General features: G+C 56.3%; 42 protein-coding genes, 1 tRNA gene and 1 pseudogene (2 of these 44 running past the window's edge). 26 read left to right on the top strand and 18 right to left on the bottom strand.

Features of this window, described 5'->3' with window-relative positions:
* Positions 1-112, bottom strand: the 5' portion of a protein-coding gene (locus G7Y54_RS01065; RefSeq protein ID WP_165075893.1) for a hypothetical protein. The gene continues 293 nt to the left of window position 1, outside the view; only the first 112 of its 405 coding nucleotides appear in the window; the start codon lies at positions 110-112; its stop codon lies off the left edge, out of view.
* 136 nt (positions 113-248) lie between these two features.
* On the opposite strand from G7Y54_RS01065, the gene G7Y54_RS01070 reads away from it, so the two are divergent.
* From G7Y54_RS01070 to G7Y54_RS01100, 7 genes are all read left to right on the top strand, one after another.
* Positions 249-740 (top strand): tRNA (cytidine(34)-2'-O)-methyltransferase, encoded by a 492-nt coding sequence (locus G7Y54_RS01070; protein WP_165075896.1) that lies wholly within the window; start codon positions 249-251, stop codon positions 738-740.
* Positions 737-1,777 (top strand): CobD/CbiB family cobalamin biosynthesis protein, encoded by a 1,041-nt coding sequence (locus tag G7Y54_RS01075; RefSeq protein ID WP_241159315.1) that lies wholly within the window; start codon positions 737-739, stop codon positions 1,775-1,777. Before G7Y54_RS01070 ends, G7Y54_RS01075 begins: the two co-directional genes overlap by 4 nt.
* A 96-nt stretch (positions 1,778-1,873) precedes the next feature.
* Positions 1,874-5,050, top strand: coding sequence for an efflux RND transporter permease subunit (locus tag G7Y54_RS01080; RefSeq protein WP_165075899.1), 3,177 nt, complete (start codon positions 1,874-1,876; stop codon positions 5,048-5,050).
* A gap of 73 nt (positions 5,051-5,123) precedes the next feature.
* Positions 5,124-6,338: a bifunctional 3,4-dihydroxy-2-butanone-4-phosphate synthase/GTP cyclohydrolase II gene (locus tag G7Y54_RS01085; protein ID WP_165075905.1), complete on the top strand. Its 1,215-nt coding sequence runs from the start codon at positions 5,124-5,126 to the stop codon at positions 6,336-6,338.
* 58 nt (positions 6,339-6,396) lie between these two features.
* Positions 6,397-6,486 (top strand) — tRNA-Ser (locus tag G7Y54_RS01090).
* 206 nt (positions 6,487-6,692) lie between these two features.
* Positions 6,693-7,961: an integrase arm-type DNA-binding domain-containing protein gene (locus G7Y54_RS01095; RefSeq protein WP_165075926.1), complete on the top strand. Its 1,269-nt coding sequence runs from the start codon at positions 6,693-6,695 to the stop codon at positions 7,959-7,961.
* A 15-nt stretch (positions 7,962-7,976) separates the two neighbouring features.
* Positions 7,977-9,266 carry a hypothetical protein gene (locus G7Y54_RS01100; protein ID WP_165075931.1) on the top strand — a complete coding sequence of 430 codons (1,290 nt, stop codon included), beginning with the start codon at positions 7,977-7,979 and terminating at the stop codon, positions 9,264-9,266.
* A 261-nt stretch (positions 9,267-9,527) separates the two neighbouring features.
* Here the strand turns inward: G7Y54_RS01100 and G7Y54_RS01105 are convergent, their stop codons facing one another.
* The 4 genes and pseudogenes from G7Y54_RS01105 to G7Y54_RS01120 form a co-directional block, all read right to left on the bottom strand.
* Positions 9,528-11,324: a VWA domain-containing protein gene (locus tag G7Y54_RS01105; protein WP_165075935.1), complete on the bottom strand. Its 1,797-nt coding sequence runs from the start codon at positions 11,322-11,324 to the stop codon at positions 9,528-9,530.
* Between the two features lie 4 nt (positions 11,325-11,328).
* Positions 11,329-12,411 (bottom strand): DUF3150 domain-containing protein, encoded by a 1,083-nt coding sequence (locus tag G7Y54_RS01110; protein WP_206214869.1) that lies wholly within the window; start codon positions 12,409-12,411, stop codon positions 11,329-11,331.
* A gap of 14 nt (positions 12,412-12,425) precedes the next feature.
* A complete protein-coding gene (locus G7Y54_RS01115; protein WP_165075940.1) occupies positions 12,426-13,091 on the bottom strand; it encodes a hypothetical protein in 666 nt (221 codons plus the stop codon).
* Between the two features lie 387 nt (positions 13,092-13,478).
* Positions 13,479-14,444 (bottom strand): annotated as a pseudogene (locus G7Y54_RS01120) (AAA family ATPase); the annotation flags it as partial.
* Between the two features lie 76 nt (positions 14,445-14,520).
* Here G7Y54_RS01120 and G7Y54_RS01125 point away from each other — a divergent pair.
* Positions 14,521-14,781: a ribbon-helix-helix protein, CopG family gene (locus G7Y54_RS01125; RefSeq protein ID WP_165075985.1), complete on the top strand. Its 261-nt coding sequence runs from the start codon at positions 14,521-14,523 to the stop codon at positions 14,779-14,781.
* Entirely contained in the window at positions 14,778-15,068 is a 291-nt protein-coding gene (locus G7Y54_RS01130; protein ID WP_165075989.1) for a type II toxin-antitoxin system RelE/ParE family toxin, read from the top strand. Before G7Y54_RS01125 ends, G7Y54_RS01130 begins: the two co-directional genes overlap by 4 nt.
* Here G7Y54_RS01130 and G7Y54_RS01135 read toward each other — a convergent pair.
* From G7Y54_RS01135 to G7Y54_RS01145, 3 genes are read right to left on the bottom strand one after another with little or no spacing between them, the layout of a single operon-like run.
* The gene (locus G7Y54_RS01135) at positions 15,065-15,448 is read right to left on the bottom strand and encodes a hypothetical protein (protein WP_165075992.1); all 384 of its coding nucleotides are present in this window, start codon (positions 15,446-15,448) and stop codon (positions 15,065-15,067) included. The genes G7Y54_RS01130 and G7Y54_RS01135 overlap by 4 nt on opposite strands.
* A gap of 18 nt (positions 15,449-15,466) precedes the next feature.
* Positions 15,467-16,630, bottom strand: a complete 1,164-nt coding sequence (locus tag G7Y54_RS01140) for a GxxExxY protein (RefSeq protein WP_165075995.1) — start codon at positions 16,628-16,630, stop codon at positions 15,467-15,469.
* A 9-nt stretch (positions 16,631-16,639) separates the two neighbouring features.
* Entirely contained in the window at positions 16,640-17,290 is a 651-nt protein-coding gene (locus G7Y54_RS01145) for an ERF family protein (RefSeq protein ID WP_165075998.1), read from the bottom strand.
* A 495-nt stretch (positions 17,291-17,785) separates the two neighbouring features.
* Here G7Y54_RS01145 and G7Y54_RS01150 point away from each other — a divergent pair, with 495 nt between their 5' ends.
* From G7Y54_RS01150 to G7Y54_RS01160, 3 genes are all read left to right on the top strand, one after another.
* Positions 17,786-18,400 carry an inovirus-type Gp2 protein gene (locus G7Y54_RS01150; protein WP_165076001.1) on the top strand — a complete coding sequence of 205 codons (615 nt, stop codon included), beginning with the start codon at positions 17,786-17,788 and terminating at the stop codon, positions 18,398-18,400.
* A 36-nt stretch (positions 18,401-18,436) separates the two neighbouring features.
* The gene (locus G7Y54_RS01155; protein ID WP_165076008.1) at positions 18,437-18,667 is read left to right on the top strand and encodes a DNA-binding protein; all 231 of its coding nucleotides are present in this window, start codon (positions 18,437-18,439) and stop codon (positions 18,665-18,667) included.
* 82 nt (positions 18,668-18,749) lie between these two features.
* A complete protein-coding gene (locus G7Y54_RS01160; protein WP_165076014.1) occupies positions 18,750-21,587 on the top strand; it encodes a DUF927 domain-containing protein in 2,838 nt (945 codons plus the stop codon).
* A gap of 369 nt (positions 21,588-21,956) precedes the next feature.
* On the opposite strand, the gene G7Y54_RS01165 is transcribed toward G7Y54_RS01160, so the two are convergent.
* Positions 21,957-23,192: a hypothetical protein gene (locus G7Y54_RS01165; protein ID WP_165076022.1), complete on the bottom strand. Its 1,236-nt coding sequence runs from the start codon at positions 23,190-23,192 to the stop codon at positions 21,957-21,959.
* Positions 23,192-24,118 carry a hypothetical protein gene (locus tag G7Y54_RS01170; protein WP_165076027.1) on the bottom strand — a complete coding sequence of 309 codons (927 nt, stop codon included), beginning with the start codon at positions 24,116-24,118 and terminating at the stop codon, positions 23,192-23,194. The genes G7Y54_RS01165 and G7Y54_RS01170 overlap by 1 nt, the downstream gene beginning before the upstream one ends.
* Positions 24,119-24,345: 227 nt before the next feature.
* Between G7Y54_RS01170 and G7Y54_RS01175 the strand changes: the two genes are divergently transcribed.
* The 7 genes from G7Y54_RS01175 (at position 24,346) to umuD (ending at position 36,470) form a co-directional block, all read left to right on the top strand.
* On the top strand, positions 24,346-27,240 hold the full coding sequence (locus tag G7Y54_RS01175; RefSeq protein ID WP_165076032.1) for an ATP-dependent DNA helicase: 2,895 nt from the start codon (positions 24,346-24,348) through the stop codon (positions 27,238-27,240).
* Positions 27,241-27,780: 540 nt separating this feature from the next.
* Positions 27,781-28,185: a hypothetical protein gene (locus tag G7Y54_RS01180; protein WP_165076037.1), complete on the top strand. Its 405-nt coding sequence runs from the start codon at positions 27,781-27,783 to the stop codon at positions 28,183-28,185.
* Between the two features lie 14 nt (positions 28,186-28,199).
* Positions 28,200-29,570, top strand: a complete 1,371-nt coding sequence (locus G7Y54_RS01185) for an AAA family ATPase (RefSeq protein WP_165076042.1) — start codon at positions 28,200-28,202, stop codon at positions 29,568-29,570.
* Positions 29,563-31,047: a hypothetical protein gene (locus tag G7Y54_RS01190; protein WP_165076046.1), complete on the top strand. Its 1,485-nt coding sequence runs from the start codon at positions 29,563-29,565 to the stop codon at positions 31,045-31,047. The genes G7Y54_RS01185 and G7Y54_RS01190 overlap by 8 nt, the downstream gene beginning before the upstream one ends.
* 520 nt (positions 31,048-31,567) lie before the next feature.
* On the top strand, positions 31,568-33,268 hold the full coding sequence (locus tag G7Y54_RS01195) for a site-specific DNA-methyltransferase (protein WP_241159361.1): 1,701 nt from the start codon (positions 31,568-31,570) through the stop codon (positions 33,266-33,268).
* A complete protein-coding gene (locus tag G7Y54_RS01200) occupies positions 33,268-35,961 on the top strand; it encodes a DEAD/DEAH box helicase family protein (protein WP_165076073.1) in 2,694 nt (897 codons plus the stop codon). Before G7Y54_RS01195 ends, G7Y54_RS01200 begins: the two co-directional genes overlap by 1 nt.
* A 65-nt stretch (positions 35,962-36,026) precedes the next feature.
* Entirely contained in the window at positions 36,027-36,470 is a 444-nt protein-coding gene (gene umuD / locus G7Y54_RS01205; RefSeq protein WP_165076077.1) for a translesion error-prone DNA polymerase V autoproteolytic subunit, read from the top strand.
* A gap of 602 nt (positions 36,471-37,072) precedes the next feature.
* Here umuD and G7Y54_RS01210 read toward each other — a convergent pair.
* On the bottom strand, positions 37,073-39,466 hold the full coding sequence (locus G7Y54_RS01210; protein ID WP_165076081.1) for an AAA family ATPase: 2,394 nt from the start codon (positions 39,464-39,466) through the stop codon (positions 37,073-37,075).
* A gap of 1,041 nt (positions 39,467-40,507) precedes the next feature.
* On the opposite strand from G7Y54_RS01210, the gene G7Y54_RS01220 reads away from it, so the two are divergent.
* Entirely contained in the window at positions 40,508-41,737 is a 1,230-nt protein-coding gene (locus G7Y54_RS01220; RefSeq protein WP_165076088.1) for an integrase arm-type DNA-binding domain-containing protein, read from the top strand.
* Positions 41,738-42,636: 899 nt separating this feature from the next.
* The gene (gene maoP / locus G7Y54_RS01225; protein WP_165076091.1) at positions 42,637-43,044 is read left to right on the top strand and encodes a DUF413 domain-containing protein; all 408 of its coding nucleotides are present in this window, start codon (positions 42,637-42,639) and stop codon (positions 43,042-43,044) included.
* A 474-nt stretch (positions 43,045-43,518) separates the two neighbouring features.
* Here the strand turns inward: maoP and G7Y54_RS01230 are convergent, their stop codons facing one another.
* Positions 43,519-44,106 carry a hypothetical protein gene (locus G7Y54_RS01230; protein ID WP_165076096.1) on the bottom strand — a complete coding sequence of 196 codons (588 nt, stop codon included), beginning with the start codon at positions 44,104-44,106 and terminating at the stop codon, positions 43,519-43,521.
* 1,051 nt (positions 44,107-45,157) lie between these two features.
* Here G7Y54_RS01230 and G7Y54_RS01235 point away from each other — a divergent pair.
* A complete protein-coding gene (locus G7Y54_RS01235) occupies positions 45,158-45,670 on the top strand; it encodes a hypothetical protein (protein ID WP_165076099.1) in 513 nt (170 codons plus the stop codon).
* A 511-nt stretch (positions 45,671-46,181) separates the two neighbouring features.
* On the opposite strand, the gene G7Y54_RS01240 is transcribed toward G7Y54_RS01235, so the two are convergent.
* From G7Y54_RS01240 to G7Y54_RS01255, 4 genes are all read right to left on the bottom strand, one after another.
* Positions 46,182-46,499: a TusE/DsrC/DsvC family sulfur relay protein gene (locus G7Y54_RS01240; protein WP_165076103.1), complete on the bottom strand. Its 318-nt coding sequence runs from the start codon at positions 46,497-46,499 to the stop codon at positions 46,182-46,184.
* A 33-nt stretch (positions 46,500-46,532) separates the two neighbouring features.
* A complete protein-coding gene (locus tag G7Y54_RS01245) occupies positions 46,533-46,850 on the bottom strand; it encodes a TusE/DsrC/DsvC family sulfur relay protein (protein ID WP_165076107.1) in 318 nt (105 codons plus the stop codon).
* Positions 46,851-47,045: 195 nt separating this feature from the next.
* Positions 47,046-51,437: an acyl-CoA dehydratase activase-related protein gene (locus G7Y54_RS01250; RefSeq protein WP_165076111.1), complete on the bottom strand. Its 4,392-nt coding sequence runs from the start codon at positions 51,435-51,437 to the stop codon at positions 47,046-47,048.
* Positions 51,438-51,481: 44 nt separating this feature from the next.
* Entirely contained in the window at positions 51,482-52,267 is a 786-nt protein-coding gene (locus tag G7Y54_RS01255) for a methyltransferase domain-containing protein (protein WP_165076119.1), read from the bottom strand.
* Between the two features lie 178 nt (positions 52,268-52,445).
* Between G7Y54_RS01255 and G7Y54_RS01260 the strand changes: the two genes are divergently transcribed.
* Positions 52,446-53,087: an HD domain-containing protein gene (locus tag G7Y54_RS01260; RefSeq protein WP_241159316.1), complete on the top strand. Its 642-nt coding sequence runs from the start codon at positions 52,446-52,448 to the stop codon at positions 53,085-53,087.
* Between the two features lie 18 nt (positions 53,088-53,105).
* Here G7Y54_RS01260 and argB read toward each other — a convergent pair whose 3' ends face one another.
* Entirely contained in the window at positions 53,106-53,888 is a 783-nt protein-coding gene (gene argB / locus G7Y54_RS01265) for an acetylglutamate kinase (RefSeq protein ID WP_165076127.1), read from the bottom strand.
* 22 nt (positions 53,889-53,910) lie between these two features.
* Positions 53,911-55,101: a tRNA preQ1(34) S-adenosylmethionine ribosyltransferase-isomerase QueA gene (gene queA, locus G7Y54_RS01270; RefSeq protein WP_165076131.1), complete on the bottom strand. Its 1,191-nt coding sequence runs from the start codon at positions 55,099-55,101 to the stop codon at positions 53,911-53,913.
* Positions 55,102-55,191: 90 nt separating this feature from the next.
* On the opposite strand from queA, the gene G7Y54_RS01275 reads away from it, so the two are divergent.
* The 3 genes in view from G7Y54_RS01275 to G7Y54_RS01285 are tightly spaced (each overlapping or abutting the next) and all read left to right on the top strand, a layout consistent with a single transcriptional unit that may run on beyond the window.
* The gene (locus tag G7Y54_RS01275; protein WP_165076135.1) at positions 55,192-55,812 is read left to right on the top strand and encodes a hypothetical protein; all 621 of its coding nucleotides are present in this window, start codon (positions 55,192-55,194) and stop codon (positions 55,810-55,812) included.
* Positions 55,809-57,065, top strand: coding sequence for a bifunctional phosphopantothenoylcysteine decarboxylase/phosphopantothenate--cysteine ligase CoaBC (coaBC, locus tag G7Y54_RS01280; protein ID WP_241159317.1), 1,257 nt, complete (start codon positions 55,809-55,811; stop codon positions 57,063-57,065). Before G7Y54_RS01275 ends, coaBC begins: the two co-directional genes overlap by 4 nt.
* A protein-coding gene (locus G7Y54_RS01285; RefSeq protein ID WP_165076142.1) for a hypothetical protein crosses the window boundary here: on the top strand, positions 57,047-57,671 show its 5' portion. 197 nt of this gene lie beyond the right edge of the window; 625 of the gene's 822 nt are visible here — the first part of the coding sequence; it begins with the start codon at positions 57,047-57,049; the stop codon falls past the right edge of the window. Before coaBC ends, G7Y54_RS01285 begins: the two co-directional genes overlap by 19 nt.

A 57,671-nucleotide genomic window follows, 5' to 3' on the forward strand; every position in this document is an offset into this window, starting at 1 on the left:
GCGTAGAGCGGCCGCCGGACACGAGCAGCAGCACGGCCAAAACCGTGCTGACGCCGCAGGTCAGCAAAAAGCGCGGGCGCATGGAGGGGCTGGACAGTGGTGCCGACGGCATGGGCGAAGCCTTTTTCTGTTGCAGGGCGGCGCCATTGCAAGGGCAGGCCGCCTCTTTCCATGTATCCAACGCTACAGGGGCGGCTCTTTCTTGTCAATATTGCTGCGGAAAAAGCGCTAAGCCATGGGGAGGACAGTTGCGCGTAGTCCTGTTTGAGCCGGAGATCCCGCCCAATACGGGCAATGTGGCGCGCCTCTGCGCGGGCTTCGGCGTGGAATTGCACCTCGTGGGCAGGCTCGGCTTCTCGCTGGAAGATCGCTACCTCAAGCGCGCGGGCCTCGATTACTGGCCGCATGTGCGCCTTTTCGTCTGGCCCGGCTGGGGCGCCTTCGCGCACCGCCCGGGCCGCAGCCGGCTTGAGCGCTGGATCCTGACCACGGCCAAGCGCAAGGCCACTCCGTTGCAGGATTTCGCCTTCCAGCCGGAAGACGCCCTCATCTTCGGTCGCGAAACGCGGGGCCTGCCCGACAGCCTCTTCGCCGCTTCGCCGTGGCGGGTGCGCATCCCCGTGCGCAGCATGGAGGAGGGCGGGGTGCGCAGCCTCAACCTCTCCACCGCCGCGGGCATCGTGCTCTTCACGGCCCTCACGGCAAGCGGCCTCATCGGCCCGGGACAGGCACGGCCGTGAGCGGCTTCTTCCCCGCGTGGGCCGTCCTGCCGTGGTCGGCCTGGGAGTGCTGGTGGCTCGCGCCCTGCGCTCTTGCGCTCGACCTCATGTTCGGGGACCCGGCCTTGCCGTGGCCGCATCCCGTGTGCCTTGTGGGCAAGTGCCTCTCCCGGCTGGAAGGCCCGGCGCGCCGTTTCGGCGGTGCGGGGCCGCGCGCGCCCTTGCGGCTCCTGCTGGCGGGCGCGATGGCGCTCCTCCTGCTCTGCGCGGGCACGGGCGCGGCCGTGTGGCTGCTGGTCTCGCTGCCGGCGGCGGGGGGGCTCCTGGCGCTCTATCTGGCCTGGGCCGGCCTCGCCATGGGCTCGCTCGTGAGCATCGGGCGCGAAGTGGCGGAAGCGGTGGAGGAGGCGCCCCTCCCGGAGGCGCGCGCGGCGCTCTCCCGACTGGTGAGCCGCGACGTGAGCGCCCTTGAGCGGCTCATGCTCCGCAAGACGCTGGCCGACACGCTTTCGGAAAATTTCACGGACGCCTTTCTCGCGCCGTGGTTCTGGCTGCTCGTGGGCGGGCCTGTGGGCCTGTGGGTCTACAAGGCCGTGAGCACGGGCGATTCCATGTGGGGCTATCTCAACACGCGCTGGCGCTGGCTCGGCTGGGCGCCGGCGCGCGCCGACGACGCGCTGGCTTTCGTGCCCGCCCGGCTTTCCGTGCTTGCCCTGCGCCTGGCGGACGCCGCGGCGCGCCCTATCCCTTCCCGGCGCGCGTGGCGCGGCTCCTGGCCCGGGCTCTCCGTGGTCGCTCGGCAGGCGAAGGGCATGCCGAGCCCCAATTCCGGCTGGTCCATGACGGCCTGCGCGTGGCTGTGCGCTGGCCGCATGGCCGGGCCTTCCGTCTATTTCGGCGAGCTCGTGGTCAAGCCCTGGCTCGGGCCCCCGGAGCGGGACGCCGCCCCCTGGGATGCCGCCCGCATCCGGGCCTTGATCGCCCTCGAGCAGTGGGGGGCGGTGTGCGGCGCCCTCGCGCTCTGGCTCGCGTGCCTCGGCATGCGACTTCTTTTCTGAGGCGCCGCGCTTGCGGGCGGGCGCGGTCCCGTGCTAGGGATAAGGTTCCCTTGCAAAGCGGGACTGCGAGAGCCGGACCAAAGGCCAGAGTACAGGATGGAACAGAACCACCACAGCGCGAACATCGCGGCCATCTTCATCCGCCGCCCGGTGGCGACGGTGCTGCTCATGCTCGGCATGCTGTTCTTCGGCATCACGGGCTACCGCTCGCTGCCGGTGAACCAGCTCCCCAATGTGGACTTCCCCACCATTTCCGTGCTCGCCGACCTCCCCGGCGCGGACCCGGAGACCATGGCCGCCTCTGTCGCCACGCCGCTGGAAAAGGAATTCTTCACCATCGCGGGCATTGACTCCATTTCTTCCATCAACGCCACGGGCCGCACGCGCATCACCATCCAGTTCGCCCTTGACCGCGACATCGACGCCGCGGCCCTCGACGTGCAATCGGCCATCGGCCTCGCGCAGCGACGCCTGCCCACAAGCATGACCACGCCGCCGAGCTTCCGCAAGGTGAACCCGGCGGACTTCCCCATCCTGTTCCTGCGCCTGACCTCCAAGACGCTCCCGCTCTACCAGCTCAACGAATATGCGGACACGCTCATCGGCCAGCGCCTTTCCATGGTGGAGGGTGTGGCGCAGGTGCTCGTGTTCGGCCAGAAGAAATATGCGGTGCGCGTGCAGCTCGACCCGGACGCCCTCGCCACGCGCGGCCTCGGCATCGACGAGGTGGCGGACGCCGTGGCAGCGGCCAATTCCATGCTGCCCACGGGCAGCCTCGAGGGCGCGCAGAGAAGCGTGGCCATCAAGTCCTCTGGCCAGCTTTTCGACGCCAAGGCCTTCGAGGAGACCGTGGTGGCCTACCGCAACGGCGCGCCCGTGCGCCTGCGCGAGATCGGCACCGTGGTGGATAGCGTGCAGCAGGACAAGCAGCTCGCCTGGGGCGGCGCCGAGGACGTGGGCATCATGCTCGGCATCGAGCGCCAGCCCGGCGCCAACACCGTGCAGGTGGTGGACTCCATCAGGAAGATCCTGCCGAGCCTCGAGCGGCAGCTCCCGCCCTCGGTCAACTTGGTGATCTTCAACGACCGCGCCGAATCCATCCGCGAATCCGTGGCGGACGTGAAGTTCACGCTGGTGCTCACGGTCTTCCTCGTGGTGCTCGTCATCTTCCTCTTTCTGCGCAACCTGCCGGCTACCATCATCCCGTCCTTGGCGCTGCCCATGTCGGTCATTTCCACCTTCGCGGTCATGGCGGTCATGGGCTACAGCCTCGACAACCTCTCGCTCATGGCCCTGACGCTGGCCGTGGGTTTCGTGGTGGACGACGCCATCGTCATGCTCGAGAACATCGTGCGCCACCAGGAGATGGGCAAGAGCCCGCTCCAGGCGGCCTACGACGGCTCGGCCGAGATCGGCTTCACCATCGTTTCCATGACCGTCTCGCTGGCGGCGGTGTTCATCCCCGTGCTCTTCATGGGCGGCATCGTGGGCCGGCTCTTCCGCGAATTCGCCGTGGTCATCATCACGGCCATCCTGTGCTCCGGCGTGGTGTCGCTCACGCTCACGCCCATGCTCTGCGCCTATTTCCTCAAGGCCGGCGGCGGCCACAAGGCGGGCTACGAAGGCCTGTACGGCAAGCTCGAGCGCATGTTCGACGCGCTGGCGCACGGCTACGCGCGCTCGCTGGACTTTGTGCTCGGGCACCGTTTCGCCACGCTGCTGGCGTCTTTCGTGCTGCTGGGGCTGACCGCGTGGCTCGCCATCCTCGTGCCCAAGGGCTTTTTGCCCTCCGAGGACATGAGCTTCCTCGTGGCGAGCACCGAGGCGGAGCAGGGCATCTCCTACGAGGGCATGGTGGAGGCGCAGCACAAGCTCGACCCCATCCTCGAGAAGGAGCCGGCGCTCGCCATGTTCAATTCCGTGGTGGGCATCGTGGGCTCGAGCCAGAGCATCAACAACGGCAACCTGCTCATGGCCCTCAAGCCGCCGAGCGAGCGCGAACCCATCGAGGACGTGGCCCAGCGCCTGAGGCGCGAGCTCAACGTCTCGCCGGGGCTTAGGGTCTTCGTGCGCGTGCCCCCGGCCATCAATATCGGCGGCCGCGCGGCCAAGGCGCTCTATCAGTACACCATGTTCGGCCCGGACATCGAGGCGCTCTACGACAGCGCGGAAAAGGTGGAGAACGCCCTGCGCGCGCTGCCGCAATTGCAGGACGTGAACAGCGACCTCCAGCTCAAGAACCCGGAACTGCGCGTGCGCATCGACCGCAACCGCGCCGCGGCCCTGGGGGTCTCGCCGCAGCAGATCGAGCTCGCCCTGCAATCGGCCTACGGCTCGCGCGAGATCTCCACCATCTACGCGCCCACCAACGATTACAAGGTCTTTGTCGAGCTGGAAAAACGCTTCCAGCAGGATACGTCCGCGCTGTCGCGCCTCTATGTGCGCGCGGCGGACGGCACCCTGGTGCCGCTCAGCACCCTCGCCAGCATGGAGCCGGGGGTGGGGCCCATCGCCGTCAACCACAACGGCCAGTTCCCGGCGGTGACGGTTTCGTTCAACCTGAGGCCCGGCGTGGCCCTGAGCGAGGGCGTGGCCGCGGTCAACGCCGCCGTGGCGCCGCTTCTGCCGGACTCCGTCACCGCCGAGTTCCAGGGCACGGCCCAGGCCTTCCAGAGCTCCCTCGAGGGCATGGGCTGGCTGCTCTTCCTCGCCATCGTGGTGATTTATCTCGTGCTCGGCATCCTCTACGAAAGCTTCATCCACCCGCTGACCATCCTCTCGGGCCTGCCGGCAGCGGGCTTCGGCGCGCTCTTCACGCTCTGGATCTTCGGCATGGAGCTCAACCTCTATGGCTTCGTGGGCATCATCATGCTGCTCGGCATCGTCAAGAAAAACGCCATCATGATGCTCGACTTCGCGCTGGAGGCGCAGCGGCGCGACCCGGACATCTCGCCGCTCGCGGCCATCACCGAGGGCTGCCACGTGCGCTTCAGGCCCATCATGATGACCACCATGGCCGCGCTCATGGGGGCGCTGCCCATCGCCATCGGCATCGGCGCCGGGGCGGACGCGCGCCGCCCGCTCGGCATGGCCGTGGTGGGCGGGCTCTGCTTCTCGCAGGTGGTGACGCTCTACATCACGCCGGTCTATTACTACTACATGGAGCGGCTTTCGCAGCGCCTGCGCCGCGCGGACCCCACGGGCCACCCGGGTCACTCGGGCCAGGCCGGGCGCGCCTCCGGAGGCGGCGAGGCCGCGGCGGGCGCGCGTTGACAGCGCCCTCCGGCGGACCTACCTTTGCGGGGAGAATGCCGGCGGATCTCCGCCGGAGAAGGAAGGAGAGATCATGCCCCTGAGCAGCGTTGAAGAGGCCGTTGCCGACATCCGGGCCGGCCGGATGGTCATTCTCGTGGACGACGAAGACCGGGAGAACGAAGGCGACCTGACCATGGCCGCCGAGCATGTGACGCCCGAGGCCATCAACTTCATGGCGAAGTTCGGGCGCGGCCTCATCTGCCTGCCGCTGGCGCCGGAACTGGTGGACAAGCTCGGGCTGCCCATGATGACCCAGCGCAACGGCTCGCGCTTCGGCACCAATTTCACGGTCTCCGTTGAGGCGCGCGAGGGCATCACCACCGGCATTTCCGCGGCCGACCGCGCCACCACCATCAGGACGGCGGTGGCGGACGGCGCCCGGCCCGAAGATCTTGTCTCGCCGGGGCACGTCTTCCCCCTGCGCGCCAAGGCCGGCGGCGTGCTCGCGCGCACCGGCCAGACCGAGGGCAGCGTGGACCTCGCCCGCCTCGCCGGCCTCAAGCCCGCGGCCGTCATCTGCGAAATCATGCGTGACGATGGCACCATGGCGCGCATGCCCGACCTCGAGGTGTTCGCCAAGGAGCACGGCCTCAAGATCGTGGCCGTCAAGGACATCATCCGCCACAAGCTTGAGCGCGGGCAGGTCTCCGTCAGGCGCGACGCCACGGCGCATTTGCCGAGCATGTACGGCGACTTCACCGTGCACGCCTATGAGAGCGAGATGGAGCCGGGCACGCACCTGGCGCTCGTCAAGGGCGACATCAGCGGCCCGGAGCCCGTGCTCGTGCGCGTGCACAGCCAGTGCCTCACGGGCGACGCCCTGGGCTCCCTGCGCTGCGACTGCCGGGGCCAGCTCGGCGCGGCCCTGCGCCAGATAGAGAACGAGGGCCGGGGCGTTTTGCTCTACATGCGCCAGGAGGGGCGGGGCATCGGCCTCGCCAACAAGATCCGCGCCTATGCCCTGCAGGACCAGGGCTACGACACCGTGGAGGCCAACCGCATGCTCGGCTTCCCGGATGACCTGCGCGACTACGGCACCGGCGCGCAGATGCTGGTGGACCTCGGCATCCGCAAGGTGCGCCTTTTGACCAACAACCCCAAGAAGATAGTGGGCCTTTCCGGCTATGGCATCGAGATCGTGGAGCGCGTGCCCATCGAGATCGACGCCTGCCCGGAAAACGAGGCCTACCTGCGCACCAAGAAGGAAAAGATGGCGCACCTGCTCAACGGCATCCGTTGCCACTGAGCGCGCCCGCGCCGCGCATTTCGCCCCGGGCGTCCACATGCGGAGCGCCCGGCCCTGCGGAGGGATGGCAGAGCGGCTGATAGCGGTGGTCTTGAAAACCACTTGGGGTTCACGCCCCACGGGGGTTCAAATCCCTCTCCCTCCGCCACAAATTTATTCAATGAAGTCCTTTTTGGTGGCTAACCATCCGAAAGGACTTCTTTTTTTCATCTTAGTTTGTACGTTTTCGTGTCGCGTTGTGTATCCTTAAGTGTACCCATCCAGCTGACAATGTGTTCTTTAATGTGTATCTTCGGCTCAGGGATTAAGGCTTAAAGATACACATCTGAAAAGTACACAGTCCAGGAGTAAGGCATGCCACGCCCTGAAAATTTGCTCACGTCCACACAGATTAAGGCAGCCCTTAAAAAAGGGGAGCCTGTGAAACTGAGAGATGGAGGCGGCCTATTTTTTTCAGTGTCTGAAAAGAACAAGGGTATCTGGTTTGTGCGCGGACGGCTTAATGGCGTTCCGAAGAAACGAGTCTTGGGCCATGAGGACATGACTCTGGCCGAGGCCAGGACTTTAAAAATTGAGGAGAAAAAGTTACTCAAAGCGGGAGTTGATTCCATTGCCGAAAAGAAGGCACTCTGGAAGAAAACGGAGTATGAAGAGCGAACCTTTGGGATGATTGCGCAGGAATGGCTAGAGTTTTGGAAAAATGATAAAGATGATAAGACTATCCAATCTACTATAGGTAGGATGAACAAGCATATCCTCCCGAGTTTAGGCAAAATTCCATATAGCAAACTTAACTTTACCGATTTAAAAAATACTTGTCTAAAAATTGCTAATTCTGGACATAGGGAGATGGCTAATAGAGTAGGTACAATCATCAATCAGGTATGCCGTTTCGCAAAAATTAATGGCTATCATCAATACAATATCGCAGAAGATCTACCTAGACTATTTCCCAAGCCCAAAAGAGATATAAATTTTGAAGGGTTCCCTGCCATCACTGATAAGGTTGGCGTTGCAGAAATGCTACAAAAAATAACAAAATACGTTGAGCTTGGAAAATGCTCACCTCATATGGGTGCAGCACTCCTCTTGTTCCCCAAGGTGCCGCTTCGAGCATCATCAATGCTGATGTCTGAGTGGAAAGATATAAATTTTGAAACTATGGAATGGCGTATCCCAGCAGAGCACATGAAGGGAGAAATAGGAAAACGAAAGGATTTTATAATCCCTCTATCAAAACAAGTATATGAAATATTGTTAAATCTTTCCAACTTCTCTATTAGCAAATATGTATTCCCGTCTGGGCGAAAAAGTGGACATTTATCTATAGAAGGCGTAAACAAGTCCCTTCATATGGCTGGAATACCTAAAGGTAAAATGTGTATTCACGGTTGGCGAAAGGTTTGGGGCTCACTTGCCCGTGAATATGGTCTTCCTGATAAACTGGTAGAGCGTGGACTCGCTCACTCTTCTGGATCTGCTGTAGAGAATGCCTATAATAGAGCTCAGTATAAAGAGGTAATGAGGTACGTTTTTCAATGGTGGTGTGATACACTTGATGCATTAGAAAAAAATGATAAAGTTCCACCTCTAGTATTAAAAACAGAAATTGCTTATTCTTGATAACGAAGGTGGTATATGAAATTTAAATACGCTAAGGCTAGACAACAAGGGATGCATAATTTTAATAGACATAGTACCCCTGTTGACTATGTAACAATGCGGAACCTTCAGGAATATCCAAATCCTCCAAAGGAATATCAAGATAAATTTGAGCGCATAGAGCCGCAGAAATTTAATCAAGAAGATTCGGAAAGAATATTTGTATATGGAGAATATTTAAAAAGAAAATTTTATTTAGATTGCTATTATACAAGTATAAAACCAAAAAAAAATTATAGATATACAAGAAATATATTTAATTCAAATGAGGAATGTAGAAATTACATAGAAAATATTTTTATTTTAAACGAAGATAAATTAAATTTTGATATAAAGAAAATATATGGGAAGGATAAATTTATTTGTTCCTTTGAGCGGTTCGGATATAATATTTATAAAACAATTGAGTCCTATTTTCATATTAGCATTGATAAAATAAGAAAATTTATATCAAATCCAGAAGAATACTCTCATTCCAAGTATATAACGGATGATGATATATTTTTCTTAAAAAATTTAAATCCAATAACTGACTATTACTGTGAAAGGATTTTATATAATGTTCAACCTTTATCGATGTATAAACCATATAATATTAAATATCAAGAAAATAAATTTAGTAACACATTAAGAATTATTAATAATGTATTAGATTCAAATTTAGATGACGGATTTTTAATGCTTTATAAATACATAATAGATAAATATTCCCTTTATATGACCGATCTATTTAAATTAACAAGTATTGATAATATTATCTGTAATCATTATACAATACAAAATTTATCTCACTTCTTTTTTATACCTATTAAAATAAATGATGATGAGTTCATAAGAGAATTAATTAATATTAATACTGATGAGATTAACCATAACATTAACATAGACATAAAATTAATAAGTAATTTAGATTCCTTACAAATAGCGAATTACGTATATGGAACCCTGCTAAATGCGCTTTTTTTCTATAAGGAAAATAAGGAAATGACATATTCAATGAATGAGATAGCTTATTTTATTAAAATGATAGACTCTAAAAATAAGCATAATAAAATTACATTTAATTCAAGAATTCATGGATTATATATTTGGGATCAAAAATATATATATAATAAACAATCAATACGTAGTATTAGCATAAATTTTATTAAAAAATTTATGCAACAAGACGAAGGAACTGAAGACGCAAAAATCAAATATCTTTTTAGATGTTATAATGGTACGTTAAATAGTATTGAAATGAAATCTTTTTGTCAATTAAAGTAAGTCTATATATTTCTGCTTATTTTTAATATATATAGTCCTAGTGGGGTAGTCACAACTACCCCACTAGGACTTTTTTAATCGTCCATGCTCTCCTTGATTACTTGCAACACGGCAATGGCCACGGGAATCCACGTAATCATAGCTTCCTCCTAGGTTTTCAGCGGCACGGGATGCGCCGCATGGTTTTCGGTTTCGGTCGGCAGCCAAGGCGCATGAGCCCGTTCAGCCACCCAGACCCACGGCAGAAATCGAGCGGTATGGTCATCGCTCCACCCCCTTGAGCAACGCCCCCTGCAATAGGCCGAACACCGCAGGGGCAAGCTCAGACAGCTCAAAGATGACCTTGCTCGTCCGAGGCAGGAGCGTCAGGATGAGAGGCAGCCGGATACCTATGCCGTACACCTCCATACCGAGAGCCCGCATCCTGCTGAGGGCGGTATGACACGCTGGAACGTTGTCGGGCCTGCCATCCGTGATGAGAATGACGATTTTTCGTTCCTCCTTTTGCGCGTAGAGGGTTTGCAAGACGTACCAAAGGGCTGGGGCAAGCGGCGTTCCCCCTATGCCTTCCACTCCAAATTGGGTTGTGACCTTTTCACCGTGGCGCACGAGCGGCTTGACGCCATCCTCTCCCCGGTCGGTGATTGCCGGAAAGGCCGTGACTGCGGCATTGACACCCTTGATGGGCTCCAGAGCCTTGGCCACGGCATAGCAGCACTGCCGAGCAAGCTGGATGGGAACACCAGACATACTCCCACTACAATCAAGCAAGACATGAACGGCGGAGTTTTGCCCCGGTTGATTATCCTCTCGCCTGAAGACCCGTGGGTTTGCGGAACTCAAACGGTACAGCTTGTGGTCGTCCAGCTTGCCTCGTCTGCCCATTGCCACATGCCGGAGCTCGTGTGCCTGGAGGAGCCCTTGGAGCCGCTTCCTGAGCGCGATGGAGCAGCGCAACGCCCGCTCTATTTCTTCAGGAGCGAGCTCGGTGACGACCCGAAAGCCGGGTGTGGCAACCGCTACACCGCCGCCAGCCGGCGCTGAAGCTCCCGCGTCTGCGAGTTCCGCAGCGATGCGCTCCCCAAAGTTCCGGAGCAGACTGTCCTCGTCCAAGGTGTCAAGGAACGCGCCCAAATCAACGGCTCCGTTGCCCCCCTCACCGGCTTCATCACCTCCTTCGCCGGTTCCTGTATCCGCAACCTGCTGTGCTTCGCCTTCAAGGGCAGAGCAGACAGGCTGCTCCGTCTTTGTTGCCGAATCGCCGCCGTCATCTTCTCCGGCAGAGGCCGAGGCGTTAGGCGCTGGGTCTTGCCTATCCTCCTTTTCAGGCTCTTCAGATTTGGTGGCAGAGGCGGTGGGGGCTTGGTGCCCTCCCTGCTCCTTGCCGTTTTGTTTTTGGCCACCACCTCCTTGGTGTCCCTTTGCCGGTTCCTCAGGCTGAAATGCCCGGATGATTTCGACCAGTTCCCTAGCGGCTTCGAGGGCCGCAGCCGTGTCCGGGCAATCATGGCACACCCGGTCGAGCACCGCGTCCAGCTTTTCAGCCAGACCCGGATACGCCTCCTCCACTTGTGCGCGCGTGCGTGTGCGAGGGCCATTGACCTCGGCCACGTCCCATGAGCGTACCGTCAGCAGGACATAGCTCAAGACGGCGAGAGCCGGGGATTTCTCCCCGGCTCCCGTGTCCACTTCCTCAACGAAGAACCGCCGTATCAACCAGTCCAGGTTTTGTCGGCATCCAGGGTATATTGCAGAGATGCGGCGCTCCACGCGCCAGTCCTCAATGGCGTTGCACAGGTAGCGCGTTGACTTGTCCAGACCGGGTTGCCGAATGACGCCGAAGTCCGAGTGCCGGATATGGGCGGATTCGTGGTCGATATAGCCCTTGGCCAGCGCCAGTGCTGTTTTGCCACAGTCAACGGGGAGCGCCGGGATGCGGATTATCTTGCCATTCGTACAAGCTTCGTAGCCGCCGATTTGCACTTGCACGCCGTAGCGGTCTCCCAGCACCGAAGCCAGTAATGGCAGACAGTTGATTACGTCCTTGTTCTGGATCATGGCATCACCACAGCCCCATGCTGGGAATATCCATGCCATTCGCGGGCACGGGAAGCTCGGGCAGGACGGGCTCCGCATCGCTATCCGAACCCTTATTGTCTTCGGGCTGGCTGCCGTCTGTCCGGCTTTCTTCCTGTCCATCGATACCGTCCACGCCCCCAGACTCTGAGGACGATGTGGCCGGGGCTGTCTGTCCACCGGCCAGAAGCGCGTCCAGCACCGTGGCCGGGCCGTAGCCCTCGATGAGCTTCTGGGCGTGCAGGACAAGGGCCTTGCTGTCCGAGAGCAGGCAGACCAGCCCCTGAAGCAGGAGCAGGTCCGTGCCCGTTATCGTGCCCTTGGCGGGCATCCGGCCAAGGGCGGCCTTGATGATGTCGGCCACAGGCGCGACATGGGGCTCCACGAAGGAGAGGCCCACCAGCTTTCCATGCAAAGTCCTGAGCGGCGAGAGCGCCTTGTGGGTGACTTCCGTCTTGCCCATATAAACGCGCCGCCATATCTCCTGCGCGGACTTGGCCACCTCCGAGAAGAGCGTACCACCAAGCCCTGTCACCTCGTCGGCGAGCCCGGCTTCCAGCACGGCGTTTTCATCCGCATGGCTTTCCAGCGGGGCCACCTTGTAGAGCTGCCAGCGGAACCCCATGCGACCGCGCACATAGTCCGAGGAAACGACCGAATTGCGGATGATTGACGCCCATTCCTGATGCTTGGCGATCCACGCTTCCAGCGAGGTGTCGTAGGCCGCGAGGAAGTCCTCCTTGGCGGCGCGGAACTCGTCCCGGATGCTGATGAGCTCGGCCACGATGTCCCCGGCCTTTTCTTCGGGAATGGCCCAGCCGGACATGAAGCGCACGCCGTGCCGGTCAAGGAAGGTGAAGGCGCGGGACTTGAGGGTCGAAAAGATGCGCAGGCTTTCCGGGTCAGCCACACGCTTGGAGCCGAGGGAGGCGAGGTCTTCGGGCGGCAGTTCAGCGCCGCCCAAGTCCTCGGGGGTCATCTTCTTGCGGGCCGACCAGAGGCTGATGTCGAGGTTGACGGCCAAGAGGTTGTCCAGGATTTGGATGTCGGAGTGCAGAATGTTGTTCATGTGATTCTCCTTTTTTAGGCGGCTTTGGCTTCGGGGAGGCTGAGGACGAAGATGACGCGGATGTCCGCGTCGTCCGCATCGGAATGGTACTTGAGCTGCGCGAGGCACCCCGCGTCCTTCCACCTGGCAACGGACATGGGGATGGTCTGGCCCACGGGCACAGGGAAGACCTTGCTTGCGCGACCCAGCTCCCGCACCGGGATGCACACGTTGGCGGGCGACATGGCCTGTTTTTCGCCCTTGGCGGCGTTGGTGGTTATCTGGTCGTAGGCCGGGACTTCCAGATTGGCGGGGCAGGCCACGCTGGTGGAGCTGCCGTCCGGGAGGGCCACGGAAAGGCGGTAGCCCTGACCTTTTTCCTCATTCACCGTGAGCGTAGCGACGCCCTTGCTCTTGCAGAATCTCACGAGCAGGGCGGCTTCCTGCGCTCCCAGAAGCACGGCCTTGTCCTTCCTCGGAAACGAGGGCTTGGGTGCGCCCTTTTCCTGCACGAGCGCGAGGCGGCGTTCATAGTAGCCGTTGCCATCGCAGCCGATGACGGCCAGCTTCTTCTGCTTGGGCGGCAAGATGAGCAGGATGTGGGCGGTGGCCTCCCACGCCTCGTTCTTGCCGGCATAGAGGGCGGCGTCCCTGAGAGCATGGCCCAGCGAGAGGGCATTCACTCGAACCTGATAGGACATGGGGAATCTCCTTGAGATTTTGGTTTAAATGTTGGTGAGGGCTTCAACGATAACGTAGCCCTCACGGAGTTTCTTGCCCGCTCGGTATTGCAACTCCTTGCGCGGGTCGTTCTCACGGCACTTGTCCTTGGCGAAGAAGCGGCTCTGGTTGACGGCATGGGTGCGCCCAAAGGCGATACGCAGTCCCTCCGGCACGATGGAACCGATCCAGTCCTTTGACCGGGAGCCTTCAGACGTCATCGTGGTTTTGCGGAGGTACAGGCGCACATCCTTGTCCTGCGGGACGGCAGCAAGCCTCGTCGTCAGGAAGCGGACGCCATTTGCGCCTGTGAGGGTGTCGCCGCTGTCCGGGCTGACAGTCTCCTCCGGCTGTTCGCCGCCATGCTGCGGGAACATACGCTGGGCAAGCTCGTGGAGCATGGCGCGGGTTTCCGCCGAAGCGCGATAGCCCAATGCCCGGTCGAGGGCATAGGTCACGGGCTGGATGCCCTGTCGCGCGAGTGGCTGGAAACGCAGGGTGAGGTCAGCCCAGCGCAAGAGGCTGCGCGTTGAGAACGTGACCTCAATGCTTGTGCCGAAACTGCCGCCGTCCTCCCCCATGAAGAGCTTGCGGACTTCGTTTGCGAAGTTCACCATCGTGGCGCAGAGGGCTTCGGGAAGCTGCGTGAAGCGTTCCCCGAGCAGGCACTTTTCGACTTCGGGAGCGGGATAGCCGAGCTCGCAGAGCATGAATCGGTCGGCAAAAGCCAGATTCTGTCGCTGCACGCCCTGATAGAGGCCCGTGTCGTCGCCACCGCCGTTGGTGTTGGCGGTGGCCACGAAGCGGAACCCGGCATGGGGAGCGATGAGTTCGCCGCCATTCTCGGCGATGCAGAGGGGTGAGCCGTCGAGTATGCCATTGAGACCGGCGGCCACTTCCGGGGAGGTGAGGTCAATTTCGTTCAGGAGGAAGAGGCCCCCATACCGCATGGCAAGCGCGAGCGGGCCGTACTCGAACACCATGTTGCCGTCCCTGACGCTCAAATGGCCCACGAGGTCGGCGAACTCGAGCCGCCCGTGGCCCGTGACTTCAAAGACGGGATAGTTGAGCCGGGCGGCCAGTTGCTTGATGCAGGAGGTCTTGCCGCAGCCCGTGGGGCCAAAGACGTAGAGCGGGTCGCGCGGGTCGAGGAACCAGACCACGAGGTCCCGGCTGGCCTCATGGAAGATGTAGCCGGGGTCGATGGCCGGCGTGTAGCTGGAGGGCGCGGCGTAGCCCCTAACGATTGTGCCGCTCTTTTTACCGCTGAATACCTGCCCCGCATCCAGTTCAACGGGTTGGAGGGCGGAGAGTTCTTCATGGATCATGTTCATGCTGGTCTCCATACGCAGACAGCCTCCGTTTGACGGGAGGCTGCCTGCGGGGTAAGGTTTCATGGTGGAGGTTGCTATGGCTCAGACGCAGATTTCCATTGACGCGGATATGCTTGCCCGCCTCGATGCCACGTCCTTGGCCAATTCCGTTTCCCGCGAGGAAGCCCTGCGGGAAGCTATCGACAATTATTGCGAGTATGACCGCTGGTTCAGGGCCAAGGTTGAGGAGGGGCGCAAGGCATATGAGGAAGGCAGATATGTCTCCAATGAGGAGGCAACGCGTATCGCTCAAGAGCGTTGTGCTGAACTTCGCAGAATGATGTCTGGTGGAAAATGACTAGCGTTATCTGGTCAATTCCTGCACTTGAAAGCCGGAATACGATTATTCGCTATATTTCCAGAGACAACCCGGAAGCAGCCATCGCGTTAGATAACGAATTTTCAAAAGCCATTGAGCGCATAGCGATGTTTCCTCAATCTGGCCGATTAGGTAGAGTTGAGGGCACAAAGGAAGTTGTGGTTCGCTCCAATTATGTCCTTGTCTATGAACAACGGAATGAGGACATCGTTGTCCTCATTGTCCTTCATACTGCCCAGCAATACCCTCCCGAGGACATCGGCTAGACAGCCTCGGAAAAGCTGATATATCGCCCCAGCTCCATATCAAAGGGATTTTCCCAGAAGCCGCCGCGCAACTCGGTGTCGTCGTAGTCCTCGCCGATACGGATGAAGCGGAAATCCTCATACGGCAGCTCCGACATGAGCTTCTCGATGAAGTCCACCTCGGGGAAGTGCGCCGGGTCATCGTCGTACCACTTGAGGTAGTCCCAGTACCACGCCTCATGGCCGCTTTCCTCGTCCTTGGCGTGCTTGTCCGCGTAGTCAAAGAACTCCCGGACGCGCTTGCGGACTCCTTCGCCGAGTTCAGGTGACGCCAGCCTATTCTCCAGGGTCTCAACCCCGTGCCTGGTCAGCGCCAAGCCCACATCAGACCGATAGCCCATGATTTCCTCCTGTCACTGTCAGTTGATCGCGTTGACGGTAAGCCTCGAAGAAGGCGCACCTGCCCGCTCATGGCGGGCAAGCAGCGCGTCCACGTCGATGTCGTCCATGTGCTCCGAATAGAAGATCGCCGCCAGCTCTTCCTTGAGCGTGTCGCGGTTGAGTACGCTGCGCCCGGCTATCTCGCTTACCCTGAAACGATGCCCGCCGGTATTGATCCAGTCCTGCGTGCCCGCGAGCTGGTGCGCCACCTTGAGGACGGCTTCAAGCTCCTTGATTTCGCCATCCAATTCGGAGCGGCGCTCTTTGAGGTTTTCCAGCTTATCGAGCGCCGGCTCCCATTGCGGCTGGCTTGCCCCTTGAGGAAACTTGGGGCAGTCCCCGTTGAACTGGCAGCTCGTGCAGAGGGGATGAAAGCCCGTGGCGTGCGGAATGTCGGACAGGGCAGCCCGTCCTTCCTTGACGCCGGAAAGCAAAGCCCAATACTCATGCGCTTGCTCCCTGAGCCTCTCCAGCGCGTGAGCGTCCCACAGATACGGCCCAAAGGCTCGTGCGTATCGCATCGACACGCAGAGCAGCCAGCCCTCGATGGATACTTTTTCGGGGTTATCAGGGAGGTTCAGCCCCAGTTCACGGCGGCACAGCTCCGGGAAGCCTACCTTCTCATGCGCAATAGAGCCATCCTCCCGCCTCAGCGTGAATCTCGGGGCATCCCACAGCTCATCCAGCATTGCCACCTGTCCCATGACCTGCCGCTCGTGGGCCTCGTAGGGCTCTTTTGGCAGCGTCTCCATGCTCTTGATTTCGAGCACGCGCACGGCAGGCTTGGGCTTTTCCCAGACGAGGGCGAGGTCAAGATGCGCCCGGATGGGGACACCGGCATAGCTGTCGCTGATTTCCACCTGCCGCATGAAGCTCAGGCCCGCTGCCGCCAGCGAGCCAGCGATGCCATCCTCGAACCAATGCCCGCGCTGGAGCGTGAGCAGGCGCTCCACCGTCGTGTCGGCCTCAGCCAACTTTCCTGCCACAGCCGCACGGGGGCAGTCCGCATAGCGAGCAATGTCGCTCATGCCCAGATAAGCCGAGCGGTCGCCAAGCTGAGCTTCTGTCTGTTTTTGCCCATGAAGCTCAAGGCCCCGCCGGAGAACCTCCAGCAGGGCCTTTTCGCGTCCAGTCTCACACATGTCAGCCTCCTAAACGGCGTCCGCGTATTTCCACCAATACTTCCGCTGGGCGTTCCACCGAAAACCCAGGCCAGAGAGAATCTCCTTCTTGGGCTGGGTGTTGCCGCTGGCCACGATGCACTCACGGCCATCCTGCGCCGATACGCGCTGATAGGTGACGCCCTCCAGCGCCGGAAGTTCCGCAGGCTCCTGAGCAGCCTCCTGTCGATTGCCAGCCAGCCTCCGAGGCGTTTGTGTACGTGTCGAGCCGCCCTTCCTGCCACAGGCTGCTTCACCGTCATCGTCTTCCGTGACAAGCCCGAGCATCGCCGTGAGCGCATACCGGCGAGCGTAGGTAATGGCGCTCCCCATGCCCTGCGGGTCGGCCTTGGGGAGCGGCACGACGGCGATGGAGCTCTGCCACTGGCCGGATTCCGTATGCGTGAGCTTGGTCATCAGGCCGATGGCTCCGGGCGTATCCACGGGCACCGGGCACTGACACATCCATATGCCGTTTTCGAGCAGCGCCTCACGGCTCGCGGCCATGACCGAGTTGAGGGTGGCGTACTTGGACTTCGTGAACGGATTTGTGGCGTCCTTGGCAGCGGGCAGCAACTGCCGCTGCACATTGAGCAGGGCCTTTGCCAATTTCGTAGTGTCCTGCGAGTTCATCTCCTGCATGGTTCCTCCGATTTTGCTTGCTAATTATTCTTCTCGAACAGGAAATCTGCTCCCCTGTTCAAAGAAGTAATATAGCTGCGAATACGGATGAAACACATTGTTCCTACTTGCTTGGTGCACGCGCACAGGCGCACACTGATATTTACGAAGATTGTTATTCATTCTTTTTGTTATGCAAAGTATAAACTTTATCGCAAAAATAAACTCCTGATATTTTCTACATTTTTCAAAATAAAAACCTGATACTCCCTGTGTTGAGTCATCAACATTTTCCCCGCTTAATTGGTAATATCCTAATTAATATATTCTAGTAGATATGCCATATATAAAATATATAAATCATTCTACAATAAATAAAAAATATAGAAACTACTCAATTAAATTCTCTACTACATTTTCCATCCCAGTATCCTATGTAAAATAAAAATGAGGTACACTATAGCTTGGATGAGTAGTACAACAGAAACGAACATTAACAAGACCAAGGAGAAAATAATGGAAACGACTATTGAAGAAACGTATCGTGGTTATCGAATCAACACAGGTGAAAATAACAACCTTCCTTGTAATATCAAAACTTTAGACCAGTATATTGATATACTAGAGTACATGGAAAAGATGCACTCAAGAGTTCTTTCCGTGAGATTAGACATACACACACCTATCGATAGCGAAGTTCCTCTTAGAAAGAAAATGACACGTATCCTTGAATCAACAAAAAGGAACCTAGAGAGCAAGAATAATAGTAATAACAAAGTAGATATGCACTATGTCTGGACGGCTGAGAGAACAGCACAGGCTGCAAAAGAGCATGTCCACCTGGATATATTGGTAAACGGGAATATAACCAAAAACGGATATGGGATATTCAAGACTCTTGAGAAAGTTGTAAAACGTCAGATTCCTGATGCGAATGATGGACTTGTTGAGTTTTGTAAGAGCAACGGTGAGAAGGGCATATTCATCGACAGAAATGACCCTCATGTTGAGGATAAACGCAACGAGGCCACCTACGCAGCAAGCTATCTAGCTAAGGCGAGCAGCAAGGAATACAAAGCCAAGGGTGCACGGTTTTCCTCAGCTTCACGACTTCCTTCAAATTGGCGCTAGACACCACTCCTCCACCTTCGACCCTAAAGGAGCAATATGAAAAAGGAACATCCGCTCATCACTTCCCTTCGTGAAAGCCTCCCTGCTGTTTTCACTCGCGATGTTGCCGCCAAGCATCTTGGTGGCCTTCTTACTGCAAAGACACTTGCTAACTACGATGCCAGAGGCGTTGACCCATGTGTAAAGGAGCGTATTGGGAAGAAGGTACTGTATCAGCGCGAGGATTTTCTGGGCTGGCTCGAATCCCGCTTTACTAGCGATGCCTAATTTCAATCAATAAATTACTTTGGGGGTATGGTATGCTGAGGAATATCCCGAAGCATAACCATACCTCCCAAAAGGAGTAGGAATGAAAAATCGAACTGCGTTTATTCAAGTAGCTGAGGATGAGGTCTTGCGTGGCAAGCATGACTGGATCATCAATACCCCAGCCAACTTAGAAGATTCCATCATTCAGGGGATGCCTTACCGCTCCATATACGCTTATTCTAACCCTCCGAACCCCAATGAGCCTGCTCCTTTTATTTTTGGCGACCTTTGGATTGTGACCACCGACCACCAGGATCGCAGGGACGCGCTTGAGGCCATGCGGCGTATCGTCGAAGGGATCATAGCCATGCACAGCGACATCGATCCGGGGATGCTTCGGTACTATCTCGACTCAGGAGGCTCGGTCTATCTGCGTATTCCTGCGCCCGTCTTTGGCGGAGATTGCGGTGTCCCGCTGCTCCCACTTTACCATCGCCAAATGGCTGACAGGCTAGTCCGCTACCAAGATGAACCCAGAGCCAAGATGGCTACCTGCACGAGGCTGAGTTGTTTCGAGCCGCCTAAGCTGGTAGGCTTCAATGTACGCGAAGACACCTATTCCCTCAATAGGCCGTTCATGTTTCTTGAGCCTGGCATCAATCACGGCGATAATTTTACCGTGGAAGTCGACTACAAATCGTTTATGAACATGTATCCCGCAGATTTGTGGTCAAGCGTGGAGCAAGGAAGACAATTTCCTGTCGATTCTGTCGCGCCTCAGATTACGAGCCTTCATCGGGTTTATGACGCCATCATGTTCGCCCGGTGTGAGCTACTCGCTCCAAATATACGCAAGGAGTCCGTGACCAAGTGCCCATTTTTCAAATCCTGCATGGCACACCCGGAAAATGTTGACGAGAAAAAACAGAAACTCCTCTTCGGGCTGCTTGCACCGCTTGGCAAGGAAGGAATGAAAATGGCCCAAGAATGGGGTCAGAAAGTGCTTGGAGCCACAGAGTCGGCCATCAGGGTGGCTTTTATTGAAGCCATGCAGGAACGAAGGCTCGTCACCTGTGCCGAGATTGCCCAACTACATGGCTGTGATGGAAGCTGCGGCGCCCATGCCCCCTATGACTTGGAGGAAAAAGAGCAGGCTGGCGCAGCTTTGATGGAGCATTTTCAGGAACGCCAGAATGGCCTGTTCTACTCCCTCAAGGGTTGGGATATGGAAGGTCACGATGAAGCTTGGGTCTGTAGCCCCATTTTCTCAACGGCCAGGGTCTGCAATGCTGAGGGCACTGGGTGGTCACGAGAAGTCAAGGTGAGGGCTCCTGATGGTAAATACCACCAGTTTACCATTCCGCTGAGAGAGTGCATGTCGCCCAATGTCGATACGCTGCTCGGAGTGTTGTGTGAGCATGGGCTAGAGTTGGCCCCGCATAAACATGCGGGCGCCTTGCTCAAACTCTATTTTCGAGAAGCATCTCCTGCCCGTATCAAGGTCGGCGTGAAATCGCTCGGGTGGGTCGGCGATTGCTATGTGCTCCCAGATATTGTCATCGGCCATTATGACAAAAAACCTGAGTACCTTGGCGAAATTGGGGCCTTTCAGGTCTCTGGCACGCTTGAGGACTGGATCTCGCGCATCGGCTGCTACTGCGTGGGAAATCCCTTGCCCATGCTCGTGGTGCAATACGCCCTAACTGCGATTTTACTTGGACGCTGCGGCCAAGAGGGCGGTGGGCTTCATCTCTATGGGCCTTCCTCGAGCGGAAAATCCACGCTGGCTCTAGTCGCGGGTAGCGTATGCGGCGGTAAGCCGGGCAAGGGCTATCTGACCCAGTGGCGAAGTACCGCTAATGCGCTGGAAAGTACCGCCGCCAGGCACAACGACGGGCTCCTTGTCTTGGACGAAATCGGCGAAGCCACGAGCGACACGGTATTCCAAGCCATTTACATGCTTACCAATGGTCAGGGCAAGGAAAGGCTCCGGGCAGATGCCACTGCTAAAAAAGCATTTCAGTGGCGGCTAAATTACATGTCCACGGGTGAGGTTCCCACAGGGGAGAAAATCGAGGCTGGAGGACGCCACAAGGTCATGGCCGGACAAGAAGTTCGCACTATCAACCTGCCCGTGCTCGGCCCAAACGGAGAAAACGTATTCAAAAGTCTGCACGGCTTCCGCTCGCCTGCGGCTTTGAGTGAGCACCTTAAGCGTGCGTCCAAGGAAGCTTACGGCACGTTGCTCCGGGCCTTCATCGCCGCTCTCTGTGGGGCCAATCCTGCTGAGCTTCATGCCAACGTCGAGGAAATTACTCAGGACGCGCGGCGCTTCGTGGAGCGGGTAAGCCCGAAAGAGGGCGTGGGGCAAATCCACCGAGTTGCTATCAAATTTGGCTTGATTGCTGCTGCCGGTGGCTTTGCAGCCCGTCATGGGCTTTTGCCGTGGTCTCCCGAAGACGCTGCAAAGGTCGCTGAGGAGTGGTTTGCGATTTGGATGGAAAAACGCGGTGGCACGGGCAATCTGGAAGTGGAAAAAGCGATCAAAGCCATTCAGGATGAATGGGCGCTCCGCAGGGAAAGCAACTATCACAATCTTGACAATTACGGGGACGGCTCGCGCTACCCGGAACTCCACGGTTATTATTGGAAAAAGGATGGCGAAGTGGAGTTTTTCATCAAGGCCGAGATTTTTACCAAGCTCGTGGGGTGGGTCAACCGCAATGAACTACTTGATACCATGAGGGAGCGCGGGATGTTGCTTACTACAAAGGAAGGAACCATCATGGTCACGAAGTCCATCGGCGGCCAGAACATCCGAGGCTTTGGGTTCCGACCAAGCGCATGGCTTGGGAAGGCGGAAGAAGTGGAAAAGCCGAATCAGGCTTTAGATAAGCCCTTCAATCCGTATGATCCCAATCCAGGCAATGTGTTTTGACGTAGGATAGGTAAGGAACTCCGCCGGACTCACCCGGCGGAGTTCCCAAGGGTTAAGCCTGAACGGGCTGTTGTGCGCTGTGTGCGGTGTGCGTTGCACGAAGGGCAGGAAGTGAGGCAACGGAAAGGGGACATTGGGAGGCGCACAAGCGCACGGCGCACAATGGGTGGGATGAAGGATGAAGCTCGTCAAGCTGCGTATCTCGCTTGTCGAAAGTCTGATAACGGCAAAAACTGTCGTTATTCTCGTGGTGCAGACAATTTATAGGGAAAATTATACGTCCAGTATGACTGGCACTAGCTTGACTTACTATAGTAATTTTTTTAATATTATGGAGATGAAAATAGAAAAGAGGGATAACAATTATATTTATTTGTACCAGTTCTCAACATTCAAGGGAATTCCTTTATCAATGTTGATGTCAAGAATACTGTCTTTTTTGATGCCAAAAATAAGTAAGTCATCTTTTGAAAGATATTTACTATTTCTTTTCTCCTTATAAATTTGCTGTAATTTGTCAACGGCTATGTAGGTCCCTGTGGCAATTCCGACAAGCACAATACCAGCGGGATTTGCCCCGAGCATGACCAGCACAGCAGACATACCACCTACTGCTGTGCCGTTTATGGCTGCCTGAATGATAGCTTCCTCATACTCAGGCTTCAGCATATTGCCCTTAATAAATTGCCACGTTGGATGCACGCTGTCCACCGCAAAGAGCACTAGCCCTGCACCGGCTCCTCCTTTCAGCGCGACTAGTATGCGTCCTTCCTGAATCAGGGCAGGAGCCAGCTTAATGTCAGATTTTACATGTGATTTTACGAGATTCTTAAGGTCATCTAATTTTTTTACCCCTTTGAGATCAATCTTTGTTGGGAATTTAAGCAGCGTTGATACGAACCTCTCCTTTTGTAAAAGAGCCTGAAAATAAGACTTGAATTCCTTCGACCCCGTGAGATATTCAAGCATTTTTGCAGACTTCTGTGCAGGCGTTCTGCCGGCTTTGTATACAGCCTCAAGACCACTCGCAATTTCCTTAGCCGCTACAGAATTGTTCCCGAATACGCGATTGATGTTCTTTAAAAGATCATATTTAAGGGCTCTCTCATCTTGAAGTGCACCAAGTTTTACACCCGAATAATCCCCAAGGAGATGAATGTCGTACAAAAGACCTGCAAACCCTTTGGCTACCCGTCCTTCCACCCCAAGCATTCTTGCGGCGAGTCTTTCCATGTTGGCTACATCGTGTCGCCATGCGCGTATGATTTTTTCTTTTGCAGCATTCGCTGCTTCTTTGCCTTCCGATGCGGCGATTTTCTCCAGCATCCCTTTTAGCGGTTCCCGATTAAAAGGGATTGCATCAGAAAAACCCCAATGACCATAAAGCCTATGTCCGTCAGGACCAAGCGGGAGAGCCTTTACTACTTCAAAATTGTCAATTGTTTTTGTAAATTCGTGCAGGTAAGCTCTAACCTCTGGGGATTGTATATTGGCATTTTCAAAAACTATAGATAGCATATCAAAAACATGGGCTTGACCTGATTTAGCCGTGCAGAGAGTCGGTGTAATCAAGATGATAAAGATAAAGATTAGAGCTTGACGCATCAAAACATAGGCTCCGAATAGCGGTTATTGATAAATTTGTCCTGCATGGTTTGGATTGCCGCCATTTCCTCTATCTGGGACTTTCCTGCCGTTTCCTTTAAATTTTTGTATACGTCAAGAAACTGGTTACGCACCTCCTGATTTATATAGAGAAAAAGATCATCATTCAACGTGCCAAGCAACCTCGCGGCATCACGTAAAACATTCTCGTCGACACCGATGATTTTTGAGGTATCGGCGATGAATATGAGTTGCTGTGTCTTGGCCAGAATTGGACTTGCAACTTCATAGGAAAAAAAATTTCGGTAATAGGAATCTAAATCTTTCCGTAATGAAGCGATTTTCTTCATATATCCTAGACAAATTTCCTGATCATCGCGTGAATAACAATCACGTGCGATGTGATTTAATTTTTGCGTCCAGCTCTTGAAGAAAGAGATGGAGGATGATATTTTTGATACGTCCTCCGGAGTTGCAATATGGATAGGAGATCCTGGTAAATTTTTACTTGATATGAAGTGATATAGTCTAGAATACCTAGCCATATCCTCTTTAAAAGAAATAGGAAGGGCAAACGGAGTAATAGCTATTGAAATAAGGTTACTAGGTGTAAAAAATTCAATAGCTTCCTTTTTTATGTACTCTACCAAGGAGATATTAGTTTTTTCAGGCGTAAATACGGTAATCGTGTTGTGAGTAGGTTTTGGTAGTGAAGAATAGGCCGTCTCAAGAATCTCCAAAGGGCGTAAAATACAAATTGTATTCTGTGTATCTCTGTAACATTCTTCAAAAAGCTCAACAGAATTGTCAACATCACCTATCTCGAACAGCTTTTCAGCTTTTTGAACAATTGTATGTACATCGGACGCATAGATGGTATAAGGAAAAAATAATATGAATAAAGTTATTAATAAGCGTATCTTCATATTAACACCTCCCAATTTTTGTATCAGCTTGACTCTTAAATGCCAAAGAGCAAAACGGCATACGCGCTAATCTTTGCTTAACATTACTAGCTTACAGTTAGCATAAAACTTTTTTGCCTCATCATTTGGCGTATCTAATCTAGCATTATCTCGTAGATATTTCTCTACCTAAACCGTATAGTGCCTTTTAGCAAGTGCCCCCAAGCGCATAAACACCAGAGGCCATCATGGACTTTCGCCCTACCGAGCAGCAGCAAGCCGTAATCGCCCATGGCGAGGGGCCGCTCTTGGTCATTGCCGGGCCAGGCTCCGGCAAGACCTTCACCCTTGTCGAGCGCATCGTGCATCTGGTCGTCCACAAGGGCGTTCAGCCAGAGCAGCTTCTTGTGGCTACGTTCACCGAGAAGGCCGCCAAGGAAATCATTTCGCGCGTGGCTCGGCGACTCATGCAGGAAGGCGTGACCGTAAATGTGGATGAAATGTACATCGGCACGCTCCACTCCATATGCCTGCGGCTGCTTGAGGAGCATCGAGAGTTCACGCGGCTGAAGAAAAACTTCACCGTGATGGACCAGTTTGACCAGAGCTATTTTTTCTTCCAGCATCTGCGCGAGTTTGAGGACCTCGCCCCGGTGACGCTGCTGCTCAAGGATGAGAAGGAGACCAGCCGCTGGAATAAGGCGAACCTGCTCTGCCGCTGGATGAACAAGCTCTCCGAGGAGATGCTTTCCGCCGACGCCCTCATGGCCGACCCGGACGAAGCCATACAGGCGCTCGGCAAGTGGTACGATCATTACCAGAAACTGCTTGAGCAGGAGAACCTGCTGGACTTCTCGGTGATCCAGCTTGAAGCGTACCGGCTGCTCACCCAAAACCCGGACACTGTGCTTGCGCCACTCAAGGAAAAAATCCGCTATGTCATGGTGGACGAGTATCAGGACACCAATACCATTCAGGAGCGGCTGCTGTTCTCCCTGCTGGACGAGAAGCAGAACATCTGCGTGGTGGGCGATGATGACCAGGGCCTCTACCGTTTCCGGGGAGCGACCATCCGCAACATCCTGGAATTTGCCGACCACTTCCCCAAGGGCAAGTGCGCCGTCCATTCGCTGACTGTCAATTACCGTTCTGACCCCGGCATCATCGCCTTCTACAACGGCTGGATGGACGGCTCGGTGGACGACTTTTCCTGGGAGGGAGAAAGCGGCAAGCACTTCCGGCATCCCAAGCAGATCGAACCGCCCACCGGCAAGCCCGCGCTGGACACGCCCGTGTTGCGCGTTTCCGGCAGCGCGGATGAGCAAAACTGGCATGAGGAAGTGCTGGACTTCCTGCAAACGCTCAAGGCGACCAACCTCAGCGACTGGAATCAGGTGGCCTTCCTTTTCCGCTCCGTGCGCTCGGAGAAGGCCAAGGCGCTGGCCAGCTATCTGGAAGAACACGGCATCCCGGTCTATGCGCCGCGCTCTGACCTCTATTTTGAGCGGGAGGAGGTGCGCCTCATGCTCGGGGCCTTCCTTTTCATCTTCCGAATTTTTAAAGAGGTGCGGGAAAAGTGGGAGGCCAAATACCGCCCGCTCGCCGTCTGGGAGTTTTATGACTCCTGCTTGCGCCAGTTCGGTGCCAAGCTGCGCCAGCCGGAAAACAAGGAGCTGAAGGACTGGTGCGTGCGCCGCTTCAATGAAATCGAAGGGATGCTCTCCCACAACAAGCCGCTGGACTTCGGCTTTTCCGCCCTGTTCTACCAGTTGATCCAGTTCCCCCTGTTTTCGGCCTTTCTGGAGCTGGGCACCTCCGCGCGGGACGAGCGCCCGGCCCGCAATCTGGCCATCTTTTCGCAGCTTCTGGTCAAGTTTGAATATCTCCACCATATCCAGGTTTTGCACCCCGACTATCTGGAAAAGAACGTCGGCGACCTGTTCAACCACTTCTTCCGCTACATCAAGGACGGCGGCATCACGGAATTTGAAGACCCTGACGACACCACGCCGGGCGGGGCCGTCCCCTTTATGACCATCCACCAGGCGAAGGGACTGGAGTTTCCCGTCACCATCGTTGGCTCGCTCAACGCCACTCCCCGGAAGAATTACAGCGAGCTGGATGAAGCCCTTGAGGCGCGCCACCACGAGCGGCCACCCTTTGAGCCGCTGGAACGGATGAAGGATTTTGATTTCAAGCGCCTTTACTACACCGCCTTTTCCCGCGCCAAGAACCTGCTCGTCCTCACCTGTCAGGAAAAACGCACCAAGCGTGGCAAACTCAGCACCCCCACTGAATACTTCCACAAGTTCTATGCGCCGCTCCCGGACTGGCGCGCGGCCGACCTTTCGGCGCTCAAGGTGGATGCCGTCCAGCCAGCGGGTATCAAGGGCCGCTATTCCTACACCTCCCACGTCCTGCTCTATGAGGGCTGCCCACGCCAGTACCAGTTTTTCAAATACTGGGAGTTCAGCCCGGTGCGCGAAGGCCCCATGCTGTTCGGCCAGCTTGTCCACCAGACCATCGAGGACATCCACAAGGCCGTCCTGCGCGAGCAGCCGGAAAGCGTGACCGAGGACAATATCCGCCTCTGGTTCGACGTGAACTACGCCAACCTGAGCCACAAGGAGCGCGTGTACCTCTCCCCGCAAATCCGGGAGGTGGCGCTCGGCCATGTGCTGCGCTATGTGGAGCGCAGGCACGGCAACTGGGAGGACATTCGCGGCACGGAAGTGGACGTGTCCCTCGTGCGGGACGAGTACATCCTGACGGGCAAGATCGACCTTATCCAGGGCAAGGGCGATACCGTGGAAATTGTGGATTTCAAGGCCACGCCCAAGCCCGACCAGTACGCGGAGCGCCATATCCTCGACCGCTACCGCCGCCAGTTGGAGATTTACGCCTACCTTGTGGAGAAGCGCCACGGCCTTGAGGTCAGCGCCATGAACCTCTATTATACCGGCGAAACATCCGGCGTGCCGACCTACCGCTTCCCCTTTGACGGCAAATCCGTGGACAAGACCATCGCCGACGTGGACGCCGTGGTGGGCTGTATGGAGCGCCGGGAATTTGGGGTCACGGAGCGCCCAGCCAAGCTGTGCAAAGAGTGTGACTTGCAAGCGTTTTGTAACAGTAACTTGTAGTATTATAATAAGTTATAAATAATAATTATTTGCATAAATTGTTTTATAAATTGTATTATTAATTTTAAGTTCATTGTACAATTATATACTATTGATAAGTAATATATTATTGAATAATATAAAAAGGAAATTATTATATATTAAAAGAAATAGCTTATTATGTTAGAATGATTATAATAATGGAAAATATGGGAATTTGTTTTCATGCAACATTTTATTGACATAAAACAAAAAAAAAATTACTCTTGCAAAGAAAGCTAGCCGATTGAGAACAACCGTGTAATTCTGACTACCTGAGCCTTATTGAGCAACGATTTAAGATGTCAATTTTCATCCTAATTAAAATCTGGAGGAATGTTACCGGTTTCTCTGCCAATCAAGCGAACCCTTCGAGGGTATATACAAATACGGGGAGACTATCAGCTAAATATACCTTTTATAAAATCATGCTAAATACTGTTTATAAATGTTTGATGACTGTATAAATTCAATCTTGCAAATGATTAATATCTATTTGCTAGAAATTAATGAGGATAAACCATGGACGATTCATTTGAATGCGCCTCAATAAGACATCTGATAGATGCAGATATTTTATATGAACGACATCGTTATGATAATGCAATCTGCCATTACGCATTTTCAGTTGAATGTGTGCTCAAAGCATTTAAACCTAAACCACCACGTATCCATGAACTAGATAAGCTACAGGATTTGGTGCGCGCGTACAACGAGTTGCTTGGGCTCATACACCCAAAGTATATACTCCTACGTGGAATTGGCAATGTTCCATCGACTCTAGTTCAAAATCATCCGAAGCGGCGGTATTTTCGAGATACGGACTACAGTGACGAAGAAGTGGAGCAGGGGAAGGTATTTGCACATTCTTTAGCAGAAAGGCTAACAAATTCCATACTTGATGGACAGATATTTTGGACTAACTAGCGAAAGGCGAGCCTATGATTAGCTATGATGATGTGTTAAAAATCGCAAAAACTCAAATTAAGAAGTGGTATGACTATCACGCAATGCAAGAAGTAACCCTAATCAGAGATGTATTGGGGCGCATTGCGGTACTAATTTCACATTTTGCTTTATCTTCTGATAATTCATTAGAAATATTAAAAAATGACATGAAAAATGCTTTAGGACATTACTTCACTGGGATAGTTTATCATAAAGAAAAAATTAACCAAACGGATGTTGAGAAGGAAATTATTAAGAAGATAGAGATTCTTCGAAACATTGTGGATAGGGATCAAAATTGTACATGGTACATGTTAGAACGGACGATTGCTAAAAAGGCATGGTTGGATCAACCAGGAGACAAACAGCCTATATGGGATTATGAAGACGCAAACTCATTAAATAAACCTAGGGTTATATCCTACTATTCTTTCAAGGGTGGAATGGGACGAACAACGGCACTGGTAGCGTCTGCACTTCTGCTTGCCAAAGCCAGGTATAATGTACTAATTATCGATACAGATGTTGAAGCTCCTGGTCTAGCAAATATTTTCTTTGACGATAGCTCTATCAATAACGGTACTGTGGACTACTTTGTAGAATATCAAGCAAGTAATTCTTATGCACCTGATATGTTAGCATATATACTGGAAGTTACTGATGAATCAGTAGTAGAAGAAACCGACGGAAAAATTTTTCTTATTCCAGCTGGTCAAACTAATGATTTCTATTTATCTAAACTAGCACGAATTGACTATCAAGATATTGTTGAAGATGGAATGCGGAAAGCAGTTGTTAGACTCATAGAACAAGCTGTTGATTTTTTACAAGAAAAAGGAATAAAAATGGATTATATCCTCATGGATGCAAGAGCTGGATTCCATGACTTGGGAGGGGTTATCACTTTTCAAATACCACATGGGATCGTACTGGTTGGTCGAGATACTCGTCAATCATGGCAAGGTCTCAATAAAGCCATTGCACTTGCAGCTACAACACAGAAGGAACCTATTCCTTTCGTCATCGTTGACAATATGTGTGAAGAATATACGGAAAAATCAAAAAAAGGACTAGAGTCATTTAAATCGCACTCATATGCATCATGTTGTGATTTTTATTATCTGGAATCTGAAGCTCAACCAGGGCCAGAAGCAAAAAATGTTCCGCATAGCCCTGTCTATGTACCGTATTCACCTGTTTTGAAGGAAGAGATATTTCTTTTTAGTGATGGATCGCAAGAGAAAACAGAACAAGTTACAAGCATCAAAAATGTTCTATGCAACGAACATTATCAAGAACTCGTTGAACGCATCCATTCTTGGTTCGAGAATAATCAAGTGGAAGGTGGAGAGCAAAATGGATAGTTTAAATAAAGAAGCAATTCTTAAAACTATAGCCAGTATTGAAACTTCGGCAGAATATGAACCGAATAGGCTAGAAGATTTTTTGATGATGAAGGAATATTCCTATATGCGTGATCCAAAGCGTTTTTTAGTATTAGGAGGTAGGGGCTCGGGTAAAACTAGACTTTTTTACACTTTTACGGAACCAGCAGGTTTTAGTGAGATACTGAAGGGAGAGTCCTTATCTGGCTTGGGCTCATCTACTGCCTATTCAATTAAAGGACATGATTTTGCATCCTTTTTTCCCACCCCGGATATTTTAGAAAATTATGCTGAAGATAAGAGCGCACGTGCATATTGGGTTGGTAATCTATTATTTGTACTTTTCAATCAATTAAAGAAGATTGAAAAATTTCGGCCTATTGTAGACTCATTGAACTCAGAGAAGAACCTGCAACTTTTTTTTAATATAGAAAATTTAAAGATGATTGATCATTGGCTTGAATATATTAAGTGTAATCCCGAAATATGGGAGAGAGTCTTCCAGCAAATAAATGATTATCTTCGCGGAACAAATGAATGGATATTTGTTTCATACGATTTTTTAGATAGACTTACAGTCGACTATAACAGTCTTTTCCCTTTTATTCGTATGCTATTGTCTTTCTGGTTTGCTCACGATAGGCACTGGGATCGCATAAGGTCAAAGGTTTTTTTACGAAATGATCTTTTTGAATCAGATTTACTAAACTTTATGGATGCATCGAAGTTGAATAATCATCTAATACGCCTAGAATGGAGGACTCTTTCCCTATATAGATTGTTAATTAAACGGCTTGCAAATTCACACGATGAGGATACTTTACAATATCTTCAAATTGTTCCAAATTTAATTAGCAGTACTAAGAAATCTGTGCTTGGATATATTCCTACGCTGAATAAAGATACGGTAGAAAGTTTAATTGATAATTTGATAGGGCATTACATGGGTAAATCTCCCAAACAAGGCGTCAGTTATCAGTGGATGCCAAACCACCTGCAAGATGCAAAGGGTGCACTATCTCCCAGATCGTTTTTAAAATGCTTTTCTATTGCTGCAAATGGAATGCTAGAACATCCTGCAGAACTAGGAAAATTATCACCCATTAGTATAATTTTACCTACAATGATACAGAATGCCCTAGTAAGCGTATCTGAAGACCGCGTCGCTGAATTGGGGGAAGAATATCCTTGGCTGGCAAAGCTAAAGGATATGTTAGATGGTCTTACAATGTTGGTAACAAAAGATGCTTTTCTCGAGAGGATAGATATCAATCAGTGGACTGATGAGGAAAAAAAGCAACTGCCTAGTCAAAGCGCACAAGGAATTTTCCAAGTTTTAGTAAAGCTTGGAATTATATTTGTTGCGGAAGACGGGCGTATCAATACTCCAGAAATCTACTTACATGGTTTTAGGATGAAGAGAAAGGGAGGACTACGCAGAATTGTTGATGATTAGTGGGATTTCATATACTTTATTTATTCTAATTTATCTAGTAATAACACATATTTTAAATTTTTTTTTGTAGTTAATAAAAACCTTAATATTTTATTACTATATGTTATTTTATTTTCCTGAAATATATATTGGTACATTTATTTCTAAAAGGCATTATTCATAATTTTTTTTCATATATTAAGTTGTTAGGAGAATAATACTCAATACATTTTTTTATTATATTAATTTGTAGTCACTTCTTGATAATATAGGCAACAACGTAATTAATATATTTCCACAACCAATATTGAAAGGAAGAGATTATCTTATGAGGTTGTTACATAATATTAGGGAAAATGTGGAACAGATGACCTTTGACCTCCCGCAGCCAGAACCCATCAAGGGCTTTCCTGAGCTTCGCTGGACGGGCAAGCGGCCCTTCACGTCTACGCATTACTACCCGGCGCAGCTCAAGGAACGCTACGGCGACCCGGTGGACGGGTGGATGAACCACATCTACTGGGGCGACAACTTGCAGGTTATGAGTCATTTGCTCAAGGAGTTCCGGGGCAAGGTGGACTTGGTATATATTGACCCGCCGTTTGACTCAAAGGCCGATTATAAAAAAATAATTACAATGAAAGGAAAAAGTGGTGCATCAGATTTATCGTCCTTTGAAGAAAAACAATATACGGATATATGGACAAACGATGAGTATCTACAATTTTTATATGAAAGAGTAATATTGCTTAGAGAATTACTTTCCGAACAAGGTTCAATTTATCTACACTGCGATAATAAGAGAAATCATTTTATAAAAATGATTCTTGATGAAGTTTTTGGAAATTTTAGAAGTCAAATTTCTTGGAAAAAAACTTCTGCACATAGCGATTCAAAGGTGTATGGGGACATTTTAGATACAATTTTATTTTATACAAAATCAAATAATTATATATTTAATAATTTAACTATTGGCTATGATGAGTGGTATAAAAAACGGTATTTTCGGTATGTTGATTCGGATGGTAGAAATTTTAAATCAGGTGATTTGTCTGCGAATGGTCTAAAAGGTGGAGGTTATCATTATAATTGGAAAGGCATTGACGGATATTGGAGATGTCCAATGTCCACTATGGAAAAATTGGATAAAGAGAACAGGATTTTTTACACAAAAAATAATATTCCTAGGCTTAAGCAATATTTAGATGAGAGTGAAGGTATTGCATTACAAAATTTATGGGATGATATTCAACCTGTAGTATCGTGGTCTGATGAACAAACAAACTATCCCACGCAAAAGCCTGAAATCCTATTAGAAAGAATTATTCTGTCCTCCACTAACCCCGGCTCTCTGGTTCTCGACTGCTTCATGGGTTCCGGTACCACGCAAGCCGTGGCCATGAAGCTCGCGAGGCGTTTTATCGGGGCGGACATCAACCTCGGAGCCATCCAGACCACCACCAAGCGGCTGAACCGCATCATTGACGAATTGAAGGAGCAGGGGCAGCTTTCCCTGCCCGGAACCAACAAAAAACTCTATCTGAATTTTGAAGTGTACAACGTCAATCACTACGACGTGTTCCGCAACCCCGTACAGGCGCGGGAATTGCTGCTCCAGGCGCTGGAGGTGGAGCCGCTGGAGTCCACGGACGTGTTTGACGGCATGAAGGACGGCTACAAGGTCAAGATCATGCCGGTCAACCGCATCGCCACGCGGGCCGACCTCAACCCTATCCTGAGCGGCATCAATTACCGGGAAATGGACAAGCGCATGGAAGCCTCGCCGGGCAGCCCGGCCGAGCGCATCATGCTTGTCTGCATGGGGCACGAGCCTGACCTTGCCGCCAGCCTCAAGATGGACATCGGCGACCAGTATCGGGTGGACGTGCAGGTGGTGGACATCCTGCGCGACCGCAAGGACTTGGCCTTCAAGTACGATTCAGAAGCCGACATCGCCGTGGAGAACGGCGAGCTGGTCATCAGGCAATTCTATCCCCGCAATCTGCTGCAAAAGCTCTCCATGCTGGACGAAAACGTGGAGGACTGGCGGCAGCTCGTGGAGACCGTGGCCATTGACTGGAACTATAACGGCGAGGTGCTCCAGCCTGCGGTCTATGACAATCCCGGCAAGAACGAGCTGGTTCAGGGGCGCTACAAAGTGCCCGGCGACCAAGGGCGCATCCGGGTGAAAATCACCGACCTGCTCTCCGAAAGCCTGGAGACCACGCTGGAGGCGGACTAATGGCCGGAAGAAGGAAGAAGCAGGCCGACCTCCATGTGGACCTCAACGCCACCTTTTACCATGAGCTGTTCCGCTTTTATCGCCACAACAAGGGCAGCATCCGTTCGCACTATCGCGGCCTGACGCGGGAAATTCTGGACTACAACGACCCGGACAGGCCCCGGCCCGGCCAGTTCCTTCGGCGTCCGCAGTTCGAGGCGCTGGAAATCTATGTTTTTCTCAAGGAGTTCCTTGAGCTGCGCCCGGTGCATGACATCTTTGCGGACTGGTACAAGCGGCGCAAGGGCTTTGAAAATCGCGGCGACGTGCTTGGCATGGGCACACAGGGCACGCTCCATGAATCGCTTGCCTTCAACGACGAAGCCTATGCTGCCGTGTTCAAGCGTATGAAGGCCGCACGGCAGGACTACCCGAACTATATCTTCGCGTTGACAATGGGGGTGGGCAAGACCCTGCTCATGGCCACCTGCATTTTCTATGACTTCGTGCTGGCCCGGAAGTTCCCTGACGACAAGATTTACTGTCACAACGCCCTGATATTCGCGCCGGACAAGACCGTGCTGCAATCCCTGCGCGAAATCGAGAGCTTCGACTTCGCCAAGGTGCTGCCCCCGAAGCACGCCAACTGGCTTCAGGCGAACCTCAAGCTGCAATATCTGGACGAGGCCGGGGCCACACTCAACGTCATCAATAATTCCGATTACAACCTTGTCGTCTCCAATACGCAAAAAATTCTGCTCAAGCGCAAGAACAAGGTGCCCAGCAGCGCCGAGCGGCTCTACCTGCCCGACGTGGAGCCCCGGAGCGCTGACGCCAAGTCGGTCTATGATGATATTTCCGACCTCTACGGCTTCGACTCCCCGGAGGACGAGGTTGACCTGACCATCAACCAGCGCTTTCTCAAGCTGCGCCAGCTCCCGAAACTGGGCGTCTTTGTGGACGAGGCTCACCATGCCTTCGGGGACGCGCTGAAAAAAGACCTGCTGGAGCCGCAGAAGGAAACCTCCCTGCGCTTCACTATCAATACGCTGGCCAGGGGCATCAAGCGCATGGGCAGCTCGATGGTGGCCTGCTACAACTTCACGGGCACGCCCTATGTGAAGAACGAGCTGCTGCCCGAAGTGGTGTATTCCTACAGCCTCAAGGACGCCATCAACAACGGCTACCTCAAGAGTCTGCGGCTGCATAAATTCGCCAACACGCGCGACAGGGAATTTGTGCGCGCCGTTGTGGGCGACTTCCTTGAGCGCTTTGACGGGCGCACCCTCGAAGGGATGCAGCCCAAGCTGGTGTTCTTTTCGCCCACCATCGCGGACGCCACCGGCAACCTGCGCCCCCTTCTGGAGGAGGAACTGGCCCGGCGCGACATCCCGGTCTCGCAGCTCCTTGTCAACGTGGGCGACCCGAAAGTCACCAGCAATGACGACATCAGGGCTTTCAACGAACTGGACAGCGTGGGCTCGGAAAAGCGCTTCCTCATTCTGGTGAACAAAGGCAAGGAGGGCTGGAACTGCCGCTCGCTGTGCGGCGTGGCCATGTTCCGTCAGCCCAAGTCGAAGATTTTTGTGCTTCAGGCTTCCATGCGCTGCCTGCGCTCCATCGGGGACAGGCAGGAGGAGGGGCAGGTCTATCTCACAGCGGAGAACGCACAGATACTCAACGACGAATTGCAGCAGAACTTCCGCCTGACCACTGACGACCTGCTGCCACCGAAGAAGGACAGCAAGCGATACGAGGTGCGCGTCCTCAAGAAGAAGCGCATCTCCCTGACGCGCGTGCGCCACCTCTATGACTGCAAGGAAAAGGAGCCTGCCGCTCCGGTGAGCTTTGGCGTGGAAGACTGGGACGTGGAGCGCTACCGCATCCTCCACACCGAGGAGAAGATGCTCCAGCCGGGCGCGAAAAGGACGCAGGAAGAGGCTACCGACATCAGCCATATCAAGGAACAGCGCACCTGGAGCGCCTATACGCTTGTGGCCGAGATTGCCCGCTATCTATGCGCTTCGCCGCTGAAAATCGAGGCGCTGCTGCGGCAGAGCGAGGAAGGGCTGGACGCCTTGGTTGCCAAGGTCAACGAGTTCAACGAGCTGATTTATGACGAGATAATCCCCCGGCTGTTTGACGCGCTCTACGAGGTCACGAATTACGATAAGCAGGAGCATGTGGAGGTGGAACTTGTCCACGACCCGGCGGGCGGCTTCTTTGAGGTACACGGCGACCCGCAAAAGACGCAGCTTTTCAGGGAGTGGCAGGCCGATGCCAAGAAGGGCGCACTGGCCGGAAAGAGCTTCCACCTGGATACCTACTGCTTCGACTCCATGCCGGAGCAGGATTTTTTCCTGAACGTCATCCGGCAGGACGACATCAAGGAGGTCTATTTCACGGGTATGCTCACCCACGGCCAGTCGGACTTCCACCTCAACTACATCGACCCGGAAACCCATACCGTGCGGAACTACTACCCGGATTTCCTCATCCTCACGAAGGACGGCGAGTGGCTGGTGGTGGAGGTGAAGGCCAAGAACATGATGGACGACCCGGACGTGCGGGCCAAGCAGGAATTTGCGGAGACCATGCTCAAGGCGAGCCGGATAAAATACCACATGATTCCGCACACCGAGGCTGCGGGGTGGAAGCAGCCGACTGAAGGCGCGAAGAAGGGAACGCCCATGAGGCTCCCTGGACACGCTTGAGCGCGAGGGTCGCTCAGGGACATTGTGGTGAAGCAGGGGCGCAGCATCTCCCTCAGCGATAGACTATGATAGAAAAAAGCCCTTTGACCATTCTCGGGCTGGCCGATGCCAGTGAGGCGAACAAGGCCACCAACCCGCTCTATCTCTCGCCGGTGAGCGCGGGCTTTCCGTCCGCCGCCGAGGATTACATCGATGGGCAAATCAACCTGCACGAGCTCATCGTCCGCAACCCGGCGTCAACTTTTTTTCTGAGGACCTCGGGTGACTCGATGTTGGGCGTGGGCATCCATGACGGCGACCTCCTCGTCGTTGACCGCTCCCTTGAGGCATCTCACAACCGCGTCGTCATCGCCGCACTCGACGGAGAGCTGCTGGTCAAGAAGTTGTGCAGGAAAGGGGGCCGTGTCCTGCTGAAATCGGCCAATGAGGGCTATCCCGACTTTGAAGTCACCGAGCTTGAGCATGTCCACATTTGGGGCGTCGTGAGCCATGTCGTCCATAAGCTCTGACCAACGCCGCTGCTGGGCGGCTCATTGCTGAACCACATCCGGGGCCGGCTGGAATTCCCGCATTTGCGGCTCGGTTCTCTTGCCCCCTGCCCATTTTTGACATAGATGTCCACGGGCTCGGTGTTGCCGTTTGCAACTTCCCCAGCCAGCGACGCCCCGCCGGAGTGGTTCCGCCGGGGCTTTCTCATGCCAGGGCAGCCGTATGGAAGCAGCGAAGAGGATGCCAACGGAGAGCAAAGGTCAATCCCCGTATCGGATGTTGAACAAATTGTTTCCTGACGACTGGCTGCGGCTCTCGGGAACATAACGTCAGTATCCGGGCGATGTCGTTTGTCGCCCCGATTGCGTACAGAAAATTCCATAGCAGAGATGTAGAAATCAACTAGTTTAAGTTATTGAAATTATTTACTTCGATTAAATTAAGTAAGGCATTCTCGGCGACTTCGAGGCGCGGTGAAGGCGAGACCGTGGCGTGAAAATGTGATCTTTCGGGGAGAGGCATGGCGAAATCGTGCCGAGACCATGGCGAGACCATCGCAAAAAGAATCCCCGGAACACCAAACGGCATTCCGGGGAGCGGCATTCAGAGGAACAGCCTAGTTCTATTTCACGGTGTTCAAGGCGTAGTAGGTGCTGCTGCTCGCCCCATGCCTCGTGGCTATCTTCATTTCCACGAGTTCGCCTAAGATGCGCTGAGTCTTGCTTTCACCCAGCTTCAGCTGTTTTTGTATGTCTTCACGTGTCGCAGAGCCGTCCTTGAGGATTTCCACCACGCGGTGATGGTCAGGGGATAGGGTCTTCAGCATGTCGTTGAGAGAGGATTCTTCCGTATCGGGTTGCTGGGTTTCTGTGAGGGCGCTACCCTCGTCCGCTCCAGAAATCTCGATTTCTTTGCCGTCAAGTCCGTAGGCCTCCAGAAACTGCCAGTGTGCAGCGCCAAAGGGTAGATGGGCGTAGAAGGTCTTACCGTCGAGTACCCCTGCGGCCTTACACGTTTTGAACCGTATTCCGATGGTCATGCCATCTTGGAGGACGGCGGCTTTAATTGTTTCACTAGCACGGTTGTTCAGGATTTCATCCCTGCCGATGAGTTCTATGACATTCCTGGCGCGGATATTGAATATCCGGCTTCCACGTCCCTTGTAATGGGTTGATTCCGTATCTGTATCCGTCTTGTGATGAATAAGAACAGCACAAATATTGTCTATTTGCAGTTGTTCAATCCAATCGATCACTTCTTGAGCCGGAGAACCATAATCCACGTTGTTACCCATGAGTGCAGTCAAGTTGTCGAGAACGATGTAGCGGCAGTGCTTTTTCAGTAGATGATTTCGTAGCCCCTCCCGAAATTCTGGGTTGATGAGCGAGAAACTGTTGGGTAATCCTTGTGGTCTTTCGCCAAACTTGCTCAAAGCTAAGAACCCGTCGTCGTTTTTGAGCTGGTACCGCTTGAGGTTTGCTTGAAATTCGTCCAACGGGGTTTCTGCATCGATGTAAGCAACCTTACCTGGCACTTTGGACCTGTTGTGGAACAGAGAGCACAGGACACTCTTTTGGCAGAGCGCTTGACATACGGAGAGCGCAAACAGGGTTTTTCCTGCATTTTTGGCGCCAAGAATCAGCACGTTGGAGCCCGGGCGGATGAAGTGGTGAAGCACCACCTCTTCCAGTTTCAGAGGGGCTGGGGGAATCTCCGAGGGGTCAGCCGGCGGTAAGCCTGGGCACTCATGAGTTGAGAACAAGGTCACCGATTCTTTTGGTTTCCTGAAGATCTCCAAATCTTGTCCCCACTTAATGAAGCCCTCAAACGAGATCGCCTTTTCGATAATTTGCCGCACCGCACGCAAAGGCATCTCTATGTCATCGATGAACATCGTGTCGCGCAACAGGGCGGCTTCGTGCGAAGTCAGGTTCTCTTTTGCCTGTTCCAACGCTGCCCCGGGCGCGCTATGGAGCAAGAAGCCCGGGAAGGCACGGAAGCTGTTGGCACCCCCCCCGGTAATAAAATCCTTGTATAGCTTGACCCGAGCCATATCACCCTTGCTGGCGGCGGGGATGAAGATCACGTCATGGCCCCAGAAGTAACTCCAAGGGAAGATTTTGAGGTCGTCTCCCAGATGGGCGGTCACGATAAAGTGAGTGGGGTCATAGCCTTGAATCTGGCCCAGGCGCTTTTCCATGGACAACGCAGAGCGCGCATCTTGGAAAAAAAGGATGGTGCTTGCGGGGTAGCGCCCAAGGATGTCTTCATTCAGAAAGCAGGCCCGTGGCGGATGATTTCCCACTGATAACACATCATTGCGGACGGTTGCAGGCAGGCAGAACTTTTTTCCGTCAACCGTATATTCGAGGAAGGAGCCACACACCTCCCCCGAGTGGTCGTGGATGTCGTGGCGATACACTAATTCCACGCTCTTATGCCCAGAGCTAAATTGTGTCAAAGAAAGGAGCTCAGGCACGTCCACCGTCAAGTGCCGAAAGGCGGCGCTACCGTCCCGACTATTTCCATTTGTCGGGTGTTGTAGATTTTCGATATTCGTCCGCAGCATCTCCGCCAAGGTTGCCAGCGCGTCCATAGCGGGCAGATTGAAGACGTAGCTAATCAAGTCCACCCAATGGCCGCTCACTTCTTGCTTGCCCCACATGCGCCACCGCAGCGTCCCGGTCCTGTCGAGTTTACAGTAGTAGAAGTCCTCAACCTGAGTGAACCTTTTGATTGCGTCACGTTCAGTGCCGTAGTGATACAGGGCACACGCCTCGCGATCCATCAGCGCCTCGAACATTCCCACCAAGTGGGGCCCCTCAAGACCGTGGATATAAGTGGTATTTCCAAGGCCAAGGACTTCTTGGAGTGCCGGTGAAAAGTTGTCATCTGTGGTGAGTGGAATGCCGCCCTTGGATAAAACCAACGGTCGGGGATTCTCCCACTTTGTCTTGAAGTGTTGGAATTGGACGAGGTTATAACCCCGCCTTGTTTCAATCGTTGCTGTGTTCATGAATCCTCACAAATAAATGTATATTCGATTTTTTAGAACTTTAGTTCAGCAGTGATAGCCTCTGAACTTCTGCCTCAGTCTACGACATCCGTGTTGATGGTTGCTTTACTGTTTACTGGAGCATTATTCCCCCTTGAATTACTAGCTAGAATTACCAGATTGAAGTTAAATTCCTTGAGGTCCTAGCGGCAAGCCTACAAAAAAGATGGCGGCCCATATCGACTTGCTGGTTTTGATCCGTTCGGTGCAACCGAACCACCCGCTTTTTCCTTACATGTCATTCGTGGTAGCCTGCCTCCCTTCAGACTTCGAATCTGGGTCCTTACCGGTGGCAATTTTTTCGATTTCCTCACGCAGCCAGAAGGAAAATCGTGTTCCCACCCTCGTGGGCTGAGGAATCAGTCCAGCCCTGGCCCACGCCCAAACCGTTGAAATGCTGCATCCAAGGATGTGGGCAACTTCCTTGACTCGAATCCTCGGACAAAGGGTTCCGGTAAAAATTTCATGCCCCATGTGGTGAATCCTCCTGCGAGTGGCACCTCGTGGAAGAGATATTAGCGTCGCTGGGGAACCCGTCAATGATTTTCCAAAAAAAACAATAAGTTAGTGTGACACTTTTTTTTGAAATAAAGTGTCACACGGAGTATAAACGGTAGATTTTGCGTGGAATCGAAAGTTTACACGAGGCTAGAAGGCAGGTAAGTCCAAGCTAGTTGTGCGGGGGTGATCTTGGCGAAGGGCTGTCCCATCACGAGTGTTGGCGCTAGATAGATGTGTATCTATCTGTGTACCAAATAAGTTTGTAATTTCTAATTATCCAATTATTTACATGAATTATCTATACAATTCAAATCCCTCTCCCTCCGCCAATAAAAGTTTCAGAGAGATACAGGAAAGTCCGCTACTCCTTGAGAGTAGCGGACTTTCCTGCTTTTCTCACCTCATAACATCCATTGGAGTCCGTTGACAGCCAAGAAAATTGGGGGCAACAATGGGGGCAACGCAGAATCGTAAGTGTTGGTATTTCAGGAGTTGCCCCCTATGCCCTTCAAGCTCACAGACACCGCCATCCGCGCGGCCAAGCCGAAGGAAAAACGCTACAAGCTGGCGGACGGCGAGGGCCTGTATATTGAGGTTGCCCCCACAGGGGGCAAGTGGTGGCGAATCAAATATCGTTTCGGGGGCAAGGAGAAACGGCTTTCCCTTGGCGTTTACCCTGCCGTGGGCCTAAAACAGGCCCGGAGCCGGGCCGGGGAAATCAAAGACCTGTTGCGGCGCGGCATCGACCCCGGCGAAGAAAGGAAGGCCGCCAAGGCGGAAGCGGCGGCGGTGGAGATTGCCAGGGGCCAGACCTTTGAGGCGGTGGCACGGGAATGGCACAGCAAGAAAAGCCCCGGCTGGACGCCCCGCTATGCCCGGCAGGTGATGGGAAGGCTTGAGGCTGCCATCTTCCCGGAGCTGGGGTCGCGCCCCATTGACGAACTGGGAGCGCCTGACTTCCTTGCCGTACTCCACAAGACAGAGGCGCGGGGATGCCTTGAAATGGCGCACCGGCTGGCGCAACTCTGCGGGCAGGTGACGCGCTATGCCCGCGTTGCCGGTATCGTCCAGGCCGATGCCGCCAGCGGACTCACAGAAGCGCTTGCCCCGGCCCAAATCCGCCACCATGCCGCCATCACCAGCCCGAAGGAAATCGGTGCGCTCCTGCGGGCTATCGATGAGTATCCCGGCGAAGTGGTGACGCGCTACGCTCTGAAAATTCTCCCATATGTCTTTGTCCGTAGCGGTGAGCTCCGGGCCGCACCGTGGGCGGAAATCGACCTTGACGCCGCCACTTGGCTCATTCCTGCCGAGCGGATGAAGAAGCGCCGCCCCCATGTGGTGCCGCTCGCCCCGCAAGTGGTGCGCCTCTTCCATGAGCTGAGGGAGTTCACCGGCAACGGGCCGCTTGCCTTCCCCTCCACCTTTTCCACCACGCGTTGCCTTACGGATGTGGGCTTGCTCAATGCGCTACGGCGCATGGGCTATGCCAAGGAAACCATGTCAATTCATGGATTTCGGGCGATGGCGTCCACGTTGCTCAATGAACAAGGCTACCGTCCGGACGTGATAGAGGCGCAGCTTGCCCACAGGGAGAAGAACGCGGTGCGGGCCGCGTATAACCATGCCGATTATCTCCCGGAGCGCCGGGCCATGATGGGGGCGTGGGCCGACTACTTGGACAGCTTGCGGGAATCCGCCGGCCATTCCGCTGAGAAGGGACAGCTATAGCCCACTATACTTCACAGGCGTGAAGTAGTGGGCAAGCGTGCCGCTTGAGCGCTTAAATCCAAAGGGTGAGATCGGTATGGTGCCACTCAGGAGAATACAAATGACAATCACACTGGCAAATTAAAGTTAAAAGTATCCGACAAGAACTAGATAAGCTTGGCATACATCCCGCCCGCCACCGGTATGTCCAAGGCCAAGGACTGAGCGTCTAGCAAAGGATAAGCTCTTGCTACAGCCCTGGAACTTATGAATAGGAGCGGCTTCGGATGCTGCAGGTTACGACTAACAGGCTGAGGGTGGTACAGACTTAGATCTCCAACGCTCACCGGGTAGCCTGCCGCCACCCCACAGTGGAAGGACACCGGAATAACAAAAGTCCGTGCGTCGACCCCACATCTCCCTGCGCCAAAGGTTGCTCATTATAATGTGAGGCCCTTTGGGGGCAGCTTTAGTTGGGGAGTTGAGTATAAGCGATTAAAGATGTCCATAAAACTAAGAGAAGTAGCTAGAAAAATAATAAGTATATTTGATTCATGGAATATTTTTTGGGGTATACATATTCAAAATTGGACTTAGTATGCTAAATAAAAGATTTTTTATAAGGATATGTACATTATTATATATAATAAAATGCGCAATTGTATGAAAATGTATCAGATCTCCTTAATCGTAGCATGCAGCGAATATAGGAGAAGAGGTGTTATTTTTATTGAGGATCTTAACTTGACAGATGGTAATTTATTTTATAAAGAACATATATATTATAATATTATCTTAATTGCTATAAGATTGTAATCTAACTCAAATGGGTACTGAGTGTGACTACATCTAGCAGGAAATCTTTTTAGAAACATTCCTTGAAAAGGCTAATTTTAATATTTCAATCAAGGAGTTTTTGTATGAACAATAAGTATGATAAAGTAGAATTAAATAGGCATCGGTATTATTTATACAAGGAATTCTCAATCGAGTGTCATAATATATTTTCGGAAGAAGAAGAGGCAATTTTGGTTAAATATGGTGAATGGATGCGGGCGTTAGTAAATGGTGATATTTCTCCTATAACTCCAGCACAAGTCCACTTTGTAGAGGTTTTTAAAAAAATATCTCACCGCAAACTAAATATGAAAAAATATGGAAAAAATATAATGCAAGAATTACGTGGGAAAGTAAATATGGGGATACTTCGGATCGACCACCTAAAACAATTCCGAGACATTGGGAAGGAATATAAGCTCCCACCAGCGGAGATGCATTTGATACCTATCAACTATAAATATTCTACTATTATCGCTTTGTCCGTGTGATAATTGGGAAATCCGCCATTGTTCTTCGAGGGTTCCTGCGTTTATGGTACAGGCTCAGCAACCCGAGACGTATGAGTCGGGACGTCAACAAAATAAAAGCTTACTCAGGAGATAGCCGATTTATCTTGTTGGTGCGCCGGCGACCTGCTACCGTTTTAGTCATCCTTGCTCGTCTATTCTGTTCTAAAGCCCCACTACTGGCAGGCATTGAAGGAAAACGACCACTAGGATAGAATTGTGGCGGCAAGAGGTGCCACTCTTGCCGCCACTTGGTCCGAGCTGCCGGAAGCGTTAGCAGGGCCCGGCTCTCCCCAAGGGATGAACTTGTTAATGCTTCCTGCGGGATTCCGCAGGAAGCATTAACTCTTAAGGGTTAGGATACCATCAATAAAGAGCATGGCGAGTAGGCATATGTTGGTGAGCTCGTTGTCGCCAATGCTCAGCGTCAGGTCTAGTACCATGTGGGTACCCTCCTTACGGCTTGCTTCCGGAACGCCTGCCAGTTTGAGCTTTCGATTCGCGTTTCCTAAGTTCCTCTCGGCTCAGGAAACCGTTTCCCTTGATTTCAAGGTCTTTTATTCTTAGCGCTTGGTAGATTTTTTCCCGCCGTTCCTTGTCGTAGGTGATGGCAGGATCCTTGTGGATTTTCTCTATAATCAGATGGGGGTTGGGTAGGAGAACAAAATTGAACTCGCTCGCTACCTTTTTTGTCATGATGAATCCCCATTTTTCCAATGCGCGCATTCGTTTTTTCCATGTATCCACTGGGCGCTGCCCACTGAACCCTGACTCCATTGCGAGCAGCGCCTCCTGCTTAATCTCGACGCATGGCAAATCGAAGGTATTCGCCCAAAGAGCAAGGTAAGTTGGAGAGAGGGCGCCCCCCTTCTCCAAGCAGTCCATATAGACGCACATAAGGGGCATCGTCTTTGGTAACGTCATGTAGCCGCCGCATTTCAAGCGATCCCAGAAGTCTCCACGGGTAAAATCAGGCCAGAGCTCGCTGAATTTGTCGATAATTTTTTCTTCCGGCTTTGTGTACTTTTCCGAATAAATGGGCATGTCTAACCTCCTGCAGCTTTTTTATTTCAAAAAAGTTTGTTATTACAAGATATTATTCATTTCATCTCCGGTTTGCGAAAATCTTACGTGAGGAAGTAAGTATATCTGAGTTCGGCATTTTGCAACAACTTATTAGTCTGAGTTGTTTGGGGGAGATATTTTTAATACTGGAATATCGTAGCATTGAGTGCAAAATTTCATACTCATATTGCTTTTTGTGTTTTAGTTCTCTTTGTGCTGTTGGTACTCCGGCGCGAAAATCAAGGTGTATAAATATAATATGATGAAATTATTATATATTTTAATGTGTTCAGCCAAGTGCTTGTGCGGGCTCGCTGATGGGCGCTCCCGAGTGGAGAATTGGCCGAGTGGCTAGCGGGAGTACCAACTACTATACTTGATCGCAACGCATACAGACCATGCGCTCAACAGGGTCTTGTCTCGGCGAGGCTTCTCTCCCCCCGTATGCATGGTCTAGGTAATGGGAGACATGCAGGGAAGGTACACCTGCGATTCTCAGCCGCAGCTCAGGCAAGCCCAAGTTTTACTCCTTGGCGCTAGTGAGGTGAGGCGGACTGGGCAGATGTGGGAATTTGAGCTGTAAAATAATTGGGGGGCAACTTTGGGGGCAACCGGGAAAAGGCTATTTTCGTAAATTCATTGAATGCAATAATTTGCAGTGATAGCTCGGCTTCCTCTCCCGCCAATAAGAGTCTCAGAGAAAAACAGCGAAAGTCCGCACCACTCAAGGCGTTGCGGACTTTCGCTGTTTCTTCAGGGGAGAAGCTCCCCACGCGGCGCATGAAGGAAGACGGGTGTCATTAAATCCGTTCATAGCCTAAAAAGGTGGATGACGCGAGGGCAGGGGCAAGAGCCTCCGCAATACTGGCGTAGCACGGCGATGCGCGCTATGCTGCGCCTTGCCGGCAGGTGACCTCCGGGGCGTTCCCGGGCTAATGTCGGCGGCGAAGAAATTTTCAGGCGATTTGCAGGACAGCAGGGAGTGAAGATGAAAACCGGCTTTAAGGTGTGCTGTGTGGCAGGGATGTTGATGGCGGCGCTTGTGCTTTCTGGTGCTGCGTCCGCCAAGGTGGGGGCGCCGCGCCACCTCCAGAACCATCAGGAGCAAGGCCAGGCCCCGGGCACGCAACAGCAGCAGCCCAAGGTCATCAAGACGGCCTATTTCACCCTTGACCTCCCGGGCGGCTGGCGGCTGCTCAAGCCTGTGCAGTCGCAGAACGGCGCGGTGAGCGTGCTCCTCGGGGCGCCGGGCAACAAGGGCGCCATCGCCATCAATGTGATGAAAGCCAACCTCGGCGCGGCCGACATCGCCAAGAACATGCGCACCAACATGCAGAAGGACAAGGCCACGGTGGAGGAGCCGGTGGAAAAGGACGGCCTGCAGGAATTCGGTTTTTCCCGCGGCAAGGCCACGGGCCGAGCGTGGATTGGCGCCAACGGCAAGGAAGCGGCCGCCGTGACCATCTTTGGCGACCTCGAGGCCGGCAAGGAAGTGATGAAGCAGCTCAAGGCCAGGGACCCGAAGATTTTTCCCAAGTTTTAGCGCGAAGCTGCCCTGAAAGGGGGCGCGGCCGCACAAGTCGAGCTTGGGGAGGGGCCTCCCCGAAGGGAATGAGCCGCAAAGCAGAGCTCCCTCCGCCTTGGAGGGCCGGGGATAACGTGGCTCCCGCGCTTGGGGCGTCGGGCCGCGGCGGGGCTGCCCCTCAGCACCCGCATCGCTGTGCGCCGCGTCGGGGCGACAGGTTTTTTCCAACGATTGCCCTGGGGCAAAGACCAAAGCCCCCGCCACAAGCGGGGGCTTTCCCTCATTTCGCCAGTCCGCAAGTCTCTCGCTTGGCAGCCCAACATGCGCGCCCCCACTACGGGTAGAAGCCGGGACAGTGGGGCCTGGCGGCAACGGGCACGCGCCGCCGAGGCTGGCGCCCATAGCATGCCTCAACGATTTTTGGCCCCGCCCTTCCGGGCCTTGCGCCCGGCCGCAGAAACAGAAAACCCCCGGCATGACCGGGGGCTTTCTGCATTAATGCATTAAGTGGGAGAAACAGCGGCGGGGACTACACACAGCCCGTGGGCTTGGGCAGGCCGGCCATCTTGCAGGCGCCCTTGCCGGGGCCGGAGGGGAAGAGCTCGTAGATTTCCTTGAGCTTGTACCCCGTGTTCTTGGAAAGGATGCGCACCATGGGCGCAATGCCGTTCTTGCGGTAGTAGTCCTGGAGGAAGTCGAGCAGCTTCTGGTGATCAGGCGTGATTTCCGGAATGCCCTCGGACTCTTTCACATACTCCAGCCATTCCGGGCACCAGTCATCGAAGTGCAGCAGGAAGCCGTCTTCATCCACTTCAAACGTCTTGCCCTTGAAGGTGATCTCAGCCATGCGCGTGTCCTCCTTTTAAGGGAAAAGTGTTGACTACACGCAGCCGGTGGGCTTGGGCAGGCCGGCCATCTTGCAGGCGCCCTTGCCGGGGCCGGAGGGGAAGAGTTCGTACACTTCCTTCAGCTTGTAGCCGGTGTTCTTGGAAAGGATGCGCACCATGGGCGCAATCCCGTTCTTGCGGTAGTAGTCCTGGAGGAAATCGAGGATCTTCTGATGATCGGGGGTGATATCGCTGATGCCCTCGGACTCCTTCACATATTCGAGCCATTCGGGGCACCAGTCATCGAAGCGGAGCAGGAAGCCGTCTTCGTCAACTTCAAAGCTTTTGCCTTTAAAGGTGATCTCAGCCATGCGTGTCCTCCTTGGACAGATAATCTCACTCGACGGGACGGGATTGCCCTGACGTCGGCCAGCCGGAACCCATTCCGGCCGAGTTTCCCACTTGGTCGCGCGGCAGGCTGCCGCAGGTACAGGAGCTTTATGGCATAAAAAGTTCCTGCTGGCAAGCACGTTCCAGAATCAAGGCGAGTCCCCGTCCCGGGCGCCTCACGCGGAGCGGGCCGCCCCCGGCGCCTCCGCAAGGCCCGCGCGCATCATGAGCTTGATGCGGTTGATCTGGTTGACCTCGCTCGCGCCGGGGTCATAGTCCAGCGCGGTGATGGTGGCCTTGGGGTAGCGGCGCTTGAGCTCGCGGATGAGGCCCTTGCCCACGATGTGGTTCGGCAGGCAGCCGAAGGGCTGCATGCAGAGAATGCCGCTCACGCCGCTTTCGAGCATGCGCACCATTTCCGCGCCCAAAAGCCAGCCCTCGCCGGTCTGGTGCCCGAGGGAGATGAGGTTGCGCGTGCGGCGGCGCAGCTCGTGGAAGCGCGCGGGCGCGCTGAAGCGGCGGCTGTGGCGGAAGCCGTAGCGCATGGAGAGCCGCGTGAACTCCAGGAAGGCGATGCCGGCCATGGCCACGCGCGCGTCGCGCCGCGAACCGGCGAGGTGCCGGTAATTGAACACGTGGTCGTAAAAATTGTAGAGCAAGAAGTCGATGAGGTCGGTCACCACGGCCTCGCCGCCCTCCTCCTCGATAATGCGCGCGGCGTTGTTGTTGGCGTCGGGGTGGTATTTGAGCAGGATCTCGCCCACGAGGCCCACACGCGGGCGGCGCTCCTCCGTGACGAGGGGCAGGCGGTCGAATTCGCGGATCATGGCGAGCATGTTGCGCTGGAAGCGCAGGACGCCGGCCGAGGCGATGTTCCGGCGGGCCTTTTCCGCCCATTCGGCCGCCAGCGCCTCCACCATGCCGGGCTCGCGCTCGTAGGGGCGCAGCCGGTGCACCATGCGCATGAGCGCGTCGCCATAGTGGCCGGTCATGATCAGGCGCTTGAAGATGCGCGGCGTGAGCTTGATGCCCGGCGAGCTGATGCTGGTGGAAAAGGACGCGATGGGGATGTGCGAAAGGCCGGCGTCGTGCAGGGCCTTGCGCAAAAAGCCCACATAGTTGGTGGCCCGGCAGCCTCCGCCCGTCTGCGAGATGACGAGCGCGATCTTGCTGGTGTCGTACTCGCCGCTGAGCACGGCCTCCAGCAGCTGGCCGATGACCACGATGGCCGGGTAGCAGGCGTCGTTGTTCACATGCCTGAGGCCCAGCTCGATGGCCTTGCGGCTCACGCTCGGCAAAAGCACCGAGTCATAGCCCTCGGCGGCGAAGATCTCGGGCGCGAACTGGAAGTGCATGGGCGACATCTGCGGCACAAGCAGGGTGTGCGTATGGCGCATGTCGTGGGTGAAGACCGGGGCGTCGTCGTGTTCCGCAGCGGCCGGCCCGGCTTTCCGGCAGGCGGCCCGGCATGGGGGGGAGCCCGCGCCCGCGGGGGGGATTTTCCGCGCAGGGGCCGCGGCCACGCGCCGTTCGCGCTGGTCGCGCATGGCCGCGAGCAGGGAGCGGATGCGGATGCGCGCGGGCCCCAAGTTGGCGCCTTCGTCCACCTTGATCTGCGCATAGAGGCGCCCGCCGCGGCGGACGATCTCCTCCAGCTGGTCGGAGGTCACGGCGTCGAGGCCGCAGCCGAAGGAGAGCAGCTGGAGCACTGCCAGGTTGTCGGCCGCGGCGGCCAGGGCGCCCGCGCGGTAGAGCCTGGAGTGGTATGCCCACTGGTCCACCACGCGCAGGGGCCCCGGGTCGGGCATGAGGTGCGCCACCGAATCCTCGGTGAGCACGGCGAGCCCGCAGGAGGTCACGAGCTCGGCCACGCCGTGGTGGATCTCGGGGTCGGTGTGGTAGGGGTGCCCGGCGAGGATGAGGCCCATTTCGCCGCTGTCGGCCAGCTCCTTGAGGGCCGCTTCGCCGGCGGCGCGGATGTCGCGGCGGTAGGCGTCCATCTCGTCAAAGGCCGCGGCCACGGCGGCTTCCATCTCCGCCTGGGGGATGCCGGCAAAGAAGGGGATCTCGCGCAGGCGCCGGCCCAGAAGTTCGCGCTCCAGCGGCAAAAAGGCGTGGATGAGGGTGACGCCCTGCTCCTCCAGGATGCCCATGTTGCGCGCCAGGAGCTCGGGATAGCCGATGACCACCGGGCAATTGTAACCCGCGCCGCCATAGCCCGCGCCCTTTTGCTCCCGCTGGACGCAGGGGAAGAAGACGGTCGTGACGCCCTTGTCCACGAGGTCGCGCACATGGCCGTGCGAGAGCTTGGCCGGGTAGCACACGGTCTGCGAGGGGATGGTGTCGTGCCCGCGGTAGAAGATCTCCTTGGAGGACGGCGCCGAGAGCTCCACGCGATAGCCGAGGCGCGTGAAGAGGGTGAACCAGAGCGGATAGTTCTCAAAAATATTCAGGGCGCGCGGGATGCCGATGCGGCCGCGGGGGGCGTCTTCCGGCGCGAGCGGCGCATAGGGCCCGAACAGGCGCTCCTGCTTGTAGGCGTAAAGATTGGGGCGGCGCTGGGGCTCGTGCTCGGCGCCGCGCTCGCAGCGGTTGCCGGAGATGAAGCGCCGGCCGTCGCCGAAGCTCGTCACCGTGAGCAGGCAGGCGTTGGGGCAGCGCCGGCAGCGCGTGGTCGCCGTGCGCGCGCTGAAGGTGGCCACGGCCTCGGGCCCGATGAGTGCTGTCGCCGTTCCGTTTGCTGGCCCGCGCTTTCTGGCGATGAGCGCGGCGCCGAAGGCGCCCATGATGCCGGCGATGCCCGGCCGCGTCACCTTGGCGCCCAGCTCCAGCTCGAGCGCGCGCAAGAGGGCGTCGTTGCGGAAGGCGCCGCCCTGGGCCACCACGCAGTCGCCAAGCTCGGCCGTGTGGCTGATCTTCATCACCTTGAAGATGGCGTTGCGCACCACGGCCCAGGAGAGGCCGGCCGCGATGTCGCCCACGGAAACGCCTTCCTTCTGCGCCTGCTTGACCTTGGAATTCATGAACACCGTGCAGCGCGTGCCAAGGTCCACCGGGGAGGGCGCGGCGAGGGCCGCGGCCACGAAGTCGGCAAGGGGCATGGCGAGCGACTCGGCGAAATTCTCGATGAAGGAGCCGCAGCCGGCGGAGCAGGCCTCGTTGAGGCTGATGCGGTCGATGGCGCCGTCGCGCACACGCATGCACTTGATGTCCTGGCCGCCGATGTCGAGGATGAAGGAGACCTTGGGCTCGAAAAAGGACGCGGCCGTGAAATGGGCCACGGTCTCCACCTCGTCGATGTCGAGGCGCAGGGCCGCGCTGAGCAGGGCGCTCCCGTAGCCCGTGGCCGCGGCCGCGCGGATGGCGAGGCCGGGCCTCTTGCGCCGGTAGATCTCGGCAAGCACGCCGAGCGCCGCCGTGAGCGGGTCGCCCTTGTTGGCCTCGTAGAAGGAATAGAGCAGGCGCCCCCCGGCGTCGATGAGCGCCGCCTTGATGGTGGTGGAGCCGCAGTCGAAGCCGAGCCACGCGTCGCCCTCGGCCTCCTCGAGGGGCAGCTCGGCCACGGTGCGGCCGGCATGGCGGGCGGCGAAGGCGCGCCGCTCCTCCTCGCTTGCGAAGAGCGCGGGCAGGCGCCCGCAGGCGTCCGGCGGGGTGCCGTGTTCCAGAAGTTCCAGCGCCTGCGCGAAAGAAAAGCTCGGCGGCGCCATGTGCCGCGCGTGCCAGGCCGCCCCCAGGGCCACGAAGAAGTGGCCGTCTTCGGGAAAGACGGCCTCGGTCATCTCCGCAAGCTGCGCCGTGAAGCGCTCGCGCAGGGAGGCGAGGAAGAAAAGCGGCCCCCCGAGAAAGACCACCTTGCCCTTGATGGGGCGCCCGCGCGCGAGGCCGCCGATGGTCTGGCCCACCACGGCCTGCATGATGGAGGCCGCGATGTCCTCGCGGGCGCAGCCCTCGTTGAGCAGGGGCAGGATGTCGCTTTTGGCGAACACGCCGCAGCGCGAGGCGATGGGATAAATGGTCTTGTGCCTGAGGGCGAGCCGGTCGAGGCCGCCGGCGTCCGTGCCGATGAAGGCCGCCATCTGGTCGATGAAGGCCCCGGTGCCCCCGGCGCAGGTCTCGTTCATGCGCTGCTCGGCGCCGCCGGTGAGGAAGATGAGCTTGGCGTCCTCCCCGCCCAGCTCGATGACCGCGTCCGCATCCGGGATCTTGCGGCCGATGGCGAGGCTCGAGGCGAGCACTTCCTGGATGAAGGGGAGGCCGAGCTCCCCGGCGAGCGAGATGCCGCCCGATCCGGAAATGGCCGCGCGGCAGGGCCGCCCGGCCCCAAGGGGGGCCATCTCGCGCAGAAGCGCCGCCGTGCAGCCGCGCACATCCGAAAAATGGCGGCGGTACTTGCTGAAGATTATGCGGTCGTCCGCGTCGAGCAGCACGGCCTTGACCGTGGTGGAACCGATGTCAAGCCCGAGGTGCAGGGACGTGTCGGCCGGGGCGTGGCTTTGCCCGGCGGGGAAGGGGACGGAGGCCGCGGCCTCCTGTGCGGCGCCTGTCGACGCCGGAGCGTCAAGTTCCATCGCTGAACTGGTCTGCGGCGCCTGTTCCGCCGCCTGCTGCCTGGTTAAGGACGCCCGAGGATCCAGTAGGTTTCAAAGCCGTCGTCGAGGATGCCGTCGTCGATGCCGCCGAAACCGGCCTGGGCGAAGAGCCGGCGGTACTCGGCGCGCGTGCGCCGCCAGCCCCAGAACTGCTGCCGGCGGATGCCGAGCAGGTGCAGGACGGCCCGGATGAGGATCTTGATGGCGTTCACAAAGCTGCCGATGAACGAATCCTCCTCCAAAAGCGACGCGGAAAGGCAGATGAGCTCGCCGCCGGGCGCGAGCTGGCTGCGCAGCTCCCCGAGCACATGCACGAGCTCGCGCGTGGGGATGCCGTAATCCACGGCCGAAAGGTAGATGACATCGTACTGCACGTCCGGGGGCAGGCAGGCCGGCGGAAGGCCGATATAGATGCGCTCGGCCGGGATGAGGCGCCGGAGCCAGCGCATGCCCACGGTGCTCGGCTCGTTGACGTGGAGCTCCACCCCGGGGAGCTCCTCGAGGAGGAGCTTTTCCATATAGCCCACGCCGCTCCCGATGGAGAGCACGCGCGCGGGCCCGTCGTTGTCGCGCAGGCCGTCCTCGCACTGGCCGGCGACCACCTCGCGGATGCGGTCGGCGAGCCAGCGGGCGTCCTTGGCCTTGTTGGCGCGCCAGCGGGAGGGCAGGTCGTTCCAGCCCTGGTAGCGGCGGAAGAGTTCTTCATAAAAGGTGGCGTAGAACTTGGGGTCCGCCAGGCGGAAGAACGAAATATGCGAGAATGCCGTGAACGGTATCCCCTGCCAGCTTTCCTGATAAAAACGCCGCACTCTCTTGCGCCTCCTTGCGGGCGAACCGGCAGCGCCGGGCCGCTTCCGCACACCGCATCAATATAACGCATGGCGCCCCGGGGCGCAATGCCCGCACGCCCGCGCCACGGCAAGTTGCCACGGCGCCGCTTTCCGTTTAGAGCAGGGGGACGGCATCATGAAAGGCACAGGAGGAACAATGGCCTCACCCAAGGAAAGCGGCCGCGAGGCGCCGCTCACCCTCACGCCGGAAACGCTGGAACGCCTGGCGGACTTGTGCAACGAGGCGGGCATGCTCCGCCACACCCCGCGCAGCGGCTACGCCTTTCTCGGCAGCGGCAAGGAAAGCGTGGCCGAGCACTCCTACAGGACGACCGTGCTCGGCTACATGCTCGCGCGCATGGCCGGGCTTGAGCCCTCGCGCGTGGTCATGCTCTGCCTCTTCCATGACCTGCACGAGGCGCGCACCGGCGACTTCAACTATGTGAACCACCGCTACGACACCTGCCGCGCCCGGGCGGCCCTCGAGGACGCCACCGCTGGCACGGGCCTTGCCGACGACATCCTGGGCGCCTGGGACGAACTGGAAGACGCGCGGACCGATGCCGCGCGCCTCGCCCATGACGCCGACCAGCTCGACCTCATCTGCAATCTCCAGGCGGAGCTCTCGCGCGGCAACGAATTCGCCCGCGAATGGCTGGACAGCGCCCTCAAGCGCCTGCGCACCACGGAAGGCCGCGAGCTCGCCGAGGCCATCCTGCGCACCGACCCGAACCGCTGGTGGTATGGCCGCGTGGACAAGGACTGGTGGGTGCGCCACGGCCTCCCGGAAACGCATTGACCCGCTCGGGAGCCCGGCCTAGGCCGTCACCACCGTCCCGAGGGGCGCGTCTTCGAGGAGGAAGCGCCGAAGGCTCGAGGGCGCGCGGCCGTCGAGGATAAGGGCGCGGCCGCAGCCGGCGGCGAGCGCCCCGAGGCAGGCTTCCGTCTTGGGGATCATGCCGCCGCTGATGACGCCGGCCTCGCGCAGGGCCGCGATGCGGGCCGCATCGAGCGCGGGCAGCAGGGTGCCGTCCCCGTCCAGCACGCCGGGCACGTCGGAAATGAGCACGAAATACTCGGCGCCGAGCGCCCCGGCGATCGCGCCCGCGGCCGTGTCCGCGTTGATGTTCAGGGCTTCGCCCCCGGGGCCGGAGGCCACCGGCGCGACCACGGGGACGAAGCCCCCCTCGAGCAGGCAGCGCGTAAGCGCCGGGTCCACCTTCACTATCTCGCCCACGAGGCCGAGGGCCGGGTTTTTCGGCCGCGCCAGCAAAAGGCCACCGTCGCGCCCGGAGATGCCCGCCGCCCTGACGCCGCGCGCCGCGAGCTCGCTGACCACGGCCTTGTTCACCTGCCCGCAGAGCACCATTTCCACGGCTTCCATGGTGGCCTCGTCCGTCACGCGCAGGCCGTCCACGAAGCGGCTTTCGATGGCGAGGCGCCGGAGCAGCCCGCTTATTTGCGGCCCCCCGCCGTGGACGATGACAAAGCGCATGCCCTGCCCGGCCAGCAGGGCCAGGTCTTCCGCGAAGGCGCGGGAGAGCTCGGGCTTGTCCATGGCGTGGCCGCCGTACTTGATGACAACGGTGGAGTGGGACATTTGGCCTCCTGGGTGCTGGGGTTCAGCGGATGAGCATGGCGTCGCCATAGGAAAAGAAACGGTAGCCCCGCGCGACGGCCTCGGCATAGGCCGCGAGCACGCGCTCGCGCCCCGCAAAGCCGGAAACGAGCATGAGCAGGGACGACTCCGGCAGGTGGAAATTGGTCACGAGGCCGTCGATGACGCGAAAGGGGCGTCCGGGATAGAGAAAAATATCCGTCCAGCCCGCAAAGGGGCGCACTTCGCCCGACTGCGCGGCGCAGCCCTCCAGGGCGCGCGCGCTCGTGGTGCCCACGGCCACGACGGGGCGCCCCTCCGCTTTGGCTTCGCGCACGGCGCGGGCGGTGTCTTCGGGGATCTCCATGTATTCCGAGTGGATCTGGTGCTCGCGGATGTCTTCGCAGCGCACCGGGCTGAAGGTGCCGTAGCCCACATAGAGCGTGACCTCCCGCCAGGGAAAGCCTTGCGCCGCAAGCTCCGCGCGCAGCCCGGGCGTGAAATGCAGCCCGGCCGTGGGCGCCGCGGCGGAGCCGGTCTTGTCGGGCCTGGCATAGACGGTCTGGTAGCGCTCGGCGTCCTTGGGGCCTGCGGGCCTGCGGATATAGGGCGGCAGGGGCATCTCGCCCGCGCTGATGAAGGCGCAGGCGAGGTCGCCCCGCCACTCGAGGCGTACCTGATGCCGCCCGAAGGGGCCTTTTTCCAGCAGTGTCGCCGTGATGCCGCCGGCGAGCGTGAGGCGCTCGCCCTCGCGCAGCCTGCCGCCCGAGCGCACGAGGCCCTCGGCCACGGCGCTCCTTGGGCTGTCGGCCGCGTCTTCACCGGCGCCCGGCTGCGCCAGCAGGAGGGGCAGCGGCGTGAGCAGGAGAAATTCCACCCTGCCGCCGGTGGCTTCGCGCAGGCCGGCAAGCCGCGCCGGCAGGACGCGCGAATTGTTGGCCACGAGGAGCGCGCCCTCGGGCAGCCAGCTGGCGAGCTCGGCGAACATGGCGTGCTCGGGCGCGCCCCCGGCGCGCCCGAGCACCATGAGGCGCGAGGCGCCGCGCACCTCGGGCGGGAATTGGGCGATCTGGGCCTCTGGCAGGGGAAAGCGGTAACTTTCCAGCAGAAAGTCCGCGTGCCCGGGAGCGCGCGCGGGCGAGGCTTGCCAGTCCCTCGCGGAGAGGCTAGGATTTTTTGATATGTCCGGGCGCGCCGCGCCCGCGCTGGCAGCCATCGGGGGCTCCTTTCCCTGTCCGCGTGAAGCGGCGCAAGGCGCCCCGGGGGCCGCTCCCACGCCGCACAGAACAAAAAAACGAGTATAGCCATGCGCCGGCAGCTTGTCACCAGCATTCTTGCCCTCGCCCTGGGCGCGCTCTGCCTGCTTTCGGGCTGTGCCTCCATGGGCCTCGAAAATCCCTTTGCCAACGATCCCTTGACCGGCGGGGTGGACACCTCCACGAGCTCCCTGCTCAATGTGCCGCTCCCGGCCGGGCTTCAGCGCTATTCCTCGCACGGCTACACCGCGACCAGCGCGAGCGGCGCCCGCGAGGGGCTGGAGATCCTGCGCGGGCACGTGAACGCCGGCGCCACGGCCATGGAGCTCTTTTCGGCGCTCAAGAGCCACGGCTGGCAGTTGCGCCTCGCCCTGCACAAGGAAGACCATATGCTTGAAGTGTATGAGAAGGGCGCGGAGATGGCGGTGCTCACCTTCCGCAGCCAGGCCATGCTCACCATCCTCGAGATCTGGGTGGGCCAGCGGCTGCCGGACGGCGCGGCGCTCGAGATGCCCGTGCAGACGGAAGATACGGGCGAGAGCGGCGTGGAGCTCGCCGGCGAGGAATACGGCCCGCTGGACGATGCCGAGAGTCCGGGCGCCAGCTCGGGCGCAAGCGCCCCGGCGCCGGGCACCGTGGAACAGTGGGGCGTTGAGGAGCGTGCCCTGTGAACGCGCTGTGGGACGACACCCCGTTCACGGAAAGCGGCAAGTTCTCCGGGCGCCGGCTGCACCTCGGCGTCAGCGGTTCTGTGGCCTGCTACAAGGCGGCGGAACTTTTGCGCGCCTGGCGGCGGCTCGACATGCAGGTCTCGGCCACGCTCACCGCGGGCGCGCGCGAATTCGTGACGCCCCTGCTCTTCGCCTCGCTCGGCGCGGCGCCGGTCTACGGGGACATGTTTGCCGAAGGCCAGGACGTGTTCGCGCACCTTGAGCCGGGCCAGAACGCCGAGGCCATGGTCATCGCCCCGGCCACGGCCGATGTGCTCTCGCGGCTGGCGGCGGGCGCCGCGTCCGACATGCTCTCGGCGCAGGCGCTGGCCTTTGCCGGGCCGCTCATCGTGGCCCCGGCCATGAACCCGCGCATGTGGGCCCATGCGGCCACGCAGGAGAATGTGGAGCGCCTGCGCGCCCGGGGCGTTGCCGTGGTGGTGCCGGATACCGGCGCCGCGGCCTGCGGTGACGAGGGCAAAGGGCGCCTCGCGGGGCTTCCGGCCATCTTTTTCGCGGCCCTGCGCGCGCTCGCCCCGCAGGACATGGCCGGCTTGCGCGTGCTCGTGACCCTCGGCCCCACGCGCGAGCCCTGGGACGGCGTGCGCTACTGGTCCAATCCCTCCAGCGGCCGCATGGGGGCCGCGCTCGCCACCTGCGCATGGCTGCGCGGGGCCAGGGTGACGGCCGTGTGCGGGCCCGGCGTGCGCAGCGTGCTGCCCGAGGGCGTGACCCGCGAGGATGTCGCCACCGCGCGGGAAATGTTCCGCGTGGCGAGCGACGCCTGGCCAGAGATGGACATGGGCTTTTTCAGCGCGGCCGTGGCCGATTTTTCGCCGGAGCGCCCGGCGGACGCCGGTGAGGCCAAGTTCAAGAAGACCGGCGCGGAAGAAGGCTTGAGCATCGCCTTCTCGCCCAACCCGGACATCTTGCGGACACTGGCGGCAAGCCGCCGCCCCGGGCAGCGGGTGCTCGGCTTCGCGGCCGAGATCGTGCCGGATATGGAGAGCCTGCTTCAGCTCGCGCGCCTCAAGCTCACCCGCAAGGGCGCGGACGTGGTGGCGGCCAATCCCGTCAATGCCGGGCGGGGCGCCTTCGGCGCCGCCGAAGCCTCCATGGCCGTGGCGGACAGGAACGGCCAGGGGGAGATCTGGAACGCCCGCAACAAGGCCGACATCGCCTGGGATCTGTGCTCATGGCTTTTGCGGATCTGAACTTCACCGCCGCGCTCTGGCAGGGCCGGGGCCTGCGCTGGCTGGCCGCATCGGCCGACCTCGCGCCGGAGATTTCTCTGACGGCCGCGCCGCCCGCGCCCGCGGCGCCTCCGCAGCGGCCGGACCAGCCCGCGCAGCGTCCGGGGCGCCCGGCGCCGCGATCCCCGGAGGCTGCTTCGGGCCCGCGCCCCCGCCAGGAAAGCAGGGCGCGACCGGCCCCACGGCAAGAGGCTCCGGGCGCCGCAGGAAGCTCCACCCGCTGGCGCCCGCTCGCGCCCACGGCCATGCCGGAACCTTGGGGGAGCCGCCTTGTGGCCACGCGGCCCGGGCGGGTGGCATGGACTTACTGGGCCTTGGGGCAGGATTTGGCGGCCGGTGCGGCCAAAGGCGCGCCCGGCGGGGAGGAGGCGCAGGCCCGCGCGGCGCGCCGGGCCTTCCTGGCGCGCCTGTTGCGCGACCTCGCCCATCCGGCGGGCACGCACACCTTCTGGCCCGCCTGCCTCCCGCAAGTTCCGGCGGGCGCCCCCCAAAGCGGCGGGGAGGCGCCCTTCGCCGCGCATGCCGACGCCTTCTGGTCAGGCGCGGCGCATCTTGGCTGCCGCGCGG

The organism is Desulfovibrio sp. ZJ746, assembly GCF_011039155.1.
Lineage (GTDB): Bacteria > Desulfobacterota > Desulfovibrionia > Desulfovibrionales > Desulfovibrionaceae > Desulfovibrio.

Bases quoted from the DNA above. Each gene is read 5' to 3' on its own strand.
- G7Y54_RS01080 (WP_165075899.1), top strand. From the start codon at position 1,874: ATGGAACAGAACCACCACAGCGCGAACATCGCGGCCATCTTCATCCGC.
- G7Y54_RS01195 (WP_241159361.1), top strand. From the start codon at position 31,568: ATGAGTCATTTGCTCAAGGAGTTCCGGGGCAAGGTGGACTTGGTATAT.
- G7Y54_RS01200 (WP_165076073.1), top strand. From the start codon at position 33,268: ATGGCCGGAAGAAGGAAGAAGCAGGCCGACCTCCATGTGGACCTCAAC.
- umuD (WP_165076077.1), top strand. From the start codon at position 36,027: ATGATAGAAAAAAGCCCTTTGACCATTCTCGGGCTGGCCGATGCCAGT.
- G7Y54_RS01180 (WP_165076037.1), top strand. From the start codon at position 27,781: ATGGACGATTCATTTGAATGCGCCTCAATAAGACATCTGATAGATGCA.
- G7Y54_RS01275 (WP_165076135.1), top strand. From the start codon at position 55,192: ATGCGCCGGCAGCTTGTCACCAGCATTCTTGCCCTCGCCCTGGGCGCG.
- queA (WP_165076131.1), bottom strand. From the start codon at position 55,101: ATGGCTGCCAGCGCGGGCGCGGCGCGCCCGGACATATCAAAAAATCCT.
- G7Y54_RS01095 (WP_165075926.1), top strand. From the start codon at position 6,693: ATGCCACGCCCTGAAAATTTGCTCACGTCCACACAGATTAAGGCAGCC.
- G7Y54_RS01115 (WP_165075940.1), bottom strand. From the start codon at position 13,091: ATGTCCTATCAGGTTCGAGTGAATGCCCTCTCGCTGGGCCATGCTCTC.
- G7Y54_RS01100 (WP_165075931.1), top strand. From the start codon at position 7,977: ATGAAATTTAAATACGCTAAGGCTAGACAACAAGGGATGCATAATTTT.
- G7Y54_RS01125 (WP_165075985.1), top strand. From the start codon at position 14,521: ATGGCTCAGACGCAGATTTCCATTGACGCGGATATGCTTGCCCGCCTC.
- G7Y54_RS01260 (WP_241159316.1), top strand. From the start codon at position 52,446: ATGGCCTCACCCAAGGAAAGCGGCCGCGAGGCGCCGCTCACCCTCACG.
- G7Y54_RS01175 (WP_165076032.1), top strand. From the start codon at position 24,346: ATGGACTTTCGCCCTACCGAGCAGCAGCAAGCCGTAATCGCCCATGGC.
- G7Y54_RS01150 (WP_165076001.1), top strand. From the start codon at position 17,786: ATGGAAACGACTATTGAAGAAACGTATCGTGGTTATCGAATCAACACA.
- G7Y54_RS01230 (WP_165076096.1), bottom strand. From the start codon at position 44,106: ATGCCCATTTATTCGGAAAAGTACACAAAGCCGGAAGAAAAAATTATC.
- argB (WP_165076127.1), bottom strand. From the start codon at position 53,888: ATGTCCCACTCCACCGTTGTCATCAAGTACGGCGGCCACGCCATGGAC.
- G7Y54_RS01165 (WP_165076022.1), bottom strand. From the start codon at position 23,192: ATGCGTCAAGCTCTAATCTTTATCTTTATCATCTTGATTACACCGACT.
- G7Y54_RS01105 (WP_165075935.1), bottom strand. From the start codon at position 11,324: ATGATCCAGAACAAGGACGTAATCAACTGTCTGCCATTACTGGCTTCG.
- G7Y54_RS01210 (WP_165076081.1), bottom strand. From the start codon at position 39,466: ATGAACACAGCAACGATTGAAACAAGGCGGGGTTATAACCTCGTCCAA.
- G7Y54_RS01220 (WP_165076088.1), top strand. From the start codon at position 40,508: ATGCCCTTCAAGCTCACAGACACCGCCATCCGCGCGGCCAAGCCGAAG.
- G7Y54_RS01250 (WP_165076111.1), bottom strand. From the start codon at position 51,437: ATGGAACTTGACGCTCCGGCGTCGACAGGCGCCGCACAGGAGGCCGCG.
- G7Y54_RS01135 (WP_165075992.1), bottom strand. From the start codon at position 15,448: ATGGGCTATCGGTCTGATGTGGGCTTGGCGCTGACCAGGCACGGGGTT.
- maoP (WP_165076091.1), top strand. From the start codon at position 42,637: ATGAACAATAAGTATGATAAAGTAGAATTAAATAGGCATCGGTATTAT.
- G7Y54_RS01130 (WP_165075989.1), top strand. From the start codon at position 14,778: ATGACTAGCGTTATCTGGTCAATTCCTGCACTTGAAAGCCGGAATACG.
- G7Y54_RS01160 (WP_165076014.1), top strand. From the start codon at position 18,750: ATGAAAAATCGAACTGCGTTTATTCAAGTAGCTGAGGATGAGGTCTTG.
- G7Y54_RS01235 (WP_165076099.1), top strand. From the start codon at position 45,158: ATGGCGGCGCTTGTGCTTTCTGGTGCTGCGTCCGCCAAGGTGGGGGCG.
- G7Y54_RS01110 (WP_206214869.1), bottom strand. From the start codon at position 12,411: ATGAACAACATTCTGCACTCCGACATCCAAATCCTGGACAACCTCTTG.
- G7Y54_RS01155 (WP_165076008.1), top strand. From the start codon at position 18,437: ATGAAAAAGGAACATCCGCTCATCACTTCCCTTCGTGAAAGCCTCCCT.
- G7Y54_RS01185 (WP_165076042.1), top strand. From the start codon at position 28,200: ATGATTAGCTATGATGATGTGTTAAAAATCGCAAAAACTCAAATTAAG.
- G7Y54_RS01240 (WP_165076103.1), bottom strand. From the start codon at position 46,499: ATGGCTGAGATCACCTTCAAGGGCAAGACGTTTGAAGTGGATGAAGAC.
- G7Y54_RS01190 (WP_165076046.1), top strand. From the start codon at position 29,563: ATGGATAGTTTAAATAAAGAAGCAATTCTTAAAACTATAGCCAGTATT.
- G7Y54_RS01245 (WP_165076107.1), bottom strand. From the start codon at position 46,850: ATGGCTGAGATCACCTTTAAAGGCAAAAGCTTTGAAGTTGACGAAGAC.
- G7Y54_RS01085 (WP_165075905.1), top strand. From the start codon at position 5,124: ATGCCCCTGAGCAGCGTTGAAGAGGCCGTTGCCGACATCCGGGCCGGC.
- G7Y54_RS01145 (WP_165075998.1), bottom strand. From the start codon at position 17,290: ATGCAGGAGATGAACTCGCAGGACACTACGAAATTGGCAAAGGCCCTG.
- G7Y54_RS01140 (WP_165075995.1), bottom strand. From the start codon at position 16,630: ATGTGTGAGACTGGACGCGAAAAGGCCCTGCTGGAGGTTCTCCGGCGG.
- G7Y54_RS01170 (WP_165076027.1), bottom strand. From the start codon at position 24,118: ATGAAGATACGCTTATTAATAACTTTATTCATATTATTTTTTCCTTAT.